The sequence below is a fragment of the Tepidibacter sp. Z1-5 genome (genome assembly GCF_037844525.1).
Lineage (GTDB): Bacteria > Bacillota > Clostridia > Peptostreptococcales > Peptostreptococcaceae > Tepidibacter_A.
In genome coordinates, this window is the sequence record NZ_JBBMMD010000005.1 from 1 (window position 1) to 57,671 (window position 57,671).

At 28.0% G+C, this 57,671-nt stretch carries 63 protein-coding genes, 1 other RNA gene and 1 riboswitch (1 of these 65 running past the window's edge); of the genes, 47 read left to right on the forward strand and 17 right to left on the reverse strand.

The window, feature by feature from the left end; all coding sequences use genetic code 11:
* The 3 genes from WJW32_RS01255 to WJW32_RS01265 form a co-directional block, all read right to left on the reverse strand.
* On the reverse strand, positions 1–183 hold a 183-nt coding region (locus WJW32_RS01255; protein ID WP_340253814.1), incomplete at its 3' end, for a hypothetical protein.
* Positions 184–493: 310 nt separating this feature from the next.
* Positions 494–1,054 carry a phosphodiesterase gene (gene yfcE / locus WJW32_RS01260; RefSeq protein ID WP_340253817.1) on the reverse strand — a complete coding sequence of 187 codons (561 nt, stop codon included), beginning with the start codon at positions 1,052–1,054 and terminating at the stop codon, positions 494–496.
* Positions 1,055–1,098: 44 nt separating this feature from the next.
* A complete protein-coding gene (locus WJW32_RS01265; RefSeq protein WP_340253820.1) occupies positions 1,099–1,899 on the reverse strand; it encodes an NAD(+)/NADH kinase in 801 nt (266 codons plus the stop codon).
* Positions 1,900–2,023: 124 nt separating this feature from the next.
* Between WJW32_RS01265 and WJW32_RS01270 the strand changes: the two genes are divergently transcribed.
* Together WJW32_RS01270 and WJW32_RS01275 are read left to right on the forward strand one after the other, a co-directional pair.
* Complete coding sequence (locus WJW32_RS01270; RefSeq protein WP_340253823.1) at positions 2,024–2,938, forward strand: RluA family pseudouridine synthase; 915 nt, start codon at positions 2,024–2,026, stop codon at positions 2,936–2,938.
* Positions 2,938–3,951 (forward strand): nucleoid-associated protein, encoded by a 1,014-nt coding sequence (locus tag WJW32_RS01275; protein WP_340253826.1) that lies wholly within the window; start codon positions 2,938–2,940, stop codon positions 3,949–3,951. The genes WJW32_RS01270 and WJW32_RS01275 overlap by 1 nt, the downstream gene beginning before the upstream one ends.
* Positions 3,952–4,233: 282 nt before the next feature.
* Here the strand turns inward: WJW32_RS01275 and WJW32_RS01280 are convergent, their stop codons facing one another.
* A complete protein-coding gene (locus tag WJW32_RS01280; protein ID WP_340253829.1) occupies positions 4,234–4,875 on the reverse strand; it encodes a LysE family transporter in 642 nt (213 codons plus the stop codon).
* Between the two features lie 139 nt (positions 4,876–5,014).
* Between WJW32_RS01280 and WJW32_RS01285 the strand changes: the two genes are divergently transcribed.
* Positions 5,015–5,470 (forward strand): Lrp/AsnC family transcriptional regulator, encoded by a 456-nt coding sequence (locus WJW32_RS01285; RefSeq protein ID WP_340253832.1) that lies wholly within the window; start codon positions 5,015–5,017, stop codon positions 5,468–5,470.
* 175 nt (positions 5,471–5,645) lie between these two features.
* On the opposite strand, the gene WJW32_RS01290 is transcribed toward WJW32_RS01285, so the two are convergent.
* The 4 genes from WJW32_RS01290 to acpP all read right to left on the reverse strand — a co-directional run bounded on the left by WJW32_RS01290 (position 5,646) and on the right by acpP (position 9,721).
* Positions 5,646–6,530, reverse strand: coding sequence for a homoserine O-succinyltransferase (locus tag WJW32_RS01290; protein WP_340253835.1), 885 nt, complete (start codon positions 6,528–6,530; stop codon positions 5,646–5,648).
* Positions 6,531–6,544: 14 nt separating this feature from the next.
* Positions 6,545–7,753: a homoserine dehydrogenase gene (locus tag WJW32_RS01295; protein ID WP_340253838.1), complete on the reverse strand. Its 1,209-nt coding sequence runs from the start codon at positions 7,751–7,753 to the stop codon at positions 6,545–6,547.
* A 15-nt stretch (positions 7,754–7,768) separates the two neighbouring features.
* On the reverse strand, positions 7,769–9,049 hold the full coding sequence (locus WJW32_RS01300) for an O-acetylhomoserine aminocarboxypropyltransferase/cysteine synthase family protein (protein WP_340253841.1): 1,281 nt from the start codon (positions 9,047–9,049) through the stop codon (positions 7,769–7,771).
* Positions 9,050–9,167: 118 nt separating this feature from the next.
* Positions 9,168–9,273: riboswitch (SAM riboswitch) on the reverse strand.
* 220 nt (positions 9,274–9,493) lie between these two features.
* On the reverse strand, positions 9,494–9,721 hold the full coding sequence (gene acpP, locus WJW32_RS01305; protein ID WP_340253844.1) for an acyl carrier protein: 228 nt from the start codon (positions 9,719–9,721) through the stop codon (positions 9,494–9,496).
* Between the two features lie 163 nt (positions 9,722–9,884).
* Here acpP and WJW32_RS01310 point away from each other — a divergent pair, with 163 nt between their 5' ends.
* The 9 genes from WJW32_RS01310 to WJW32_RS01350 all read left to right on the forward strand — a co-directional run bounded on the left by WJW32_RS01310 (position 9,885) and on the right by WJW32_RS01350 (position 17,495).
* Positions 9,885–10,319, forward strand: a complete 435-nt coding sequence (locus WJW32_RS01310) for a hypothetical protein (protein WP_340253847.1) — start codon at positions 9,885–9,887, stop codon at positions 10,317–10,319.
* 51 nt (positions 10,320–10,370) lie between these two features.
* On the forward strand, positions 10,371–10,586 hold the full coding sequence (locus tag WJW32_RS01315) for a hypothetical protein (RefSeq protein ID WP_340253850.1): 216 nt from the start codon (positions 10,371–10,373) through the stop codon (positions 10,584–10,586).
* Positions 10,587–10,790: 204 nt separating this feature from the next.
* Complete coding sequence (locus WJW32_RS01320) at positions 10,791–10,961, forward strand: hypothetical protein (protein ID WP_340253852.1); 171 nt, start codon at positions 10,791–10,793, stop codon at positions 10,959–10,961.
* A 63-nt stretch (positions 10,962–11,024) separates the two neighbouring features.
* The gene (locus tag WJW32_RS01325; RefSeq protein WP_340253855.1) at positions 11,025–11,186 is read left to right on the forward strand and encodes a hypothetical protein; all 162 of its coding nucleotides are present in this window, start codon (positions 11,025–11,027) and stop codon (positions 11,184–11,186) included.
* A gap of 91 nt (positions 11,187–11,277) precedes the next feature.
* A complete protein-coding gene (locus tag WJW32_RS01330; RefSeq protein ID WP_340253857.1) occupies positions 11,278–11,439 on the forward strand; it encodes a hypothetical protein in 162 nt (53 codons plus the stop codon).
* A 144-nt stretch (positions 11,440–11,583) separates the two neighbouring features.
* Positions 11,584–12,585 carry a LacI family DNA-binding transcriptional regulator gene (locus WJW32_RS01335; RefSeq protein WP_340253860.1) on the forward strand — a complete coding sequence of 334 codons (1,002 nt, stop codon included), beginning with the start codon at positions 11,584–11,586 and terminating at the stop codon, positions 12,583–12,585.
* Positions 12,586–12,965: 380 nt separating this feature from the next.
* On the forward strand, positions 12,966–14,492 hold the full coding sequence (gene hutH / locus WJW32_RS01340; RefSeq protein ID WP_340253863.1) for a histidine ammonia-lyase: 1,527 nt from the start codon (positions 12,966–12,968) through the stop codon (positions 14,490–14,492).
* Positions 14,493–14,604: 112 nt separating this feature from the next.
* On the forward strand, positions 14,605–16,521 hold the full coding sequence (locus WJW32_RS01345) for an AAA family ATPase (RefSeq protein WP_340253866.1): 1,917 nt from the start codon (positions 14,605–14,607) through the stop codon (positions 16,519–16,521).
* 20 nt (positions 16,522–16,541) lie between these two features.
* Entirely contained in the window at positions 16,542–17,495 is a 954-nt protein-coding gene (locus tag WJW32_RS01350; protein ID WP_340253869.1) for a DnaB-like helicase C-terminal domain-containing protein, read from the forward strand.
* A 20-nt stretch (positions 17,496–17,515) separates the two neighbouring features.
* On the opposite strand, the gene cotE is transcribed toward WJW32_RS01350, so the two are convergent.
* The gene (gene cotE, locus WJW32_RS01355) at positions 17,516–18,082 is read right to left on the reverse strand and encodes an outer spore coat protein CotE (protein ID WP_340253872.1); all 567 of its coding nucleotides are present in this window, start codon (positions 18,080–18,082) and stop codon (positions 17,516–17,518) included.
* Between the two features lie 143 nt (positions 18,083–18,225).
* On the opposite strand from cotE, the gene WJW32_RS01360 reads away from it, so the two are divergent.
* The 5 genes from WJW32_RS01360 to WJW32_RS01380 all read left to right on the forward strand — a co-directional run bounded on the left by WJW32_RS01360 (position 18,226) and on the right by WJW32_RS01380 (position 22,771).
* Entirely contained in the window at positions 18,226–19,182 is a 957-nt protein-coding gene (locus WJW32_RS01360; protein ID WP_340253875.1) for an NAD-dependent epimerase/dehydratase family protein, read from the forward strand.
* Between the two features lie 68 nt (positions 19,183–19,250).
* The gene (locus tag WJW32_RS01365) at positions 19,251–19,490 is read left to right on the forward strand and encodes a hypothetical protein (RefSeq protein ID WP_340253878.1); all 240 of its coding nucleotides are present in this window, start codon (positions 19,251–19,253) and stop codon (positions 19,488–19,490) included.
* Between the two features lie 71 nt (positions 19,491–19,561).
* A complete protein-coding gene (locus WJW32_RS01370) occupies positions 19,562–20,593 on the forward strand; it encodes a CotS family spore coat protein (RefSeq protein ID WP_340253881.1) in 1,032 nt (343 codons plus the stop codon).
* Between the two features lie 14 nt (positions 20,594–20,607).
* On the forward strand, positions 20,608–21,600 hold the full coding sequence (locus tag WJW32_RS01375; protein WP_340253884.1) for a CotS family spore coat protein: 993 nt from the start codon (positions 20,608–20,610) through the stop codon (positions 21,598–21,600).
* Positions 21,601–21,613: 13 nt separating this feature from the next.
* Positions 21,614–22,771 carry a glycosyltransferase family 4 protein gene (locus WJW32_RS01380; RefSeq protein WP_340253887.1) on the forward strand — a complete coding sequence of 386 codons (1,158 nt, stop codon included), beginning with the start codon at positions 21,614–21,616 and terminating at the stop codon, positions 22,769–22,771.
* A gap of 655 nt (positions 22,772–23,426) precedes the next feature.
* Here the strand turns inward: WJW32_RS01380 and WJW32_RS01385 are convergent.
* On the reverse strand, positions 23,427–24,728 hold the full coding sequence (locus WJW32_RS01385) for a UDP-glucose dehydrogenase family protein (protein WP_340253890.1): 1,302 nt from the start codon (positions 24,726–24,728) through the stop codon (positions 23,427–23,429).
* Positions 24,729–24,887: 159 nt separating this feature from the next.
* On the opposite strand from WJW32_RS01385, the gene WJW32_RS01390 reads away from it, so the two are divergent.
* The 4 genes from WJW32_RS01390 to WJW32_RS01405 are packed head-to-tail and all read left to right on the forward strand — an operon-like array spanning position 24,888 to position 29,756.
* Complete coding sequence (locus WJW32_RS01390) at positions 24,888–26,912, forward strand: urocanate hydratase (RefSeq protein WP_340253893.1); 2,025 nt, start codon at positions 24,888–24,890, stop codon at positions 26,910–26,912.
* A 24-nt stretch (positions 26,913–26,936) separates the two neighbouring features.
* Positions 26,937–27,833, forward strand: a complete 897-nt coding sequence (ftcD, locus tag WJW32_RS01395; RefSeq protein ID WP_340253895.1) for a glutamate formimidoyltransferase — start codon at positions 26,937–26,939, stop codon at positions 27,831–27,833.
* A gap of 8 nt (positions 27,834–27,841) precedes the next feature.
* Positions 27,842–29,098, forward strand: coding sequence for an imidazolonepropionase (gene hutI, locus WJW32_RS01400; protein ID WP_340253898.1), 1,257 nt, complete (start codon positions 27,842–27,844; stop codon positions 29,096–29,098).
* Between the two features lie 16 nt (positions 29,099–29,114).
* The gene (locus WJW32_RS01405; protein WP_340253901.1) at positions 29,115–29,756 is read left to right on the forward strand and encodes a cyclodeaminase/cyclohydrolase family protein; all 642 of its coding nucleotides are present in this window, start codon (positions 29,115–29,117) and stop codon (positions 29,754–29,756) included.
* A gap of 104 nt (positions 29,757–29,860) precedes the next feature.
* Here WJW32_RS01405 and WJW32_RS01410 read toward each other — a convergent pair whose 3' ends face one another.
* Positions 29,861–30,100 (reverse strand): hypothetical protein, encoded by a 240-nt coding sequence (locus WJW32_RS01410; protein ID WP_340253904.1) that lies wholly within the window; start codon positions 30,098–30,100, stop codon positions 29,861–29,863.
* A gap of 122 nt (positions 30,101–30,222) precedes the next feature.
* Here WJW32_RS01410 and WJW32_RS01415 point away from each other — a divergent pair, with 122 nt between their 5' ends.
* On the forward strand, positions 30,223–30,708 hold the full coding sequence (locus tag WJW32_RS01415) for a hypothetical protein (protein ID WP_340253907.1): 486 nt from the start codon (positions 30,223–30,225) through the stop codon (positions 30,706–30,708).
* A gap of 98 nt (positions 30,709–30,806) precedes the next feature.
* A non-coding RNA gene (gene ssrS / locus WJW32_RS01420) (6S RNA) lies at positions 30,807–30,987 on the forward strand.
* A gap of 47 nt (positions 30,988–31,034) precedes the next feature.
* Here ssrS and WJW32_RS01425 read toward each other — a convergent pair.
* Positions 31,035–31,712: a uracil-DNA glycosylase gene (locus WJW32_RS01425; RefSeq protein WP_340253910.1), complete on the reverse strand. Its 678-nt coding sequence runs from the start codon at positions 31,710–31,712 to the stop codon at positions 31,035–31,037.
* Positions 31,713–31,931: 219 nt separating this feature from the next.
* On the opposite strand from WJW32_RS01425, the gene pseB reads away from it, so the two are divergent.
* The 14 genes from pseB to WJW32_RS01495 all read left to right on the forward strand — a co-directional run bounded on the left by pseB (position 31,932) and on the right by WJW32_RS01495 (position 42,355).
* The gene (gene pseB / locus WJW32_RS01430; RefSeq protein WP_340253913.1) at positions 31,932–32,936 is read left to right on the forward strand and encodes a UDP-N-acetylglucosamine 4,6-dehydratase (inverting); all 1,005 of its coding nucleotides are present in this window, start codon (positions 31,932–31,934) and stop codon (positions 32,934–32,936) included.
* Positions 32,937–33,013: 77 nt separating this feature from the next.
* The gene (gene pseC, locus WJW32_RS01435; RefSeq protein WP_340253916.1) at positions 33,014–34,204 is read left to right on the forward strand and encodes a UDP-4-amino-4,6-dideoxy-N-acetyl-beta-L-altrosamine transaminase; all 1,191 of its coding nucleotides are present in this window, start codon (positions 33,014–33,016) and stop codon (positions 34,202–34,204) included.
* A gap of 4 nt (positions 34,205–34,208) precedes the next feature.
* On the forward strand, positions 34,209–34,943 hold the full coding sequence (locus WJW32_RS01440) for a cytidylyltransferase domain-containing protein (RefSeq protein WP_340253919.1): 735 nt from the start codon (positions 34,209–34,211) through the stop codon (positions 34,941–34,943).
* A 10-nt stretch (positions 34,944–34,953) separates the two neighbouring features.
* Positions 34,954–35,382 carry a GNAT family N-acetyltransferase gene (locus WJW32_RS01445; RefSeq protein ID WP_340253922.1) on the forward strand — a complete coding sequence of 143 codons (429 nt, stop codon included), beginning with the start codon at positions 34,954–34,956 and terminating at the stop codon, positions 35,380–35,382.
* A gap of 9 nt (positions 35,383–35,391) precedes the next feature.
* Positions 35,392–36,438 carry a pseudaminic acid synthase gene (pseI, locus tag WJW32_RS01450; protein WP_340253925.1) on the forward strand — a complete coding sequence of 349 codons (1,047 nt, stop codon included), beginning with the start codon at positions 35,392–35,394 and terminating at the stop codon, positions 36,436–36,438.
* 3 nt (positions 36,439–36,441) lie between these two features.
* Entirely contained in the window at positions 36,442–37,452 is a 1,011-nt protein-coding gene (gene pseG, locus WJW32_RS01455) for a UDP-2,4-diacetamido-2,4,6-trideoxy-beta-L-altropyranose hydrolase (RefSeq protein ID WP_340253928.1), read from the forward strand.
* Positions 37,449–37,757 (forward strand): hypothetical protein, encoded by a 309-nt coding sequence (locus WJW32_RS01460; RefSeq protein ID WP_340253931.1) that lies wholly within the window; start codon positions 37,449–37,451, stop codon positions 37,755–37,757. The genes pseG and WJW32_RS01460 overlap by 4 nt, the downstream gene beginning before the upstream one ends.
* A gap of 15 nt (positions 37,758–37,772) precedes the next feature.
* On the forward strand, positions 37,773–38,081 hold the full coding sequence (locus WJW32_RS01465) for a hypothetical protein (protein ID WP_340253934.1): 309 nt from the start codon (positions 37,773–37,775) through the stop codon (positions 38,079–38,081).
* Positions 38,082–38,174: 93 nt separating this feature from the next.
* Positions 38,175–38,486, forward strand: coding sequence for a hypothetical protein (locus WJW32_RS01470; RefSeq protein ID WP_340253937.1), 312 nt, complete (start codon positions 38,175–38,177; stop codon positions 38,484–38,486).
* Between the two features lie 51 nt (positions 38,487–38,537).
* A complete protein-coding gene (locus WJW32_RS01475; RefSeq protein ID WP_340253940.1) occupies positions 38,538–38,891 on the forward strand; it encodes a hypothetical protein in 354 nt (117 codons plus the stop codon).
* Between the two features lie 9 nt (positions 38,892–38,900).
* Positions 38,901–39,080 (forward strand): hypothetical protein, encoded by a 180-nt coding sequence (locus tag WJW32_RS01480; RefSeq protein WP_340253943.1) that lies wholly within the window; start codon positions 38,901–38,903, stop codon positions 39,078–39,080.
* A gap of 58 nt (positions 39,081–39,138) precedes the next feature.
* Positions 39,139–39,363, forward strand: a complete 225-nt coding sequence (locus tag WJW32_RS01485) for a hypothetical protein (RefSeq protein ID WP_340253946.1) — start codon at positions 39,139–39,141, stop codon at positions 39,361–39,363.
* Positions 39,364–39,387: 24 nt separating this feature from the next.
* Entirely contained in the window at positions 39,388–41,079 is a 1,692-nt protein-coding gene (locus WJW32_RS01490) for a motility associated factor glycosyltransferase family protein (protein WP_340253949.1), read from the forward strand.
* Positions 41,080–41,284: 205 nt separating this feature from the next.
* On the forward strand, positions 41,285–42,355 hold the full coding sequence (locus WJW32_RS01495) for a polysaccharide biosynthesis C-terminal domain-containing protein (RefSeq protein WP_340253952.1): 1,071 nt from the start codon (positions 41,285–41,287) through the stop codon (positions 42,353–42,355).
* Positions 42,356–42,465: 110 nt separating this feature from the next.
* Here WJW32_RS01495 and WJW32_RS01500 read toward each other — a convergent pair whose 3' ends face one another.
* Together WJW32_RS01500 and WJW32_RS01505 are read right to left on the reverse strand one after the other, a co-directional pair.
* Positions 42,466–43,791, reverse strand: a complete 1,326-nt coding sequence (locus tag WJW32_RS01500) for an oligosaccharide flippase family protein (RefSeq protein WP_340253955.1) — start codon at positions 43,789–43,791, stop codon at positions 42,466–42,468.
* 81 nt (positions 43,792–43,872) lie between these two features.
* Positions 43,873–44,337 (reverse strand): carboxypeptidase-like regulatory domain-containing protein, encoded by a 465-nt coding sequence (locus tag WJW32_RS01505; RefSeq protein ID WP_340253958.1) that lies wholly within the window; start codon positions 44,335–44,337, stop codon positions 43,873–43,875.
* Positions 44,338–44,513: 176 nt separating this feature from the next.
* Here WJW32_RS01505 and WJW32_RS01510 point away from each other — a divergent pair, with 176 nt between their 5' ends.
* Positions 44,514–45,956: a hypothetical protein gene (locus WJW32_RS01510; protein ID WP_340253961.1), complete on the forward strand. Its 1,443-nt coding sequence runs from the start codon at positions 44,514–44,516 to the stop codon at positions 45,954–45,956.
* Positions 45,957–45,982: 26 nt separating this feature from the next.
* Positions 45,983–47,215 (forward strand): hypothetical protein, encoded by a 1,233-nt coding sequence (locus WJW32_RS01515; protein WP_340253964.1) that lies wholly within the window; start codon positions 45,983–45,985, stop codon positions 47,213–47,215.
* 32 nt (positions 47,216–47,247) lie between these two features.
* Here the strand turns inward: WJW32_RS01515 and WJW32_RS01520 are convergent, their stop codons facing one another.
* A complete protein-coding gene (locus WJW32_RS01520) occupies positions 47,248–48,135 on the reverse strand; it encodes a hypothetical protein (protein WP_340253968.1) in 888 nt (295 codons plus the stop codon).
* Positions 48,136–48,355: 220 nt separating this feature from the next.
* Here WJW32_RS01520 and WJW32_RS01525 point away from each other — a divergent pair, with 220 nt between their 5' ends.
* Positions 48,356–49,387, forward strand: a complete 1,032-nt coding sequence (locus tag WJW32_RS01525; RefSeq protein WP_340253971.1) for a hypothetical protein — start codon at positions 48,356–48,358, stop codon at positions 49,385–49,387.
* Between the two features lie 29 nt (positions 49,388–49,416).
* On the opposite strand, the gene WJW32_RS01530 is transcribed toward WJW32_RS01525, so the two are convergent.
* Positions 49,417–50,052, reverse strand: coding sequence for a DUF4489 domain-containing protein (locus tag WJW32_RS01530; RefSeq protein ID WP_340253974.1), 636 nt, complete (start codon positions 50,050–50,052; stop codon positions 49,417–49,419).
* Positions 50,053–50,422: 370 nt separating this feature from the next.
* On the opposite strand from WJW32_RS01530, the gene WJW32_RS01535 reads away from it, so the two are divergent.
* The 7 genes from WJW32_RS01535 to WJW32_RS01565 all read left to right on the forward strand — a co-directional run bounded on the left by WJW32_RS01535 (position 50,423) and on the right by WJW32_RS01565 (position 56,477).
* The gene (locus tag WJW32_RS01535; RefSeq protein WP_340253977.1) at positions 50,423–50,587 is read left to right on the forward strand and encodes a hypothetical protein; all 165 of its coding nucleotides are present in this window, start codon (positions 50,423–50,425) and stop codon (positions 50,585–50,587) included.
* Positions 50,588–50,829: 242 nt separating this feature from the next.
* Positions 50,830–52,257 (forward strand): MocR-like pyridoxine biosynthesis transcription factor PdxR, encoded by a 1,428-nt coding sequence (gene pdxR, locus WJW32_RS01540; RefSeq protein WP_340253980.1) that lies wholly within the window; start codon positions 50,830–50,832, stop codon positions 52,255–52,257.
* A gap of 46 nt (positions 52,258–52,303) precedes the next feature.
* Entirely contained in the window at positions 52,304–52,474 is a 171-nt protein-coding gene (locus WJW32_RS01545) for a DUF896 domain-containing protein (protein ID WP_340253983.1), read from the forward strand.
* A 19-nt stretch (positions 52,475–52,493) separates the two neighbouring features.
* Positions 52,494–52,952 carry a chemotaxis protein CheW gene (locus WJW32_RS01550; RefSeq protein ID WP_340253986.1) on the forward strand — a complete coding sequence of 153 codons (459 nt, stop codon included), beginning with the start codon at positions 52,494–52,496 and terminating at the stop codon, positions 52,950–52,952.
* A gap of 166 nt (positions 52,953–53,118) precedes the next feature.
* Complete coding sequence (locus WJW32_RS01555) at positions 53,119–54,273, forward strand: sensor histidine kinase (protein ID WP_340253989.1); 1,155 nt, start codon at positions 53,119–53,121, stop codon at positions 54,271–54,273.
* A complete protein-coding gene (locus tag WJW32_RS01560; RefSeq protein ID WP_340253992.1) occupies positions 54,263–54,919 on the forward strand; it encodes a response regulator in 657 nt (218 codons plus the stop codon). The genes WJW32_RS01555 and WJW32_RS01560 overlap by 11 nt, the downstream gene beginning before the upstream one ends.
* A 175-nt stretch (positions 54,920–55,094) precedes the next feature.
* Complete coding sequence (locus WJW32_RS01565; protein ID WP_340253995.1) at positions 55,095–56,477, forward strand: aminopeptidase; 1,383 nt, start codon at positions 55,095–55,097, stop codon at positions 56,475–56,477.
* 619 nt (positions 56,478–57,096) lie between these two features.
* Here the strand turns inward: WJW32_RS01565 and WJW32_RS01570 are convergent.
* Positions 57,097–57,671, reverse strand: partial view of a selenium metabolism-associated LysR family transcriptional regulator gene (locus WJW32_RS01570; RefSeq protein WP_340253998.1) — the 3' portion only. It continues 322 nt past the right edge of the window; 575 of the gene's 897 nt are visible here — the last part of the coding sequence; its start codon lies beyond the right edge, outside the window — the gene reads right to left on this strand; the stop codon is at positions 57,097–57,099.

Here is a 57,671-nt window from a genome sequence, read left to right on the forward strand (position 1 = left end):
ATTACACATTGCGTTAGCAATAAGGTTTGCAAGTTTAGTTACGGTCGGAATATCTACAATTATTTCATTGAAAGTACGCTTTACAAATCCTTTTACATTTCCTACACCTATATTTTTTAGTTGGGTATCTTTTAATAATGTTTCTTTAAATAATACAATAAGATTATGAGTTATAAAAACCATCCACAGAAAAGCATATATTCCATAAAACTTAGTAGTTCTAAGGTTTCTAATGTGATAAGGTGAGAGTATTTGAACTATTATAATCCTATTCCTAACAGTGTTTGGAATCTNAATAACCCACAGACCCTAAAAAAATAACCCAGATTTCGTTTGTACGAAATCTAGGTAGCTAACATTTAAATGAGCGTCATTTTTAAGTTTGGCTAACTTATAGTTTTGAATCCGTGGATAACATTAATGAAAGAACTATACTTGCAACTATTTTTAAGCAACAGAGTCGTGAGACTTGTTGGCGACATGAATCACCGCGTTAGCGAGTAGACGAATTTTTTATATTCATTTCTTTTAAAACTTCACCTGTCGTTAAATCTACAAGTTTTATTAAATTATCTTCTAGTATAGCTATTGAATGAGTACCATCCTTAGGAAGTGAGGTACTTCCTGGATTAAGAACTATTAAATCTCCATCCTTGTAAAGTTCTTTTACGTGTGTGTGACCAGATATTAATATATCCGCATTATATTCTTTTGCCATCTTTATTATATCTTCTTTTGATTTTCTATAGCCGTGGCATATAAGCACACTTAAATCACCAAGCTTAGTAAATACAAAAGGTGTCTGAATAGGATGACTTATAACCATTTGGTCAACATCAGAATCACAATTTCCGCTTGCAAATATTAAGTTATTTAAAGAATTTATTTTAACTGCTAATTCTTTTGGATTATATCCATCGGGAAGTGGGTTTCTAGGACCATGATATAGTACATCTCCTGCGTGAAGAATATACTCGCAGTCATTTAAATAAGATAAAGCCTTATCAAAATAAGTTAAGCTTCCATGAGTATCACTTATTATTCCTAATTTCATATGTATTACCTCCTAAATTTAAGACGATTATAAATTCCTATTCATTATAAGAATTTTTCTGACACCTTACTCCAAAATTCATAATTTTTAAATCTAAGTAATTTTATTTTAATATCAGAAGATTTTATTATAATTTTAGTGGTTTCGCTATATTTATGTTCAACACCATCGTGTACTATCAAAACATAATTTTCAAATCTATACTCTGGGGTTATATCAACTACAGAATGCTGAGATAGTATAATACTAGATGTAAAAGATCTATAAGCATTAGTGTTGATAGGAGATAGCGGTGTTATTTGAATTAATTTCAAACTAGGGTCTACTATGCTTCCACCAGAGGAATAATTGTATGCAGTAGAACCAGTTGGAGTCGATACTATTACTCCATCTCCACTAAATTTTTCTATAAAATTATTATTTACACTTAAATTTAAGTGTATAGTTCTTGATAGATTATTTTTTATAACTATTTCATTTATTGCAAATGATTCAATACATCTATTTTTTGTATATATATAAGATTTTATAGGGTTTATTTCTTGTATATAATAATCATTTTTTATGTAAGAGTCTATAAAATCATCTATTTCACATGGATGTATTTCCTGAAAAAATCCTAAATGTCCGGTATTTATACCTATAATAGGTATAGATGTAAAGTTATATTCGTGAACTGTTCTTAAAAAAGAACCATCCCCACCTATGCACACTATAAGATCTACCTTTGAAGTTAATTTGTCTGTAACTTCAAACCCCTTAGATTCTAATTTTGATTTTAATATTTTGGCAGTTTCCTGAGAGATGACGGATAAATTAGCAGTTATATTTATAATTTTTTTCATATAAAATCTCCCTTTCGTTAACCCTAAACATATTATAACACAATTACATTAATCTAATAACTTGCCTATTAAAAATATAAATAATATAATACTTTTATTGACTATTATATTAGGAGGGAATAATTTGCTGGATAAAAAAAATCAAAGGTACAACTTGATATCATATCAAGTACAAGATAAACAACTTACATTAAAAAAGGTTTTGTTAGATAAATTGAATATGTCTGTTAGATTCATAAACAAGATGAAAAAAGATAGAAATATATTAGTTAATTCAAAATATCAAACTCTTTCATATGAAACTAAAATAGGCGATTTAATAGAAGTTAAAATAGATGAAGAAAGTAATCATTTTGAACCTCAAAATTTAGATACACAAGTACTTTATGAAGACTTTGATATTATGATGATAGATAAGCCTCCGTATATGGTTGTACATCCTACAAAGAGTCATCCAGATAAAACTATTGCAAATGGAATTATGTTTTACTTAAAGGATAACAAAGAAAATCCTAGAATAAGATTTGTAAACAGACTAGATATGAATACATCTGGTTTATTAATAGTTGCAAAAAATGCATATGCACATCATTTATTGTCTCAAGATATGAATGAAAATAAGGTTACTAAAAAATATATAGCAATAGTAAAAGGTGTAATAGAAGAAGACTTTGGAACTATAGATCAGCCTATATATAGAGAATCAGAAGATAGTATAAAAAGAATAGTAGATGAAAGAGGTCAAAAGTCCGTATCACATTTTAAGGTTATAGAGAGATTAAAAGATGCTACAATAGTAGAAGTATTACTTGAAACGGGAAGAACTCATCAAATAAGAGTACACTTAAGTCATTTGGGATATGGAATAATAGGGGATGAACTTTATGGATATGTTGATGAGAGCTTAATAAAAAGACAAGCTCTTCATGCATATGAATTAGAATTCAGTCAACCTAGAACTAAAGAAAAGCTTAATTTTAAGGCTGATATTCCAACAGATATGAAAGAATTGATAGATAAGTTAAAGGGGGAAAAATAATGATAATACACAAGTTTATAATACATGTATTAGATAAAAATTCTGATATGCCAGTTTTAAATGATTTTGAAGGAATAATGACAAAGGAAATAGAAGACCTTTTACAAAAACACACTAAAAAGGTATTAAGAGATGATGATTTAAAAAAAGCTACATTCAACGAAAATGAGAATTTATTAAAAGATTTATGTGAAAAAATAATATATGACAGTAATACATTCGTAGATAACTCAAAGGAAATTGCACAATATATATTCGATAAAATGAAGACAGACTCATCTACGGAATCATGTGATTTAGCTATATGCTTATATTCTATAAAAGAAGATACTTATGTTGAAATACTTCCTCTTGAATACAAAAAGTCATATACTCACTCAATAGAGGTAGTAGAAGAGAGGTTAAAGATAAATTTAGTTCCGCATGAAGTAGGTCTTTTAAGTTCTTCTCAGAAGATAAAAACTGCTGCAATAGTAGGATTAAGTGGAGTTAATGATGAATATCATTTAGAAATTTTAGATAAAAAAGCTGCAAAATCAGCTTATAAGGATGAAAGCTTCTTTGTAAAAAAATTATTCGAATGTAGTGTTATCTTTGATGATAAAGATAAAACTAAAATATTCAGAGATTCAACTGAAAAATGGATAGCAAATAGTTTTTATGACGATATAGAAACAGCGAGAGTTATGAGAGAAAACGTGCTTTATACATTGAAAGAAAAAGAAGAAGTTGATATAGACGAATTCATAGAAAAAACAGTAGAAGATGATGATTTAAAGTATGGATTTAAAGAGCAGATGTTTGAAGATGGTATAGAAGAAAGTAACTTTACAATAGATAAAAAATGGGTTGAGAAAAAACTTAAAAAGAAGAGTATAAAAACAGACACTGGATTTGAGATAAAGGGCAGTATGGATGAATTTGATGATGCTCTTAAATATCAAATGAAGAAAAATCCTGATGGAAGCGTTGATATAGTTATAAAGAACGTAAAGTTTTATGAGGAAAAATAAAAATATTTTTAAAAGTGCACTTATAGATATTTAGAGTGTAGATCAAAATAATGCTCATTGAAATACCGCTACATAGTCAATATTTTAATTAAACTAAAGATTGTGCCTTATTGAATATCCTAAAAGTTATAAACTCCCGTTGGTCACACAAAGAACTTTCTTAACGGATATTCAAACGCCACAATCTAAGTTTGACAGTAAAATATTAACAAAAAAGTAGCTCATTTCAACGAGCATCATTTTTAATGTGTATTTTCTGAGATAGAGTAGATTCAAAATTAACTACATCAATAAATTGTTGTAACCTTCAATAAATATCTTTATAGCAAAATATAAAAATAAGATGGAAGATAATACAGAACAACTACGCATTAACTTTAAACCTATATGTCTAGACCCTCTAGAAGATAAAAAAGCAATGAATGTAGACCAAATTTCAGAAGCAACAAAAAATCCTATGAAAAATAATGAAATAGAACTTTTTCCATTCGTATTCGTAGAAGCAATTACACTTCCTCCAATTGTAGCGAACCATAAAATAGAAGAGGGAGAAGCTAAAGCTAAAGCTATTCCATATAAAAAATCCTTAGTGCTTGCAACGGAAATATTTTCTTTATTTTCAATTAGTTCATTTATTTCTTTTGGTTTTATTACCAGTCTAATCATATTAAAACACATATATAAAAGAATTAGAGTCCCACCAATCCAGAAAAACCATCTAAAGAAAATATTATCTAATACTATTGAGAGTCCGAATAAGGAAAGAACTGCGTAAATCATATCTCCAACCCCTGCGCCTAATCCAATAAACAGTGCTGGAACAAATCCCCTTTCTATACCATTTTTGATTGTAGCTACATTCACTATCCCTAGATCTAAGCATAAAGAAAGTGAAAGTAAAAAACCTGTTATAAAAATTGACATATTAATCCCCTTTCTAAAAATTGATAACTGAAACTGCTTATATTATAATAGAAAAAGGATGATTTTTCCTTTATGATTGATACTATTTTTAAGGTGAAGTCATTTCAAATAAAACGAAAAAGGGAGTAATTTATATCAAATGAAAATAGACAATACAGATATCAAAATTTTAATGGAACTTCAAACCGATAGTCGCTTATCTATTAGAGAATTATCTAAAAGAGTGAATCTATCTCCTCCTTCAGTAACAGAAAGAATAAGAAAATTAGAAGATAGAGGAATAATTGAAGGGTACACTATAAAAATAAATAAGAAGGCTTTGGGTTTATCTATACAGTGTATTATTCAAATTGATCTTCGAAATAATAAATTCGAAAAGTTTAAAGAATTGATTTATAATCATCCGCGTGTAGTTTTTTGCTATAGGATAGCTGGTCCATCTTGTGTACTTGTAAAGCTAAGTGTAGAATCTATTTCAGAAATTGAAGAGTTCGTTGACTTCATTTCAGCTTTAGACTCTACTACATCTACTCATATTATATTTTCAGAAGTTCCTATAAATGAAAGTGTGGGGAAATTTTTTTCTGATTTTTAAATACTTTAATACTTTTTAAGAGAGTTTGTAAAAGTGGGTTTGATAAATTTAATAAAACTAAAACTATCTATAAAAATATAGTTGCATTTACGGTATTTTTATAGATAGTTTTTGATTACCCACATAACTCCCAAAGGAGCTACGATTTTATTTTATAATTTATAAAATTAATGTATTAAAGTGAAGTCAATATTTTTATCCAGTTATAAAATAACAAATTAGAATGACCTCTCCATTTGACAATAGGATTATTATTTGGATTATCATCTAAAAAATAGTTTCTAGGAATTTGTACATCTATATTTTTATCAATATCTCTTTTGTACTCATTATATAAAGTATAAGAATCATACTCAGAATGACCAGTTACGAATATATTTTTAAAATCCTTAGACTTTATTATATATATTCCAGCCTCATCTGATTCGGATAATATTTCAAGATCATCTAAATCTTCAACATCCTCCTTTTTTGTGTATGAGTACCTAGAATGTGGAGCAAAAAATTCATCATCAAATCCATTTAATAATTTTGAATATGAATTATTTGACTTATGAGAAAAAACACCAAAAACTTTTTCATCTAAACTGTATTTCTTAATTCCATAATGATGGTAAAGTCCTGCTTGGGCTGCCCAGCATATATGAAAGGTAGATTTTATATTTTTATATGAATAATCCATTATATTTTTAAACTCATTCCAATATGCAACATCTTCAAAATCTAAATGTTCAACTGGAGCTCCAGTTATAATCATACCATCAAAGTATTCATCTTTTATTTCATCAAAAGTTTTATAAAACATATCTAAATGTTCTTTAGAAGTGTTTTTAGATATGTATGTTTTAGTTGTTAAAAAAGTTATTTCTATATAGTGATTACTAAATCCAAGGACACGAAGAAGTTGAATTTCAGTTTCTAATTTTGTAGGCATTAAATTTAAAATAAGTATTTTTAACGGTTTTATATGTTTATTAAATTTATACTTATTTATTAAACATATACCTTCATAAGTTAAAATATTGTATAAAGAAGTATTTTGTGGTATTAAAAGAGGCATTTTATATCACTCCTCTAGGCACTTAAAACCATTAAAGAATTTATTGTATTAACTTCTTCTAACTTAAGTAATTTGTCTAATATTTCATTTATATATTTTTCGTATTCAGATTTAACTACTACAAGAATTTGACTAGTTTTTTTATTGATTTCCAAATCTATATTTTTGAAATGTTCAGTTAATTCAGCTAGGATTTTATGTGAGTTTTTATAGTTGATTTTTATATACCAATCACATTTTTCACTAGAGTTATTTTTAATCAGAGCTTTTTCATAGTTAAATAAGAAAGAATCTTTTTTATTTTGAATACAGTCTATTATATCTGAGTATATTGCTGTAGCAGTTGGAAGTTTTCCAGCACCTTTTCCTGTAAATATAAGTTTTCCCACACTATCCCCTTCTACTATAATAGAGTTATATTCATCATCTATTTTTGCAAATTCAGAATCTTTATTTACTATAACAGGTCTAACACTTGCATAAACTTTATCATTTTTGAAATTACTTATGCCTAAAAGCTTAATAACTCCTCCTAACTCATTTGCTTTTTTTATATCCGTCTCAGTTATATTATAAATTCCTTCAACCTTAAAATCTTCCCAATAAACTTTCTTTTCATAAGCTATAGTAGAAAGAATCGAAAGTTTTCTTGCACTGTCGTATCCATTAATATCAGAAGAAGGATCAGCTTCTGCAAATCCAAGATTCTGAGCTGTTTTTAAAGCATTAGAGTAAGAAGTTTTTTCTTTATTCATTTTTGTTAAAATGAAATTTGTGGTTCCGTTTAGTATGCCTTTTATACTTTTGATTTCATTACTTACTAAGTAGTTTTTGATATTTTTAACTATAGGTATACCTCCACCAACACTTGCTTCAAAATAAAGTTTTACATTATTTTCGTAAGCAATTTCTAAAAGTTCTTCTCCATGTCTTGAAATTAAATCTTTGTTTGCTGTGATAACGTGTTTTTTATTTCTTAAAGATTGTTTTATATATTCATAAGCTGGGGTTATTCCACCAATTAGCTCTATAACTATATCTATGTTTTCATCAAAAACATCTTCAATTTTATTTGTTATAATACTATGATTTTTATCATCCTTATGCTTATCTAGATTCTTAACCAAAATTTTTGATAGTTTTATATTATTATTGTTTTTATTAATAAGCTCACAAACACCAGAGCCTACAACTCCATTTCCTAAAACAGCTACTGAAATCATTAACATCACCTCGAATTATATATTGTTTAAAGCATTATCAAAATCTTTTATTATATCATCTATACTTTCAATTCCAACTGAGACTCTAATCAAATCAGGTGTAACGCCTGCATTCAATTGATCTTTCTCACTTAGTTGACGATGAGTTGTACTAGCTGGGTGAAGTACACTAGTTCTAGTATCTGCAAGATGAATTACTAGTGCAGAAAGTTGTAAATTCTTCACAAAAGATTTGGCATCATCAATTCCACCTTCAATACCAAAGGTTAGAATTCCGCTTGCTCCTTTTTTAAGATATTTTTTTGCATTATCATAAGTTTTACTATTTTTAAGATAAGGATAGTTAACCCATTTTACCTTTTCGTGTTTTTCTAAAAAGTTAGCCAATTTTAATGCATTTTCACTATGTCTTTGCATTCTAAGGTGAAGTGTTTCAACTCCAAGATTAAATAGAAAAGAGTTGAAAGGACTTAAACAAGTTCCAAAATCTCTAAGCAGTTGAACTCTAAGTTTGGTTATATAAGATAGATTATTAAATTTCTCTACATAACTAATTCCGTTATAGGTTGGATCGGGTGATACGAATTCATCGAATTTTCCGCTACTCCAATCGAAATTTCCACCATCTACAATAACCCCTCCAACACTAGAAGCATGACCATCTATATATTTAGTAGCTGAATGAACTACTATATTAGCACCAAGCTCAAGGGGCTTCAAAAGGTATGGTGTAATTAGAGTATTATCTACAATAAAAGGAACTTTTATTTCTCTAGCTATTTGGGAAAATTTATCAAAATCTAGAATGTTAAGTCCGGGATTTCCGATGCTTTCACCAAAAACTAATTTAGTATTTTCTTTTGCATATTTTAATATTGCTTCTTTAGGTAAATCAGGATCAATAAATGTAACTTCTATTCCAAATTTTTTAAGTGTTGAAGAAATAAGAGTAAATGTACCGCCGTATAAAGTAGATGAAGCTAAAATATGATCTCCATTTGTACATATATTTAAAATAGCTAAAGCTGTAGCACTTTGACCAGATGATACAGCTACTGCGCCAGAACCACCTTCTAAAAGAGCTATTTTTTCTTCAAAAGCAGCAACCGTTGGATTACTTATTCTAGAATACATATGACCATTTTCCTTTAAGTCAAATAAAGCTGCAACATGATCTGGGTCTTCATATTTGTATGTTGTACTTTGTATTATAGGTAGTATCCTAGGTTCTCCTGGTTTTGGATTATATCCTCCTTGTACACAGAGTGTTTCAAAATTCAAATTACTTTTTTTCATTTTTAGTCCTCCTTTTAAAATTTTAATTTTAAAATGAGAAGAATAAAAAAAACAACCATTTCTATAGTCTTTGAGAAATGGTTGTTAGATTACAATAGTTATATATAACTACTTTATTCCCTCATCTCTCAGTAATATTACTGCAGGAATTAGCACATTTCTAGTAAATACTAGCTGTTGCTGGGCTTCATAGGGCCTGATCCCTCCGCCACTCTTGATAAGAGTTACTTAAAATTATTTAATTTTTTTAATTTAAAATCAATTCTAATGGAAATTTTCTAAGATGTCAATATAAAAAATAAATTTTTTAAAAATATTTATGATTGAATCAACTTGAAAAAAGACTGCTAACAATATTTTGTTAACAGTCTGAATAGTGCTCATTTTAATAAACTTTATTTCAAAATTCAAAAAAATAAGAGGAAGAAATTCCCCTTATCTTTTTTATTTATTATTTTCGATATAAGTACATATATCTCCTATGTTTTTGAAATTTTCAGCTTGCTCATCTGGAATTTCAATATCGAATTCATCCTCAAGAGCCATCATTATTTCAACAGCATCAAGAGAATCAGCTTCTAAATCAGCGACTAAAGAAGTTGATGGTGTTATAGAATCTATATCATCTACACCTAATTGATCTGCTATTATCTCTTTTATTTTTTCAAACATATTACTTACCTCCTAAAACATAATAAACTAATATTTTTAATAGTAGTTTATTACATGTTCAAAAATATTTCAATATATTTTTTTTGAGCTAAGCTAAATAACTGTAATAACTTGTACAAATATGAATATAAATATAATGAAAGTAATACTAAGGAGGAAATATATGAGAAAATTTACAGCTATATTTATATTGTACGTACTGTTTTTTTGCATGAATTTAAATATCTATCAGAATAAGTTAATGAATGACGTTAAAAATATAAATCCATATATAAGAGAGGTTAATTTTATAGTTGAAGATTTTAATAATAATCGTATTAAGCAGAATAATATAGGGGAATACGTAAAAAGAATAGACAATATAAAAAATGGCCTATCAAGTATTGAAAATAATAAATATATTGAAGCCTATATTGACTATAAAATGGTTTCCTTAGAAAAATTAAAAACAGCTATAAACAATAGATTCAATAATAAAGAAAAACTAAAACAAAATATAAATTATTATAATACATACAATAGATTGTCCCAAGATGAAATACAAAAAAAATTAAAAAAAACTCTTATAAGAGTAACAAAATTAGATGAAACCTCATAACATAAAGAAGAAGGAAATAACCTTTAATATTAATTTATGGGAGGTAATAGAATGAGTGAAAATAGTGGAAATTTATTTAGAGGCGGATTTGGAAATTTATTTGGCTGTGGCCACGATGACGATTGTGGATTTATATGGATACTATTATTACTAGTATTATTCTGCTGTTGCGATTTTGATTTTTGTGGTGATGACAATAACTTCTTATTCATAATACTAATCGGTATCATATTACTTTGCTGTTGTGATGGCGGATTTGGATGCTAAAAAGCTAGTTTTTACTAGCTTTTTTTCTTTTTTTGAGCAACGGATTCTGTTAGCACTCGTTGGCGACATTATTAATGCGTTAGCATGAAGCGGATTTTGATAAACAAAAACAAAATTTTCACATATATGCATTAACCAAATTAACCCAAAGTACATAGTATATAGAAGAAGGTATAACCTTCAAAAAAATAAGGAGGTTAGATTATGGGTTGTTTTAAAGATTTTGATTGTTGGTGGATTATAGCTTTATTTGTTTTATTCATATTCTTCCAAGATTGTATAGATGATCTGGATATATGTGATTGGATTCCGTTCTTAATATTAATATTAATATTATGTGCTTATGGCGATTGTGGAGGACATCACGGCTGCTAGGCGCTAATTAAACATTTGACATAATAAACATGCTATCGTAGTTATAAAAAAGGAGGTAAGATTATGGGTTGTTTTAAAAATTTTGATTGTTGGTGGATTATAGCTTTATTTTTCATATTCTTAATATTCCAAGAATGTATAGATGATCTTGATATATGTGATTGGATCCCATTCTTAATATTGATATTAATAATTTGTTCTTGTAACGAATTTGATTGTCACTAATATTTAAATCAACTATAATAACAAATCAATAGCTAAAAACATAGTATATATCAAGAAGGAAAATCTTTTAAAATTATAAGGAGGTAAGATTATGGGTTGTTTTAAGGACTTTGATTGTTGGTGGATTATAGCTTTATTTTTCTTATTCTTAATATTCCAAGATTGTATAGAAGATATAGATATATGTGATTGGATCCCATTCTTAATATTAATATTAATAATTTGTGCATGTAATGAATTTGATTGTCATTAATATTAAAAATATAAGTAAAGAGCTAGACTAAAATCTAGCTCTTTGTTTTTTATATAAATAAGTGATATAATTAATATTTAATAAATATAGAGAATATAAACTTTAAATAAGGAAAAAATTAAAAGTATGAGAGGAAGTGATACAATGATTACTATAAAGGATGTAGCTAAAAGAGCAGGAGTTTCTATATCGACAGTTTCAAGGGTAATCAACAATTCGAAGCCTGTAAGTAATGAAATAAGACAAAGGGTATTAAAAATAATAGAAGAAACAGGATATGTTCCAAATCCTCTAGCTAGAAGCTTAGTAACTAAGAAAAGCCAATTAATAGGAGTAATAGTTCCTGATATATCTGATTTTTTTATGGGAGAGCTACTTAATGGAATAGAAGAAGTGGGTAAGATATATAATTATGATATCATTTTATGTAATAGCTATGGAGAACCTGATGAAGAATTAAAATATATTAATCTTTTAAGATCAAAGCAGGTGGCAGGTATAATATTTGTATCATGGAAGATGAATCAAAATCATGTAGATGTAATAGAAAAAGCAAAGATACCGGCTGTATACATAAGCAAGAATGCAAGTGAATTTGATGTTTACTCTGTAAGTATTGACAATTTTGAAGCATCTTATGATATGACAAAATACTTAATAGAAAATGGAAACAAAAAAATAGCATTTATGAAATCATCTGCACAAGACAACATAATGGATTCAGATAGATATAGAGGATATAAAAAAGCGTTAAAAGAAGCAGATATAGAAATTGATGAAACGCTTATAAAAGAAGGCGATGATACTAGTGAATCTGGATATTATCTTATGAGTGAGATTCTTGAGTCCAAGAATATACCAGATGCAGTATTTGCATCTCGTGATGAAATCGCAGTAGGGGTTATAAACTGTATATTAGATGCTGGATATAAAGTACCTGAGGATATATCTGTATCGGGATATAATGACATCAAATTAGCATCTCTATACAGACCATCTCTGACTACTATTAAGCAGCCTATATATGATATGGGAGCTGTATCTATTAGAATGATAGTTAAGATGATAAATGATGAGGCTTTAGAAAATAAAAACACACTTCTTCCTTATAGTCTTGTAGAAAGACAGAGTGTACTTAAAAAGTAGGTTATATAACCTACTTTTTTTTGTACACTTTTTCTAAGTTAACCATTGATACAGTGGCTGTTATTGTTCCTACTATAGAACAAATCAAAAGTAGAATTTCCATAATACCACCTCTGTATATATTATACAATAAATGTATTTATTTTGCAAAGTAAATCAAATATCTAAAATTAATCATTTAGTGTCGAATAGAAGGTTGAGTAAAATATATTACTGTACTCAAATAAAGTAATACAGTGAAATGTACAGTTTCACGTAAAATGTAAAAAAAAAGTGAATTTGCAAAATTATCCAAAAATATAAAGGGAAAACGATTGTAAATATAGAATCAATTATAAACAAAATGAATTTTTAGACAATTCCAAAAAGGGGGTATAGTTTTGAATAAGGTATACATAGATGGGAAGAGTTTAACTATTGAAGATGTTGCTAATGTAGCTAGAAATGACTATAAGGTGGAACTTACTAAAGAGTCACAGGAAAAAGTTATAAAAGCTAGAAATATAGTAGATAAGTTTGTTGATGAGGAAAAGATAGTTTATGGAATAACTACTGGATTTGGGAAGTTTTCTGATGTTGTTATAACTAAGGAAGAAACAAAGACATTACAAAGAAACCTAATAATTAGCCATTCTTGTGGAGTAGGAGAATGCTTTGAAGAGGAAATTTCAAGAACTATAATGCTTCTTAGAATAAACAATCTAGCTAAGGGATATTCAGGTATAAGGCTAGAAACCTTAAATACTCTTATCAAAATGTTAAATGAGGGTGTTCACCCATTAATACCACAAAAGGGATCACTTGGTGCATCAGGGGATTTAGCACCACTTTCTCATATGGTTTTAGTTATGATCGGTGAAGGAGAAGCTATTTACAAAGGTGAAAAAATGAGTGGAATAGAGGCTTTAAAGAAAGCTGATATAGAACCTATAGAACTTACATCAAAAGAAGGACTTGCACTTATAAATGGAACTCAGGTAATGACTGCTGTTGGTGCATTAACTGTATATGATTCAGTTAATTTATTAAAGACTGCAGATGTCGCTGCATCACTTACTATGGAAGCTTTAAATGGAATAGTTACTGCTTTTGATAAAAAAGTACATGAAGTTAGAGCTCATAAAGGTCAAATGGATGCAGCTAAAAATATTTTAAATATACTAAATAATAGCAATATGACTACAACCCAAGGAGAAATTAGAGTTCAAGATGCATATACATTAAGATGTACTCCTCAGATTCATGGAGCTAGTAAGGATGCAATTGATTATATAAAGAAAAAGGTAGAAATTGAAATAAATGCTGCAACTGATAATCCTCTTATATTCCCAGATACAGAAGAGGTTATATCAGGAGGAAACTTCCACGGACAGCCTATGGCTTTAAGTTTTGACTTTTTAGCTATAGCCTTAGCAGAGATTGCTAATGTATCTGAGAGAAGACTTGAAAGACTTGTAAATCCTGCACTAGGAGGACTTCCTGCATTTTTAACTAAAAAAGGAGGATTAAACTCAGGATTTATGATAGTACAATATTCTGCGGCTTCACTTGTTTCTGAAAATAAGGTATTAGCGCATCCAGCAAGTGTTGATTCTATACCATCATCAGCAAATCAAGAGGATCATGTATCTATGGGTACTATAGCTGCTAGAAAAGCTAGAGAAATAATGGGAAATGTAAGAAAGGTACTTGCTATGGAAATGCTAGGAGCGGTACAGGGAATAGATCTTAATAAGAATAAAGGTCTTGGAATTGGAACTAGTATAGCATATGAACTTATAAGAGAAAAGACTAAGACTATAGAAGAAGATATAATAATGTATAAAGAAATAAATAAATGTGAAGATTTAATAATTTCAAATATAATAGTTGATAAAATAGAAGAAACGATAGGAAAACTTAATTAAGATATTTAATAAAAATAATAAATGGTATAGTTTATAAACTATGCCATTTATTATATAGCTAATATAAAGTGAAATGCCTAAAATACAATTAATAAAAAGAGGGTTATAGTTTATGGATATTATAAATATAAAATTTTTTAATAATCATAGTGTATCTAAAAATAATGATATTATTTGCTTTCCTTATAAAAAAACGGAAGCACTCTTTTATTATTTAGCAATAAACAAAGAAGCTAGCCGAGATGAGCTGGTCAATCTTTTGTGGGAGGATTCAAAGGAAAGTACTGCAAAGAAAAATCTTAGAAATGCAATGTATCAAATAAGAAAGATATTTGATATGGATATAATAATATCTCCTAAAAAAAGTACTGTTAGTATAAACACACAGATACATATAAAAACAGATTTAAATGATTTTTTAAATAAAGAAGATGTATATTTTGAAAATGGAAAATGTGAATTTTTAAAAGGCCTTATATTAAAAAATAATGAAAATTTTAATTGGTGGATAAATAATAAACGACAAGAATATAAGGATATGAATATAGATAAATTATATAATAAAACTAAATTATTGATGAAAAAAAGAAAGTACGAAGAAGCTTTGGTATATGCAAAAGCATTTATGAGTGAGGATGAATTTGATGAAAGAGCATACAGAGCTTTGATGAATATATATTATAATAAAGGGTCTTTTTATAAGGCAATAAATTTATATTATAAGTTAGAAAAAATGTTAGATATAGAGCTTGGAATAAAACCAGATGATAAAACATATCAGTTGTATAAAAAGATAATAAATGAAAAAAATATAAGCCAAATAGAATTTAAAAAGCAGAGCTTATTTTATTATAGAGATGAAGAAATGAAATGTATGATGGATAATTATAATAAATTCATAAAAGGTATAAATTCAAAATCAATACTTATAACGGGCGAATTTGGAATAGGAAAAACAAAACTTAAAAATGAGTTTATAAATAATATTAACAAAAAAGATTCGTATATTATAGATATAACTTGTTATGAAGGAGAAAGAGAAAGCTTATTAAAGTCATGGAATGATATACTTATAAATTTAAACAAGATAATAAAAGACCAAAATATAAATATACCGAAATCTTGGAAAAAAAATATAAACACTATATTTTCTGTGTTTGATATAAACTATGACAATGATGAAAAAGTAGATTTATTAAAACTTGAATTAATAAAAAATACTATTATTAACATAGTTGAGAAAGTATCTGCATACAAAAAAATTGTTATATTAGTAGATGATATACATTGGATGGATAAAACGAGTATAAATTTATTAAAGGGACTGCTTATAAGGCAAGAAAATATAAATTTGATAGCAACTGCTCGAACTTCTTATGAACAAAATATAGACAAATTTAAAAATTTTATGTTTATAAACGATAAACTGATAAATATAAAGCTTAAAAGATTTGATCAAAGACAGGTATATGAGATATCTAAATTAAAAATTTTAAAATATAAATTTAATAAAAGAATATCGGATAAAATATACAAAGAAAGTGAAGGGAATATATTCTTTGTAAATGAAATTATTGATAATATAAACAATCAAAATAAGAATAAAATATCGGATAAAGGTACCCAGATGATAAAGAGTGTTCTAATAGACTTATCTTGTGAAGCAGTTAAAATACTAGACATAGCATCTGTATTTTTAGAAGGTTTTAATATAAATATATTAAATGCTATAACTGGAAAGTCAGAGTTAGAGTTAATAGATTATTTAGATGAATTAGAAAGAAAAAATATTATTAAAGAAGATTTAGAAAGTACTAAAAATAGATATGTATTCACCCATAATAAACTCAGAAAATATATATTCAACAAGCAGAGTAATACAAAAAAAAGAATTATTTATGAAAAGATAGAATATATATTTAATAAGAATTCAGATAATATTAAGCACGATATATTATTTTCTAAGTTTAAAGGATTTAATTTTAATATAAAACCTATAAAGGAAAATAATATAGGTTTAAAAAATTAGAGAGTATTTAAGGGGGATATATGGCTAGACGTTCTAAAAATAATTATGAGAAAGTAAATGTTTATTTAGATGAAATTTTAAATAATACTAATGAATATAACAGATGGAAATCAAAAGTATCTACAGGGTTTGACAATATAGATATATTAATAGATGGAGGAATAAAAAGTCAACTTTATGTTGTAGGTGCCATGCCCAGTTTTGGGAAAACAGATTTTTTAAATCAAATAGGAGATAATATATGTACTCAAGGACATGATGTTTTGTTTTTTTCATATCAAATGAAGCAAAGAGACCTTATAGACAGAAGCTTATGCAGAAAACTATTTTTATTAAACACTAGAAAGTATAGAAAAATGAATTCGTTCAATTTAGTTTATGATGAAGTAGATAAAGAAGAATTAGAAATGGTAGTAGATGAATATAAAAAAGAAATATCTGAAAGAATGGATGTTGTTGAATGTGATTCGAAATTTTCAATAAAGCAGATAAAAGATAAAATAGAGAACCATATAAAAATAAAAAAAACTAAACCTATTGTAATAATAGACTATATACAAGCAATTAAATCTTTAGATGCTAGAATTATTGATAAAGAAAAAAATGATTATAATTTAAGTCAATTAAGAGATATAGTAAAAAACCTCGATATAGGTATAATATGCATATCATCTCAAAGTAGAGATTCATATTTTAAACAAGCAAGCTATGATAGCTTCAAAGATACATATGATATAGAGGATGTAGCAGATGTAGTTGGATATTTGCAGTTTAAAAATATATCTGAACAGTTCAAAAGTGGAACTGATGTTGAAAAAATAAGAAAGTCTTATGAGTTCAAGAATCAATATCCTAGAAAAATAGAGTTTGTACTACTTAAAAATAGAAGCGGACTAGATTATAAAATAGAAAATTTATATTACTACAACAAAAATAGTTATTTTTGTTGTGAAAGAATAAAAGAGAGCATGTAGATTTTACATGCTCTTAATTCTTAGTCGTCATGATCGTCATCATCGTCATCGAAACAAAAATCTAATTTTTTATTATCACATTTACATTCTTTTTCGTCTAAATAACATAAAACGTTAAGACGAGCCTCGCCTGTTATTTCGATTTTAATTTCATACTCTACTTCTATAGAAATAGTAGGGCATCCACATTTATTTATGATCATTGCTCCTAGTGATACTGGTTTTTTTGAAAGTTTAGGTAGTATTTTTTTGCTGTAATAATCTACACCTTCAATAACTGGTATAGATATGTCTTGTGAAAATTGTTCATAGCTTTTTACTACATTTGTATTGTCGTTTTCTTCATACCAAACGTGAACCTCAAATTCTCCCATAACCTTCACTAACATAAAATCATCGGATATATCAACGATTTTACTATCTTCAATAGTAGCATTTCTAATAGCTGAACCTAAAATTTGAGTAGGTAATACAATATCATCAACATCTAAGTTTATAGTATTTTGACATAATTGCGTCTTTTTACCGCAAACTGTATTAGTGATAATAGTTGTTACGCGCTTTTCTTTATTATACTTATTATCCATAATACCCCCTCCTTCTCTATACTTATATATATTATTCAGATTGAAATGAAAAGGTGATATCAAAATCAATAATTTTTTTTGAACTTAGCTTCAGATAAAAGCATATAAGTATACTAAATGTTTAATTTGAGGGGGTTGATATTTTGAAAGCTCTTGTAACAGGATGTGCAGGTTTTATAGGGTCTACTTTAAGTGAAAGATTATTAGATGAAGGGCTTGAGGTTATAGGTATAGATTCTTTCACGGATTATTATTCTAAAGATATAAAAGAATACAATTTAAAAAATTTAATTTTAAATGACAAATTCACTTTGATAAGTGAAAATTTAGTAACCTGTGATTTAAAAAAATATTTAGATGTAGATTATGTATTTCATCAGGCGGGGCAGCCGGGAGTGAGGGGAAGTTGGGGATATGATTTTGAAGAGTATATATATAATAATATATCTGCAACGCAAAAGCTTTTGGAAGCATCTAAAAACTTTAATATAAAGAAGATAGTATATGCTTCATCATCGTCAGTATACGGAAATACAGATACTATGCCTATGAAAGAATCACAAATAACAAAGCCATATTCTCCGTATGGAGTTACTAAGCTTGCAGCAGAAAATTTATGTGATCTTTATAGCAAAAACTATGGACTATCTGTTATATCTCTTAGATATTTCACAGTTTATGGGCCAAGACAAAGACCGGAGATGGCTATAAGTACATTTATAAGAAATATATTAGATGATAAGCAAATATATATATATGGAGATGGTAATCAGGGAAGGGACTTCACATATGTAGATGATATAGTGGATGCTAATATAAAAGCTGCGTATTCAGATATTAAATCAGATATATTCAATGTTGGAAGTCAAAGTCCAATAAAACTTATAGATGTAGTAAAAATAATAGAAGATATTACAGGTAAAAAAGCTAATATAAATTATTTGGATTCTGAAAAAGGGGATGTTAAGGATACGTACTCTGATATAAGTAGAATTAAGAGGTATTTAGGATATGAATGTAAATTTAATCTAGAAAAAGGTATATACGAACAAATAAAATATATTAAAAATTATATGAATTTCAGTCACGTAATTAGATAAACTTAATATAATATAGAGATGTTAAGTTAAAAGCTTAATAAAACTTTATTAATAGGGGGAATTATAAAATGAAATATCAAGAAAAATATGTTGGAAGTAAAGAAGATTTATATGTATTTTTAAAAAGTAATTATTCAAAATTAATGAAGGAAGTTCTTGAAATAGAAGGCGAAAGAGTAAAACTTCCTGATGATAAAGAATTAGTATATAAGATAAAGTATGAGAATAATGAAGTGGATGGATCTTATTCTGTTAAAGTAAGTTGGGCAAACCAAGAGGAATTTGAAGAAGAAGAAGAAGAATTTTAATAAAGAAATATAGGGGGAGAAATCCCCCTATTATTGTATATTAAGTTAATTTTCTAATAGGAGGAAGTTATATGGTTAGTAAAGGTGAAGATATAACTGGGGTTTTAAAAGAATATGATATTGATGTTAAAGGTATCAAATTGGAGTCTTATAAAGGTAAAAAAGGTGTCTGGTGGATTAATACTGATAAAGGTTATAAGATACTTAAAAAGCAGTCTTTTTCATATAAAACACTAGATTTTATTATAGATGCAGTTAATCATTTAAATAGTAATGGGGTTTATATACCTAAGATAATGAAGACTAGGGCAGGAGATGATTATGTTATAAAGAATGATGTTTGCTTTGTATTAAGTGAAGCGATTAATGGATCTACTCTCAATTATTCAAGTGATGAAAATGTTAGAAGAATAATACATGAGCTTGCAAGATTTCATAAGGCATCTAGAGGATTTAAGGCAACGGGAAATTACAAGGTTAGAACTCATCTTGGACTTTGGATAGAAAAGTATGAAAAAGAGATGAACAAACTAGAGAAATATTATGATATGGAGGTTAATAAAGAGGAGCATTCTGAGTTTGGAAAGATTATACTTAAGGAATATCCTCATTTTTATAAGAGAATAAAAAGCTCTATAGAAGGATTTAAGGGTCAATCTTATAGTGATTGGGTAAACGATGTTGAGGAAAGCGGAGGACTTTGTCATCAAGATTTTACAGCTGGCAATTGCGTATTAGAAGATTCTGGAAGGTTGTATATACTGGATACTGATTCTTTGACTATTGATATACCTCTTAGAGATATTAGAAAGATATTAAATAAGATAATGAAGAGAAAAAATGATGGATGGGAGTATGAACTAACAAAGAATATATTGAGATGGTACAATGAAGAAAATCCTTTGAAAGATTATCAATGGGATGTTTTAAAGCCTACATTGACATATCCTCATTTATTCGTAGGAATAATGAGCAAGTATTATGAGCGAAGAGAAAAGACTTGGACAGAGCAAAAATACGTCAAGAGATTAAAGGAAATGATATCTATTGAAAAATCTGTAGAACCTATAATAAATAATTTTGAAGATATTATTCCAATGTAAGGGGAGGAATGTGTATGTCGATTCTAAATCAACTAGCTAAGGATGTTTTACTAAATTATGGGATGGAAGTAGATGAGTTTAAGATAATTCAAAATAGTGGACTTAAAACTATTTGGAAATTTGAGTATAATGGAAAAACCGCGTGCCTTAAAAGACTTAGACACAGCAAAGAGAGAGCTTTATTTTCGGTAAATGCACAAGTATATATCCAAAACAAAGGAGGACATGTTCCGGGTATATATTTAAACAAAGAAGATCAGCCTTTAACAGAATATAATGAGCAGTTGTTTGTAGTGTATGAATGGATAGAATCAAAGGATTTACATTTTGGAAAGGCAGAGGATTTTAAAATAGCAATGGAGGCTCTTGCTAAGTTTCATATAGATTCTATAGGTTATATACCTCCTGAGGAAGCTAAAGTATCATCAAAAATAGGAGAATGGAAAAATCAGTATGAATCTATGAAAAAGAGAATGCTAAAGTGGAAGGATGAGGCATCTAATAATTTAAATAATAAATCTCATAAAGCGTATTTTGATAATATAGATTCTATAATAGATATTGCTGATATTAGTATAGGTATGCTTGAAAAATCATTTTATTTTGATATTTGTAATAATGAACTTCATAAATTCAGTTTATGCCATCAGGATTATGGTGTTGGAAATGTTATCTACTCAAACGATGGTCCATATGTTATAGATCTTGATGGTGTAACATATGATTTGGTTATAAGAGATCTTAGAAAAATAATAGGTAAGAAGATGCAAAAGGGCGGAGTATGGAAAGAAAATATAATAAAAACTACTTTATCCTATTATGAAAAGTACAATAAATTATCTCCCGAGATGTTAGAATTATTAAAGATAGATTTATTATATCCACATTGGTTTTTTGGAGATGTTAAGAACTTGTATAAAAAGAATAAGAGTGTTAGTGCAAATAAAATAGAATCGATAGCAAAGTTAGAGCTTAGCAAGGTGAACTTATTAAAAGACTTGTTCTAGGAAGGAGATATTTATGAAAATTGCATTTATATGTACGGAAAAGCTACCAGTGCCACCTATACTTAGTGGAGCTATTCAAATATATATAACTAATTTACTTCCTATTTTATCAAAGTACCACGATATAACGGTATTTAGCGTGAGTAATAGCAATTTACCAGATAGGGAAGAAGTTGATAATGTAACTCATATAAGAGTTGAAGGAAGAACAAAAGCTGAGTATGTAAACAATATAAAAGATAATCTTACAGATGAATTTGATCTTGTTCATGTATTTAATAGACCTAAGTGGATTCGTTTACTTAGTAATGATTTGCCTAATACACCTTTTAGTTTGAGTCTTCATAATGAAATGTTTTTACCTAAAAAAATAGATTCTAAAAGGGGCAAAGAGTGCATAGATAGAGTTGAGTTTATATGTACTGTAAGTGAATTTATAGCTAATGGAGTTGAGACTCTATATCCAAATGCTAAGGGAAAGATGAATGCGGTTTATTCTGCGGTGGACTTAGACCTTATAAAGCCATTTTGGAGTGAAGATGTTTTAAAAGATAGAATCGATATGAGAAAAAAATATGGGATAAAGGAAAATTCAAAGGTTATTATATATGTTGGAAGATTGTCTAAGAAAAAAGGTCCTCATATTTTAATTGAGGCTATGAAGAGTGTGCTAGAGAAGTATCCAGATGCTAAGCTTATATTTGTTGGTAGCAAATGGTATGGAAATAATGCTACTGATGATTATGTAAAAAAACTTCAGATTGCGGCTCAAGAGCTTAAGGATAATATAGATTTCACAGGATTTTTAACTCCTGATGAAATACCTAAGTATTACAATATGGGTGATTTATTCGTATGTACATCTCAATGGCAAGAACCTCTTGCTAGGGTACATTATGAAGCCATGGCAAGTGCCCTTCCTATAATAACTACTAACAGAGGTGGAAATGCAGAGGTAATAAATCAAGGAGTAAATGGATTTGCAATTGACGATTACACAAACCCAGATGAGTTTAGTAAGTATATAAAATATTTAATAAAAAATGAAGAAAAGGGTATTGAGATGGGGAAGGCTGGAAGAAAATTTGTTGAGGAACATCATAATTGGGATGTAATCGCTAATAGATTACTTAAGCTATTTGATGGTGTTGCTAAGAAATATAATAAATAATAGTTTCTTCATTTTAGGTTATGCTCAAAAATATGCTTATTAAAATATCGCTTATGTGTTAAATTTTTTGATAAAACTAAGAATTACGCCTTATTGAATATCCTAAAAGTTCTAAACTCGCTATGCTCAGACAACGAACTTTCTTAATGGATATTCAAACGACGTAATTAAGTTTTATTCAAAAATATTTAAATCATTCGCTAACATTTTAATAAGCATATTTTTTTTATTTACCAACTGCTATCGCATGTCTTATGCTGACAATGAGTTCTAACTACTCTGTTGCTCAAAATTAGTTGGTATTTCAAAAAAGTTTACATTTAAAATCTTCAAAGCAAGACTTTTTTTATTATTGTTATGCATAAACTGAAAATCATGCAATTTACTAGATAATTAAAAATAAAGCTTATTAAAATGTTAGCTATTTTTTTGTTAATATTTTTCAATGAAACTTAGATTGTTCTGTTAAAATATACGTTAAAAAACTTCTTTGTTTGACCGTAAGGGAGTTTAAGAAGTTTTAGTATATTTTATAAAGTACAATCTATTAGTTTTATAAAAATATTGACTAAATAGCGTTATTTCAATAAGCTTTATTTTGGCTAAGGAACTAATATACTCATCAAATTATGTTTTGTAAATATTGCTTGAAAATTTAATTTGTATATCCTTTCCCTATTGAGTAATACTTTATATTTCTTTTCTTAGCTTCATCTAAGCTCAACATATTTCTTCCATCTATTATAAAAGCTTCTTTCACATTATCCTTAACAAAATCTAAATCTATATCTCTGAATTCTTCCCAGTCTGTACATATAATAATACATTCTGATTCTAATATAGATCCATTCATACTATTAAAATAGTTTATATCTGGATATATTTCTTTTATTTCATCTGATACCATAGGGTCGTATGCATTTATTTTTGCACCTCTTTTTAAAAGCTCTTCTATTATATATAAAGATGGGGACTCTCTTATATCATCTGTTCCACTTTTGAATGTAAGGCCTAAAAGTGTTATTGTCTTATCTCTTATATCTGCGTATTCACTCAGCAATATATCAACTGGGATAACCCTTTGCTTATTGTTTACACTCACGGCGCTTTTTACTATTTCAAATGGACAGTCATATTTTTCACCTATTGAAATAAGTCCCATAGTATCTTTTGGAAAACAAGAGCCTCCATATCCTATTCCAGGTTTTAGAAATTCTGGGGATATTCTTTTATCAAGACCTAGTGCTAGAGCTACTGTATCTATATCAGCACCTACCTTGTTGCACAAATTAGCAATCTCGTTTATAAATGATATCTTAGTGGATAAAAATGCATTTGAGGTGTATTTTATCAGCTCTGCAGTTTCAGGAGATGTAAAGATAATCGGAATATTAAATGGCTTGTATAATAAATTCATTATATTTCTAGACTTTTGAGATTCATATCCTATAACTATTTTATCTCCATAAAAAACGTCGTATAAAGCTTTTCCTTCTCTTAAAAACTCGGGATTAGATACTACATCAAACTTGTCGCAAGGGACACCATTTTTAATTAATATATCTTTTACATACTTCTGACTACCAACGGGAACTGTACTTTTGTTTACTATTATTTTGTATCTATTTATGCATTTAGATATTTCATTTATAGATTCATATACTTGATTCATATCGACTTCCCCATTATCAAGAGAAGGAGTTCCAACAGCTATGAATACAATATCGGATTTTTTTACACTAGCATCTAACTCACTTGTAAAGCTTATAGCTTTTTTTTCTAGACAATCAATTAATAAATCGTTTAAACCTTCTTCGTATATAGTTGGAATACCATTATTCAGACTATCAATTTTTTTTATATTTTTTTCAACACAGGTTACGTTGTTTCCCATTTTAGCAAATGCTAAAGAGGTTATAAGTCCTACGTAACCAGCTCCTATTACACAAATGTTCATTTAAATCACCTTCTTGGTCGGAATTTAGTTTTGGCTAGTACTATAATATTATATGGAAAATTATAGTTGATGTGCTAAATTAGACGTTTTATAGACGATAAATCCATATAATTTAATTTGAAGATTAGAAGTGTAAAAAATTATAAGGGGGAGTTTTTTATGATATCTAATATTGATATTTCTAATGGAATGACGATAAAACTTGATGATGTAATTTATGAAATGCCTGAATTTATGCCTAATATAAGAAGGGCACCGAAAAGAGAATTTACTTTAAATAAAGCAGAAACTGAGCTTGCTCTAAAAAATGCACTTCGTTATATACCAGAAAAATTACATGAAAAATTAGCTCCTGAATTTTTAGATGAGCTTTTAACTAGGGGAAGAATATATGGATATAGATTTAGACCAAGTGGAAATATAAAGGCTAAATCAATAGAAGAATATAAGGGAAAGTGTATTGAAGGTAAAGCTTTTCAGGTAATGATAGATAATAATTTAGATTTTGATATAGCTTTATATCCTTATGAACTCGTTACTTATGGAGAAACAGGACAAGTTTGTCAAAACTGGATGCAGTATAAACTTATAATGAAGTATCTTGAAGAACTTACGGTTGATCAAACTCTTGTTATTCAATCTGGGCATCCTGTAGGTCTTTTTAGATCAAATCCTAAAGCTCCAAGAGTTATAATTACTAATGCTCTTATGATTGGTATGTTTGATGATCAGCAAAATTGGCACAGAGCAATGGCATTAGGTGTTGCTAATTATGGACAAATGACAGCAGGGGGATGGATGTACATTGGACCTCAAGGTATAGTTCATGGTACATACTCTACTTTATTAAACGCTGGACGATTAATACTAGGACTTGATGAAAAAAGTGATTTAAGAGGAAAATTGTTCGTAACGTCAGGTCTTGGTGGAATGAGTGGAGCACAAGGTAAGGCTGTAGAAATCGCCAATGGAGTAGGTATTATAGCTGAGGTTGATTATTCAAGAATTAAAACTAGATATGAACAAGGTTGGGTAAGTAAGGTTACAAATACAGCTAAAGAAGCTTTTGATGTAGCTAAGGAATATATGAATAAAAATGAAAAGTGTGCAATTGCTTATCATGGAAATATAGTGGATCTTTTAGAGTATGCAGTTGATAATGATGTGAAAATAGATTTACTTTCTGACCAAACATCATGCCATGCTGTATACGATGGAGGATATTGTCCTCAAGGTCTTACATTTGAAGAAAGAACTGAACTTTTAGATAAAGACAAAGCTAAATTTATAGAACTTGTAGATGTTACTTTAAAGCATCATTTTGAACTTATTAAAAAGTTGCATGAAAACGGAACATACTTCTTCGATTATGGAAACAGCTTTATGAAGGCAATATATGATGCAGGAGCTGTTGAAATATCTAAAAATGGAGTAGATGAAAAAGATGGATTCATATTCCCTTCATACGTAGAGGATATATTAGGACCTCAATTATTTGACTTTGGATATGGACCATTTAGATGGGTTTGCTTAAGTGGTAAAGAAGAAGATTTATTAAAAACTGATAAAGCGGCTATGGATTGTATAGATCCAGATAGAAGATATCAAGATAGGGATAACTATATGTGGATTAAGGATGCACATAAGAACAAGCTAGTAGTTGGAACACAGGCAAGAATATTATATCAAGATGCTATGGGAAGAACTAGAATAGCTCTTAAATTCAATGAAATGGTTAGAAATGGTGATATAGGACCTGTAATGCTTGGAAGAGATCACCATGATGTATCTGGAACAGATTCTCCATTTAGAGAGACCTCTAATATAAAAGATGGAAGTAATATAATGGCTGATATGGCAACTCATTGTTTTGCAGGAAATGCCGCAAGAGGTATGAGCCTTATAGCACTACATAATGGTGGTGGAGTTGGTATTGGCAAATCTATAAATGGTGGATTTGGAATGGTACTTGATGGAAGCAAGAGAGTAGATGATATATTAAATGCGGCTATGCCTTGGGACGTTATGGGTGGAGTTGCAAGAAGATCGTGGGCAAGAAACCAAAATTCTATAACTACAAGTATTGAATACAACCAAAATAATAAGGGTACAGATCATATAACACTTCCTTATATAGCTAGTGATGAGCTTGTAAGAAATTTAGTTGATACTAAATTTGAATAATTTGAATATTAGGAGGAGAAAATTATGGCTAAAATAGTTCAATGTGTTCCAAACTTTAGTGAAGGTAGAGATTTAGATAAGATAGAGAAAATAGTAAATCCCCTTAGAGGAAAAAAAGGCGTTAAGCTTTTAAATTATGAAGCTGATAAAGATTATAATAGAGTAGTTGTTACTGTAATTGGAGAACCTGAGGCTGTAAAAAATGCAGTAGTAGAATCTATAGGTGTAGCAGAAGGGTTAATAGATATGACTAAGCATGAAGGACAGCATTCTAGAATGGGAGCAACTGATGTAGTTCCATTCATTCCTATAAAGGAAATGAGTATGGATGAGGCAGTTGAGCTTGCAAAATCTTGTGCAAAAGATGTTTGGGAAAAACATAATGTACCAGTATTTTTATATGAAAAAGCGGCTAGTAAACCTGAAAGAGAGAATTTAGCAACAGTTAGAAAAGGTCAATTTGAGGGAATGAGTGAAAAATTACAAGATCCTAATTGGCATCCGGATTTTGGTGAGAATAAGATACATCCAACTGCTGGAATTACTGCTGTTGGAGCTAGAATGCCACTTATAGCATACAATATAAATCTTGATACTACAAATATAGAAATAGCTAATAAAATAGCAAGATGCATAAGACACTCAAATGGAGGATTTAGATTCTGTAAGGCAGGACCTGTTGAAATACCAGAAAGAAATATAGTTCAGGTTACTATGAACTTAACAGATTACACTAAAACAAGTATGTATAGGGTATTTGAAACAGTTAGAATGGAAGCTAAAAGATATGGTGTAAATGTTATGGGAAGTGAAGTTGTAGGATTAGTTCCTATGGAGGCACTAGCTGATACTGCGGCTTATTATCTAGGACTTGAAAACTTTGATATGGATAAGATATTAGAAACTGGACTTATGGAGTAGGTGATGATATGAGAGCTGATTTAATTATAAAAAATATAGGACACTTGGCTACTATGAGAGGTGCGAATAGACCTCGTATAAAAGAAGAAATGAATGATATTGAGATACTTGAAAATGCATATATAGCTATAAAGGATGGAAAAATATCATACATAGGACAAGGTCATATAATAGATGGATTAATAGGAGAAAACACTGATGTACATGATGCTAAAGGACTTACTGTAACGCCAGGACTTATAGACCCTCATACACATTTAGTTCATGGAGGATCACGTGAAAATGAATTTAGCTTAAAAATAAGTGGAGTTCCATATATAGATATATTAAAACAGGGTGGAGGAATACTTAGTACAGTTAAATCTACTAAAGAAGCTTCATTAGATCAATTATATAATAAAGCTAAAAAGAGCCTTGATATAATGCTTGGATATGGTGTAACTACAGTTGAATCAAAGAGTGGATACGGACTTGAGCTTGATACAGAAAAGAAACAGCTTGAAGTAAACAAAAAATTAAATGAAAATCATCCTGTAGATATAGTATCTACATTCTTAGGAGCTCATGCAGTACCTAAAAAGTACAAGGAAAATCCAGATGAATTTGTAGATATAATAATAGATATGCTTCCAAAGGTAAAAGATTTAGCTAAGTTTTGTGATGTATTCTGTGAAGAAGGAGTTTTCTCGGTAGAACAAACTAGAAAAATATTAAATAAAGCTAAAGAATATGGTTATAAGGTTAAGCTTCACGCAGATGAGATAGTATCAATAGGAGGAGCAGAACTTGCAGCAGAGATAGGAGCTATATCTGCAGATCACCTAATGGCAGCTAGTGAAGAAGGAATGGAACTAATGGCCAAAAATAAAGTTATTGCAAATATTCTTCCTGGAACATCATTTAGTCTTATGAAGAATTATGCAGAGGCTAGAAAAATGATAGAACATGGAGTACCAGTTGCTTTATCTACTGATTATAATCCAGGAAGTTGTCCAACTGAAAATATACAACTTATAATGCAATTAGGATCTTTAGCACTTAAAATGACTCCAAATGAAGTATTAACTGCAGTAACTATAAATGCAGCTTATTCAGTTGATAAAGCAGATGAAGTTGGATCAATAGAGGTAGGCAAAAAGGCTGATTTAGTTGTATTTGATGCTCCTAATGTAGATTATATAATGTACCATTTTGGAATCAATCATACTCATAGTGTATATAAAGAAGGAAAATTAGTTGTAGATAATAAGAAGATTGTGTATTAATAAAGGGGGTAGTACATTGAAGCTTATAGATATGAAGGTTGTTGATTTTTCTAATGAAGTAGATTCTAATTCTCCGGCTCCTGGTGGAGGATCTGTATCAGCTCTTGCTTCTAATATAGGAATAAGTCTTGGAAGAATGATGGGAAATCTAAGCTTTGGAAAGAAAAAATTTGAGGCTTTAGATGAGGATATTAAAAAAGAGTTTAAAGAAAAATTTGAAAAACTAGGCTCAATAAGAGATAATCTTTTAGAACTTGTAGATAAGGATACAGAATCTTTTAATGAAGTTATGAAGGCATTTAAGCTTCCAAAGGAAACGGATGAACAAAAGAGTATAAGAAAAAAAGCTATACAAGATGCTACTATAAAGTCTATAGATGTTCCTTTTGAAACAGCTAAAAACTCACTAGATGCACTTGAACTTATGGAGTATTTTGTTGATTATGGAAACCAAAATGCTATAACTGATTTAGGTGTTGGAAATCTTCTTTTATACACAGGTCTTGAAGGTGCAATACTAAATGTAAAGGTTAACTTATGTGGACTTGATGATGTTGAATTTGTACAAAAGAAAAGATCTGAATGTGAAGATATGATGACAAGAGGTTGTGAAATAAAGGACTGTGTACTAAAAAGAATACATGAAAAACTACTTTAAAGAGTTGTTGAAAGGAAAAGATGTGCCAATTAAAGGCACATCTTTTTTTAATAACTTTATTGATATAAATAATTTGATAAATTCGGAATATATAATAAAGTAAGTTATTTATTTAATTCTTTGGATATTTTATCTAATTTTTCTTGTTGTTTTTTATTTAAGAAAGGTTTTAATTTTTTTAAAATTTTATCTTTATTATCTATTTTCTTTGAAATCTTTTTCAATTCATCCATAAGCTCATCTTCGCTTTTTCCTTGATAATCTTTTTTTACCTTTTCCTTCATGTTCTTTAGTTTTTCCTTATCTAAGTTAGCATCTTTAAGTTTTTTTTCATCTATTTTCATATTCAATCCCCCCTTTATAAATAATATATGCAAATTGAGTACAAATCAGTAACATATTTTAACTAATATACATAGTATATAAAGTGAAGAGTACTATTTATTAGTATAGGAGGGGAATTATATTGGATAATAAGATGATAATCGCTATGGCAGTACTTGCGCTTAATGGAGACAAACTTTTAAATAGTGAAAAAGATATTTTGGGAAATTTCAGAGTAGGAGAATTAAATGAAAAAGGATTAGAGAGAGGAATAGAAATGCTAATGAGAAGCAAAAAATATATGAAATCAGATGAAAAGCTCATAGTAAACAAGGCGGAGAGTATGCTAGATTTAATAAGAGGTATAAAAAAATTAAGCGGAGTAAACGAAGTTAGAGAAATAGAAGAAGGCGACTTTTTCAGAAGCATGGATAATAAAGATAGAAGAAATATGATGATAAAAGAAATTATAGAAGTTTTTCCAGAAAATAAAAAAGAAAGTATAACAAAAATTATGGATATGAAAAAAAAGATAGAGTTGTTCAAAGAGCTTATACAGTCTGATGCCATGGGAGATATAAAAAATATGAACTTTCTACAGAATTTGATAAGTTCAGATGAAGAGTAGATAAAATTTATAAAAAAAATCAGAATTTGGAATACAAAAATACTTTTAAAAATATAGAGATTAGTATATAATAATATCAAGAACAAGATATTGTTTGAGAATTTCTGAGGTGTACGTTATAGCTTATAATTTCAGCCTACATGAAGTATACGGGAGTTCGTGTTTATCGGTGGATAACAAGCCTTGATCGAAAGAGGAAGTTAGAAACAGACTACAGAACACCCACCTGGGTGAAGCTCGGGTATGAATTTAATAGGCAGACGGCACAATGGATTAAAGAGGTTCATTTATGAGCCTCTTTTTTAATGCAGAAAATCAATTTTAAATTATAGTATATTTTCAATTTGCCAGTCTATAGGATCTTTCCCTATTGAAATTAGAAATTCGTTAGCCTTAGAAAAAGGTTCACTTCCAAAAAAACCTCTATGCGCAGATAATGGGCTTGGATGAACAGCTTTTATTATAAAGTGTTTTGGATTTTTTATTATTTTAAGTTTTGATTGAGCATTTCTTCCCCAAAGTATGAAAACAATAGAATCTTCTCTATCGTTTAATAAACTAATTATCTTATCAGTAAAATGTTCCCATCCAATGTTTTTGTGAGAGTTTGCTTGTCCAGCTTTAACTGTAAGCACTGTATTGAGAAGCATAATTCCTTGGTCTGCCCATTTCTTTAAGTAACCATTATTAGGAATATAACAACCTAAATCACTATTAAGCTCCTTGTATATGTTTTTAAGTGAAGGTGGAATAGCTATATTTGGCTTTACGGAAAAGCTCAAACCGTGCGCTTGATCAGGGCCATGATATGGATCTTGACCTAGTATAACTACTTTTACATCTTTATACTGAGTATAGTGTAAGGCATTAAATATATCGGACATATCTGGATATATAGTTTCTGTTTTATATTCATTTGCTAGAAAACTTTTAAGTTTTAAATAATAATCTTTTTTAAACTCGTCTTTTAATAAATCTTGCCAATCATTTTCCAATATTTGCATATAAATCACCTCATTAGATTATATCATAAAGATATGCATATTATTCTTCCTATAGAGCTAATCTATACAAAAAACACGTTTCGGTGCAAAAAATATTGAATGCTAGAATAATCCCTTTTTCAATCTATAGGATTTCCAATAATGAAATCCAATAGAACAATAGCTTAATTTAAGCATATCATAGAATATAGAAAGAATATACATTTAAGGAGGACCTATATGCTGGATAATAAGACCATCTTAATCACCGGAGGAACTGGTTCCTTTGGGAAAAGCCTTACTATAAATTTATTAGAAAAATATAATATAAAAAAAATAGTAATTTATTCTAGAGACGAATATAAGCAAGATCTTTTAAAAAAAGAGCTTTCGATAAAGTACGGAGATAAAATGAATAAGGTGAGATTTTTTATAGGAGATGTACGAGATAAGCAAAGATTATACAGAGCCTTTGATAATATTGACTATGTAATACATGCAGCAGCAATGAAACAAGTACCCGCATGCGAATACAATCCATTTGAAGCAATTAAAACCAACATATATGGAGCACAAAATATTATAGATGCAGCTATTGATAAAAATGTGAAGAAAGTAGTAGCTTTATCAACAGATAAGGCTGTGAACCCTATAAATTTATATGGTGGTACAAAGCTGGTATCCGATAAGCTATTTATATCAGCCAATGCATATGCAGCAAATAAAGAAACAAAATTCAGTATTGTAAGATATGGGAATGTAGCTGGAAGTAGAGGGTCTGTCATTCCATTTTTTAAATCTTTAATAGAAAAGAATATAAAAGAACTACCCATAACAGATAAAAGGATGACAAGGTTTTTTATCACTTTACAGGAAGGGGTAGATTTGGTTTTAAAAGCCCTTTTAGAAAGTAAGGGTGGGGAAACCTATATATCCAAAATTCCATCTTTTAAAATAACAGACGTAGCAAAAGCTATAAAAGAAGATTGTGAGATAAAATATGTTGGAATAAGAGAAGGAGAAAAGCTACATGAGGTGATGATAACGAAGGATGACTCTAGAAATACCTATGAATATGAAAAGCACTATATCATATATCCTCATTTTGATTGGTGGAACTTTGAAAAATTTTATACACCAGGAGGAAAACACATAAAAGAGGGATTTGAATACAATTCAGGAAACAATACAGATTGGCTAGGTGTAGAGGATTTAAGAAAATTGTTAAAGGCATTAGGTTTATAGATATACAAGTGCAAAACTTGATGTATAGCATTTTTGGTTTAGCTTGTTTGAAATTTAATTTGAGAAGAGGAGAAGATATGACTTTAGCTATAAATGGAGGGAGCCCTGTTAGAAAAAGTTATCTTCCCTATGGAAAGCAATGTATAGAGGAAGATGATATAAAAGCAGTTGTAGAGGTATTAAACAGTGATTATTTAACCACAGGACCTAAGGTATTAGAATTTGAAGAAAAGCTTAAAAATTATGTAGGAAGTAAGTATGCAGTTGCTGTTCAAAATGGAACGGCAGCACTTCATCTGGCTGTAATGGCACTTAATTTAGAGAAAGGGGATGAGGTTATTACAACCCCAATGACTTTTGCTGCATCTAGCAATTGCATATTATATTGTGGATTAAAACCTGTATTTGTAGATATAAATAAAGAAAATTACAATATAGATATTAACCTTATAGAGTCTAAAATAACAAAAAAAACAAAGGCAATAATCCCTGTGGATTTTACAGGGCAGGCTGTAGATATGGATAGCATTATGTGTATAGCAGATCAATACAATTTAAAGGTAATAGAAGATGCAGCCCATTCCATAGGAAGCAAATATAAAGGGAAGATGGTAGGCAGTTTGTCTCATATGACTACCTTTAGCTTTCATCCTGTAAAAACCATCACAACAGGAGAAGGTGGAGGGATCACTACCAATGACAAGGATTTTTATGAAAAATTACTTCTATTTAGGAGCCATGGTATTACTAGAAATAAAGAATGGTTAGGAAACAAGGAAGAAGGATCGTGGTATTACGAACAGTTAGAGATTGGCTATAACTATAGAATTACAGATATACAATGTGCCCTTGGAATAAGCCAATTAGACAAAATAGATAAATTTATAAAAAGAAGAAAGGAAATAGTGAAAATATATAACTGCGAATTATCTAAAATAGATGGTGTTATTCTTCAAAAAGAAGAAAGCTTTAGTGACACGTGTAATCATTTATATATTATAAGACTTGAGCTAGATAAATTTAGTGCAACTAGAAATGAGATATTCAATGCACTAAAAGCTGAAAACATAGGAGTAAATCTGCACTATATACCAGTATACTATCATCCTTTTTATAAAAATTTACGATATGAAAAAGGAATCTGTCCTCATGCTGAAAGTCTATATGAATCCATTATAACATTACCCCTACATTACTCTATGATAGATCAGGATATATTTGATGTAATAGAAGCAGTGAATAAAGTTTTAGGATATTATAGGAATTAGTTTTATGAAAACAGGTGTAATCATACAAGCTAGAATGGGGTCAACTAGGCTTAGGGGAAAGGTATTGATGAAAATAAACAAAAAAACCGTGTTAAATCATGTAATAGACAGAGTGAAAAAATGTAAGTATATAGATGATATTATAGTGGCTACAACGAAACTAAAAAAAGATGATACCATAATCAATGAGCTAAATAATTTAAAAGTAAAATACTTTAGAGGAAGTGAAGAAAATGTACTCAGTAGATATTATGAAGCAGCAAAATACTATAATTTAGATCCAATAATTCGAATAACAGCAGACTGTCCTTTAATCGATCCAAATATAATAGATGATATTATAAGATTTTATATTGAAAATGACTATGAATTAGTAACTAACGCTCCAAATGATCTTTCTCAAAGAACTTATCCAAGAGGATTAGATGTGGAAATATTTTCATTTAAAATGCTAGAAGAAGCACATCTAAAAACAACAAAAGACTATGAAAAAGAACACGTAACTCCATATATGTATGAAAATAATAAAAAAATATATGTATACAAAAATGATGTAGATTACTCAAAATATAGATTGACACTAGATACAAAAGAAGATTATATGTTCATACAATGTGTATATGAGAATCTTTATGAAAATAATAAGTTTTTTAGTATGAAAGAAATAATAGATTTTTTGAAAGGAAATCAAGATATAGTAAATATAAATAAAGATATTAAGCAAAAAAATATAAAATGATGGTGATAATATGTCTATATATCTTAGACCTGCAGATTCAAATGATATGATGATTTTGTATAAATGGGCAAATGATGAAACGGTAAGAAAAAACTCATTTAATACGTCGGCTATAGACATAAATAGCCATAAAAACTGGTTTCTTAACAAACTAAAAGATGAGAACACTATATTTTATATAATTATGAAGGAAAATAAAAGTGTTGGACAGCTTAGAATAGATATAAATGAAAATATAGGGATAATAAACTATAGTATAGATAAGGACTATAGAGGACAAAAGATAGGGTCTGTGGCTTTGAAAATAATAAAAAATGATATAAAAAATATTACATTGATAGGGAAAGTAAAAAAAGAAAATAGTTCATCCATATGTGCATTTAGAAATGCAAACTACAGAGAATTTGAATATGAAGAATATATAAAATTCATTAGTTGAGGTAAATTTATGAATGAAATAAATATAGGAAATAGATTAATAGGAGATCATCATGATGTGTATATAATCGCTGAAATGTCTGCAAATCATAATAAAAATTTTAATACGGCTGTAGACATAATAAAAGCTGCAAAAGATGCTGGTGCTGATTGCATAAAACTTCAAACGTATACACCTGATACCATGACAATAGATTGTGATAATGAATATTTTAAAATAAAAGATGGTATTTGGGAAAATAATACTTTATACAACTTATATAAAGACGCATATACTCCTTGGGAATGGCAAGAAGCATTAAAATATGAATGTGATAAGATTGGCATAGATTTTTTATCAACTCCATTTGATAAAACTGCCGTAGATTTTTTAGAAGAAATAGGAGTGAATTTTTATAAGATAGCATCCTTTGAGGTAACGGATATACCTCTTATAAAGTATATTGCATCGAAAAAAAAACCAATTATAATGTCTACTGGAAATGCAAGTTTTTTAGAAATAAAAGAAGCGGTAGATGTAATAAAAAGTATAAATAATGAACAGATATGTCTTTTGAAATGTTCAAGTTCATACCCAGCGATAGAGGATGATATGAATTTACAAACTATAGTGCATCTAAAAAGAAAATTTAATACGATAGTAGGATTATCGGATCACACAATAGGCAGTGTAAGTGCCATATGTGCAGTAGCATTAGGTGCTAGGATAATAGAAAAACACTTCTGTATAAGTAGAGATATACAAACCCCAGATTCTGCATTCTCTATGAATTACGAAGAATTTAAAAGAATGGTCAAAGATATTAAAGCTGCAAAAAAATCACTGGGAAAAGTAAATTATATATTGTCTGAAAGAGAAGAGAAAAATCTACAATTTAGAAGGTCTATATTTGTAGTAGAAAATATAAAAAAAGGAGAAGTCTTAACACAAGAAAATATAAGAATAATAAGACCATCTTATGGAATACAGCCAAAATATTATGAAATGGTCATAGGGAAAAAAGCAAAAATAGATCTGAAAAAGGGAACGCCTTTAACATGGGATGTGATTAGATAAGATATGAATATAGGAATAAGAGCAGATGGTGGAAAAAATATAGGAATGGGCCATATTATGAGGTGTATGGCTCTATATGAAAGATTTAAAGAACAAGATATAAACTGTATATTTATAAGTAAGCAAGATACTTCAGTAATAAATTATTTTAATAAGAATAATGTAGCGTATGAGATTTTGCATAGTGATAATTTGAAGAGTGAGCTGCAAGAGATGAAAGTGTGCATATATAAATACAAATTAGATATCATCATAACGGATTCTTATTTGTTAGATGAATCCTATTTAAAAGAGGTCAAAAATATGTCAAAATACTTGATATCTATAGATGACAATAATTTATATAATTATCCTAGTGATATGGTAATAAATTATAATATTTACGCACATCAACTAAAATATAAAAACCAGATAGCAAAATATCTTTTAGGACTTAAATACTGCATTTTGAGAAAAGAATTTAGGGAGCAAAATAACTATATCGTAAAAAAAAATGTAAAAAATATATTAATAACCATGGGAGGAAGTGATGTAAATAATTTTACCACTAAGGTTATTAATAGTATAAAAGACTATAAAAATATAAATATAAATGTAGTAATAGGAAGTGGATTTAAAAATATACTAGAGATAAAGAAAGTATCACAGGATTATAAAAATATAAATCTAATAATAGATCCTCAAAATATGAAGGATGTAATGTTAAAAAATGACATAGCTATATCTAGTGCAGGATGCACAGCTTATGAGCTAGGATCCATAGGAATTCCTACTATTTTAACGATTCAAGCACAGAATCAAATAAGAATAGCTGAGGAATTTGAAAATACTAAAATAGCAAAAAACTTAGGGTGGTATAGTCATATAGATAAAGATTGTATAATCAATGCAGTAGATGAAATGATAAAAAGTTATGATAAGAGAAACAGGATAAGTTATGCTTCAAAAGCCTTAATCAACAAAAATGGAATTGAAAACATAATAAAAGAGATCTATAAGGGTGATGAAGAATGAGGACATATAAACCTACAAAAAAGGTAATATCAGGAAAACAGATATACAATCATAGAAGAGTAGAGATTTGTATGAAGTTTTCCTATTTCGATAGAACATTAATCGTTGGAATTGTAAAAAATCCAGAAGGTGAATATATTGAAAATGCTGCTGTAGAAGTGGTATTGATAGACAACAGTGTAAATCCAAATAAAGTTGAAGTTTTAGGGGTTGTATTTACCGATGAAGAAGGGAAATATGCAGTATCTGTAATAAGCAGTGTACTTTATAGCTATAAATTAAATATATACACCCCAGTGCCTTAAATAAGAGAATTGGTGATGGTTATGCTAAAAAAAGAAATTATTCTTACGCCACAAGAGCTTAGACAAAATAAAGTAATATACAAAAAAATATGTTTTGAAAAGCCAGAATCTGCTGTAATAATAGGAAAAGTAACAGATGAGAATAGAAAACCAATAGCATACGCAGCTGTAATGGTATATATCAAAAATATGGCAGGATATGGCAGTACTATGGACTATTTAGGCTATACAAAAACAGATTTAAATGGTGTTTTTATTATATTTATAAAAAGTGTTGAGTGTGTAGACTATATCATAGCGGTTTATGAACCATTGAAAGAGTAAAGTTAACAAATTTATAAGCCTGGGCATATAGTATATTAGGACCAAAGGAAAAGGCCTAGGTCCTAATAATAAAAATAAGGAGAGCGATAATCAATGGCAACATATAGACCTAAAACGGTAGCTGTTAAGGCATCTGACATGAATAATGGGGAAAGAACAAACGCTGCTTCGGCTAGCTTATTAGACTGGAATAGATCCTTGTTTATGGGTACAGTAAGAAATGCTTCAAATTCTGCTATGACCAATGCAGCAATTCAGGTAATCAGAAGAGCATCTGCAACGGGAGCAACTGAGGCAGAATTAGGCACAGTATTCACTGATACATTAGGAGAATACGGTGTATCACTACCAACACTTACAGGAGATAAAGCATATACATTTGAAGCTTATACACCAGGAGACTAATAAAACAAATAGGGCTAATTTTATTAGCCCTATCCATATAGAGGGATTATAATGACTTATACTACTTATTATAAAAATAAGGAAACAAATAATCGTACTACTTATTATAAAAATAGGGAAACAAATAATCATACTACTTATTATAAAAATAGGGAAACAAATAATCGTACTACTTTAATAAGAGGTTGTGTGTGTTCATGGGATGGGAAGCCTATAGAAGATGCAATCATTATTTTACAAAAGTGTAATCCTTGTAAGCGTAGATATGAGTATATAGGATATGTTATAAGTGGCCATAACGGTGAGTTTTGTTTAACCATAGAGGATATATATTCATATTATAAGTTGATCATATATGATAGTAAATTAAATGAAATAGAATATAATGAAATTAAATTGTTATAGGAGGATATTATGGACGATATTAAAATTATAGAAGATAAAAAATACAAGAAGGTAAATATTCAATCTATGAAAATAGATGGAAATGATTCGGATAAGATAATAAGAGCAAAAGATGTAAAAAATAAAGACAATATAGTGATAGATATAGTGGTATCAAAAAAAGAAAATGATAAGAACAATAAAAAGTAATACACTGACCATACCAGGAAGATGTTTAAAAAAGGGTAAAACATATTGTGTAAGCATGGTGATTCAAAATAAAAATGAAATCTTAATAAGTGGAGTGATCTATAATCCAGACGGCTCTAAATCTATTGGTGCGGCAATCGAAGTAATACAGGTGAATGCAAAAAATAGTGAAAGAATTACATTAGGATATACTTTTACAGATGAATTTGGAGCATATGGATTTCTGCTAAAAGTCAATTCTTTCAGTATATATGAATTTAATGTATATAGTCCAATAAACTAATTTTTATAAAGGGATAGATTATATATGAAAAATAATATAATAATACATGAAACGAAAGATAATTATAAGACCTTTGAAATAAAAAAAGATGATAAAGAACATTATTTAGGGAATATAGAAAGTTATCAATCAGATATAGATAAACTTATTGAAAATTTTTCAGACCTTAGATTTGATTCTCTTATATTCATATTTGGATTGGATACAGGAACATATTTAGAAGAACTACAAAAAAGTATATGCGACCTAAATAAAGTTTTTATATTTGAACCAAATCTAGAAATTTGTGAAAAATACAAAGAAAATTTTAAGTTTAAAAATATAGAATTACTGCCATTTGAAGAAGAAATAGTAAAAGAAATTTTATCACAATCCATAACAACTAGAAATTATGTAAATATATATATGAGCTCCTTTGGAAATTATGAGCATGTATATAAAGATGAGTATGATAAATTTATAGAAATATTAGATTACAATTATAATAAATCCGCTACATTTAGAAATACATCCTATTGTTTTAAAGAAATACACTTAAAAAATATATTATCAAATTTAGAGCATATTAATAAATCCTCTCCTTTTGATTATTATATAAATTCAAATGAAAATATACCAGCAATAGTCGTTTCAGCAGGACCATCTTTAGATAAAAATATAAAGGATTTGCTTCGTTTTAAAGATAAGTTAGATAAATTTTTTATCATAGCAGGGAATAGAACTCTAGGTCCACTAATAAAAAATAATATAAAACCTGACTTAGTTATGTCCATAGATCCACAAGAAGTAACGTATAAAATGCTTAGTGACTATCTAGAAGAAGATATTCCTCTCGTGTTCCATGAGAAATCAAATGAAAGACTGGTAAGGGAATATAAGGGACATAAAATATATACATCACAAGGTTTGTTTAGCACAATAGAACCATTAAGAAATATGACAATTTGTTATTCGGGTGGCTCTGTTGCCCACTGCAGTGTAGATATAGCGGTACTGTTAGGATGTAACCCCATAATATTAGTGGGTCAAGATCTTGCATACACATATGAAAAAGACCATGCTCAGATTGCTAGATTACCCATAGATGATATTTCAGGGAAAAACGAAGATATCGTATTAACAGATGTATATGGGAAAGACATAAAAAGCAATAGTATATTAAAAATATATAAAAAAAATCTAGAATATTATATAAAGGCATATACAGAATATGAGGATAAATCTTTTATCAATGTATCTTATGGTGCTCATATAGAGAATACTGTTCATAAAGAACTAAAAGATGTACTTAAAGACAGTAAATATAAACAGAAAAAAAATAGTTTAGATAAAAAAATGCTTGTTGAGATAGATTATATAGCTATAAAAAAATCACTGCTAGATTATATGGATGAATATATAACTAGGTGTGAAAAAAATGTATATGTTTGTAATGATCTTATCCAAAACCCAGTTTCTGATGAAGAGGCTAGAGTAAAGTTTAAAGAAGTATTAGATACCATAGATGAATTTATAAAAGATAAAAGGAGTCTATATATAAACGGATATGTAGATATGTTTTTATTTGAAATAAAAGAAAAATACTTTAGAACCAGTGCCAAGGATTATGGTGTAATATCATCAAATTTGGTTTATCAATGTAGTGTATTTTCAATATATTTTAAAGAATTGAAGAAAATGCTTGAAGAGATAAAGAATAAAATGATAGAGAGATAAGTATAAAAACATTGCCTATTTTAATTTAGTAAAAAACAGGCAATGTTTTTATTGTTTTACAGAGAAGTTTCTAGTCATTTTACTTAATCTATACAAAAAACATGAATGATTAAGATTGGGGAGATTTCGTAACTTATGTATGTAAAATTACATAAATTAAATTATAGATACTTAAACACAACTAAAGGGTTAAAGAGGTGTTTTTATGAAGAATATCTTAGTAATTGGATACAATGGGTTTATAGGTAAGAATCTATTAGAAGGTCTTAGTAGGATGGATGGAGTAAATATACTTAAATATGAAATGGATGATACTGGAAATAAGCTAAAAGAATATGTTGAAAAAGCTGACTTTATATATCATATAGCAGAATTTAAACAGTGTAATATGGATTTAACTAAATATATAGTTGAGACTCTTAAAAAACTAGATAAGAGTACACCTATATTGATAATATCATCAATTCAATCCAATCAATATGGTGTAAGTAATAAAAAAGCAGAAAATATTATTATTGATTACAGAGAAAAAACAGGGGCAAATGTGTATATATATAGGCTTGGTAATGTATTTGGTAAATGGAGTAAACCTAACTACAATGCACCTGTTGCAACATATTGTAATAATATAAGTAAAGATTTACACATAACTATATCTAATAAAAATAGAGAGCTTGAGCTTGTCTATATAGATGATGTAGTAGATAAGTTTTTGAAGCATATATATGAATCAAGTGATTATATTTACTATAATGTCAATCCAATCTATAGAATAACTATAAAAGAACTTGTAGATAGTATATATAAAATAAGAAAGAATGCAGAGTCATTGATTATGCCGAATATGGAAAGTGACTTTATGAAAAAGCTTTATGCTACTTATATAAGCTTTTTAAAACCTAAATATTTTTCATACGAATTAAAAGAGCACAAGGATGACTGCGGGAAAGTCAGTGAATTTATAAAATCAAAGCAGTTTGGTAAGATATCAGTATCAACTACTAATCAAGGGTGCATAAGATGGAATCACTATCATAACACTAAGGCTGAGAAAATATGTGTTGTAAAGGGATCCGCATTGATAAAATTTAAAAATATAAATACAAATGAAATAATAGAGTATTATTTATCTGATGAAAAATTTGAGGCAGTAGAAATACCTGTAGGCTATACTCATAGTATAGAAAATTTATTAGATGATGAGTTAATACTGCTTATTTGGGCTAGTCAAATATGTGATTATAAAAAAAAAGATACTTATTATTGTGAGACATGAAAATAAAAAAATCGCTTTATGCTAATCAATGGCTCATGTCGCCCGGGCTCCGAATGGTATTATATATTCAAAAGTATATGATTTCTTAGTATATGAACGAAGAAGGTGGTTTAATGCCACCTTCTTTGTGTTTTATAAAGTGTAATTATATGAAGTGTAAATATTATAACTCCAGATAAAGTAAATCCATATATAAAGCCGTATATATTTATAGAACTAATAGGTAGTAAGAAGTATATACAAAATAGTTGAACGGATAATCCGATTATATTATTGATAGTAGCATTGTATTCTTTTTCAATAGAATGAAGAATACTTGATAGAGTGTGATTTAATACCATAAAGAAAGTACTTATAGAAATTGCTTTTAAGTATATTCCTGCAAGTTCGCTATTAAATATTAACATACATATTTTCTCACCAAAGAAAAAGTATATTAAGCTTGAAGAAAATCCTATGCATGAAGTTAAAAATATAGAAAAAAATATTTTTTTATTTATTAAGCTGTAGTTTTTATGTGGCATTTCTTGAGAAATACTTGGAATCAAGTTTACAACTAATGCTGATGTTAAAGTAAAAGGTAAAAATAAAAAAGGAAATACCATACCGGTAATAGTTCCGTAAAGAGACATAGATTGCAAATGAGAGAGACCACTAAGTTCTAGTCTGCTAGGTATTAATATAGAACTAATAGACTGAATTACCACTGCAAAAACTCTATTAAATGTTATAGGAAGAGCCATTTTAGTTATGTTATTAATGCTATTTTTAAAGTCATTAAGTGTAATAGAGTAACTATTGGATAGCGTAGGCTCAAAAAACAAGTTTATTATTATAAATAATATATTTGCTATTTCTCCAACTGATATACCTATTAATGCTATAAGAGGATATATAGATTTATTTTTTGTAAATGAAAATAGTATAACTACAAATAGTACTCTGCTTAGTTGTTCTAATATTTGACCTATTGCCGGTATTTGAACTTTTTTTATACCATAATAATAGTTTCTTAGTATATTTGATACTGTAATTAATGATATAGCTGGTAGTATACATATTATCAACATTTGAGAATCATCAGAATGTATTAACTTAAATCCTATAAATTTTGAATTAAAAAATACTATTAATGATATTAGTATAGAGATAAAAAAAGACAGATACACTGTAGAAATAAAAAGTGAATTAATATTATGTTTATTATTCATTTTATTTTCTTTTGAAATAAGGCTATTTAGAGCAACTGGTATTCCTGTTGTTGTTAAGCACACACAAAGCATCAAAAAATGAAAAATCATATGAAAAATACCTAAACCATTCGCACCTATTTGTTTTGATAAAAATATTTTATATAAAAAGCCTATTATTCTAACTATAAAGTTTGATAAAAAAAGTATAGTTGTTGAATATATAAGATTTGGAATTTTCAACATATCACCTCCTTTTCAAATATATTCTTTAGATCTGTTTTTTATAACTTAGTAATAAAAAAAGCAATCGAAATGATTGCTTTTTTATAGTTCATCTTCAAAATCATCTAAAAATTCATCTTCTTTTTTATCGCAACGGGGCTCATCATGCTCAGGCTGAATTTCTTTCTTATCGCAACGGGGCTCATCATGCTCAGGCTGAATTTCTTTCTTATCTAAATGGGGCTCATCATGCTCATGTTCAATAATTAAGTCTCTAACGTTTACATTATTAAACCATACTTTAACTACATAGTTTTTATTAGGAGAAAGAGGACCAAATAGAAATTCTCCGTACTCATCTGTAAAAGCATAAGTTAAAGATTTTAAACTACGAGGTGGAGAAACTATTTCGAATAATTCAACAACAGCATCTTTTACTATTTTATCTTTAGAATCTTTTACTATTCCATGAATTATACCTCTTTTTTCTTCTCCTACTTTTATTACAGCGTCTATTTGTTCATTTTCTGTAGGGTTAAATCCAAATTTAACTAATCTAGCTCCCATATAATATAAAACCTCCTTAAATTAAACTCAAAATAATAATATTATTACTTTGTTTAAAATATGAATAAAAGTGGAATAAAAAATAATATATTAACTAATACAAAAATTATTAGTATTTATAAAGCTCCATGAATATAAATATATTAATAGTAAGTAGTTATGGGGGGGGATAAAATGTGACTACAAAAAAAAATAAATATTTAGTAAATATAAGCTTAAATAAATATATTTTTTATTTAGAGAGTAATGTATTATATGTAGAAATTATAAAAGATAACAATAAAAACAATAAAAAAGTTTTAGGAGATAATATAAAAGATTTTTCTGTAGCGCTTGATAACTTAGGTGTAATTCACATAGTGTGTATTGATTTTTGGGGAAAATTAATTCATTTCATAAATAAAAAGAATAGTTTTAAAAAAGAAGTAGTAGCTAATTTAAATGTAAATCTAAATGAATTTAAAAATATGAAATTATATGTTAATAAGGATATTTTAAATATACTAGTATTAGTATCTAATAAAGTTGAGAGTAAAATATGGAATTTAATCCATTATTCAATAAAAGAAAATAGACTTAAAAGCTATAAAATATGTGAATCAAATGATAAATATGTATCTTTTAAAACTGATTCTGATAAAAAAGGAAATATTCATTTGCTTTATAGATTAAATGATAATGATAAAAATCAAATTTTTTATAGAATGTTTAACTGTGAATATAATAGATGGAGTATTCGTGAGAGGTTAAGTTTTAGAAATGTAGATGCTGCTGATATGAGTATTTTATGTGATACAAATAATTTTCTTGACATAATATTTTCTAGTAAACAAAAACAAGATATTAGCTTTAGTTATTACAGAAAAAAAATAAATGAAAATTTAATTTCAAACTGGGAAAAATTAAAAATGCCTCAAAAAATAAAGGGATATTTTAATAATCAATTTTTAATTCAATTAGACGATTGTATTAAGTTGTTTTGGAAAGAAAATAATAAATTCTACTTTACTTCTACTAAAATTGGAGAAAGTTCATGGAGTGATATCAATTTAATTCAAATAAAAGAAGAAGATAATTTAAATCCTATTGTATATATTGGAACTGAATATAATAATTACAGTATTTTAAAAATGCCTCTAGGGTACTCAATCAATAAATATAAGAATTATCTAATAGGAGTAGATGAGATAATATATGAGAAAACAAAAAAATATATAAATGCAAATAATTATGTAAAACCATATAAAAAGATTAATTTAGAAAGTGCTGTAAGCTTAGAAGAAATAAGCATAAAATCTAGTTTACAAAACTATAGTGAGGATATAAAAAATTACTTTGAAAGAAAAAGTGAAATATCAGAGCTACTACAAGATAATTTTAAAGAAAATAAAAGAGAAGTTAAAGATGAAATGTTAGATTTACATTATGAAATCAAAAGTTTAAGAGAAAAGGAAAGATTAGCATTGAAAGTATTTTCAGAAATCAAAGATACTTATAATGATTTGAATAAAAAAATTAATGATTTATTGGATGATGGTAATATTGAAACTAATGTTAATAAAAAAAGTAAATTAAAGGTATTTGAAAAAATAATAAATCATTTTAAAAAAAATAATTAAAAAATATATGATCCGGGGGGATATTTATGATAATAAATAAAAGTGATTATAACCTTATAGATAGAAAGAATGAAGGTATATGGAATTTTTATATAAAAGATAATTCAATTTATTATAAAATAATTAACCAAGATATATGTAAAGAAGAAACAATACTTATAGATAATATAAAAAATTATGATATTAATATAGATAGTGAAAATAATATACATTTGATATGTGTAACATACAGTGGTGAATTTTGTTACTTCACTTATTCAAATAATGAATGGAAAAAAACTATTATAGAAGAATATGATCCTGAATTAAATAGTATTGATTATCTAGATATAATAATTATAGATAAAATAATTCATGTGTTTTATTCTTTTAGAAATGTTATAAATAAAAATTTATTAAACATAATTCATTATATTTATGATGATAAATGGAAAGTTAATTATCTAGAACAAATTTCACTATCAAACAATACAACTAATCCATATTTTGTTGACTATCATCCAAATGGAGATATATTTTTATTATTCAAAGAAGAAAAAGAAACGTATTTAAGAATTTTTAATTTATCATCTAGAACTTGGAAAGAATCACAAAAAATTAAATGTAGTATTGATGATGCAGATGTAATAAACTTTTTTATAGATAATAAGTATAATATAAACTTAATTTATAAAAATAATGCAACTACAATACATGCAGTTAATAATTCAGGAGATATATCAAATTACGATAAATGGAGCAAAAATATACTAGTTGAAGAAATAGAAGACATCAATTTCAGTATATTTGAAGTTGATACAAAATTATATATTATATGGAGAAATGAAGAGTTTTTATATTGTAAATACTCTGATGATTTTGGGATAAGCTGGATGAAAGAGCGAAAATTTAAATACGATAATATTTACAGTATTTGCTATAAAGGAAATGAATATAAAGATACAAAACTTTTAGAATACATTAATACTTTTGGGAATATTAAGGATAATGAAATATCTTTAGTAGGTATAGATGATAATATATTATTTTGTACAGAAATATTAGAAGAACCTATAGAAGAAAACGAAAATTTAGAAAGTAATAGAAATAACTCATATGATGAACAAATAATACAAAAAAATGATAGTGAAGAATATATTAAAGAAGATTCACTAACAATTGTAGATGATGTTAATTTTTTTAGATCTAATATAAAAGAAGAGTCAGTTAGTCAAAAAAATAATGAAACATTTTTCCAAAAATTAGGTAAATACTTTTAATAAGAAAAAAGAAGGCTGAATGCCTTCTTTTTTTAATCACAAGGATTACAACTGCAATCACATATTTCTTTTCTATCTACTTGTCTAGGGAATAAATCTGGAAAATCTACACCACATAATCCTGATTGTTCTTCTGGTTCGCAGAACCCTGTAGATAATACACATAGTTGAACAGGAACTTTAATTTTCTTTTCACATTTTATACATATAACTAGAGCAGCATATACTTGTATATGTCCATCAACTACTGATAAGCTTCTTATTCCAGCTGGAAGAATAACTTTACATAATGCAGCACAAAATTCTGCTAAAGATGGTGGAAAAGCTGCATTTGTTGAAGGAATACATAATTGTGCAAATCCAGTTAGAGATTTGTCTAACATGACATCGAATGTAGAAGTGAATTCTTTAGAATCTCCACTTGCAAATATTGCTTTACCACAAATTGTTATTCTAACAAATCCACAAACTTCTATGTCTTGCTCTATAATTATTGGAGTACCTACATGACGTCTACGTTCATCACATTCAGAAGTATCTATAAAAGATAAATTAAGCTGTTCTATTCCACCTGGTCCAGGTATAGGAGGTGGAAATTCTGTTACTCCATTTACAGATATTGTTTTAGGTATAACTTTTAGTCCTTTACTAGAGCAAGATACAGATACATCATCAAAACCTACTATTCCTTCAGTTGGAAAGCCTGGGTCAAATCTTTCTGATATTACTAAATCTAATTCTTTTTTTACTACTTTTGAATCATAAACTTTTTCTACAAATATACATTCTGCAGTTATTTTTTGTGGATCGTAACATTCTGGAGTACAGCATGATGCACTAGCTTTACAACAACCGCCTACAGATCTTGTATCAACATCATTACTATATATTTTTTTATCGTCATGAGTTCCACATGTCATAATATTCTTACCTCCTTTATATTAACAATAAGAATCTGAATAAGTACTATTCTAATTTCAGTATATGCAGTTATATGCATAAGGTTACATTATTTACTATAACAATTACTATCTTTGTTATTAGTATATGAAAATTGAAAACGAACTGTTCTATATGTGCTATATATTATATTAAAATCATATATTTTAATATAATAGTATTAATTAAGGTGGGGTGGATATGGGATTTATAAACTACAGTGAAACATTAATAAGAAACTCACATGGTGATATACTAAATTTTTATGTTAAGAATAAAAAATTATTTTTAAGAAAATTTAAATCTGAAATTGGATGGAGTAGTTCTGATGAAATAATAGATAATGTAATTTATGATAAATTAAGTATTGAAATTGATAAAGAAGATAAAATATACGGAGTTGCTATTACGGAAAGTGGAGAAGTATTATATATTCATACAGATAAAGATAATAACATTAAATTAAGTAAATTATTTGATTATGATTATAAAAAATATTTATTAATATATCCTTATATAAATAAGTGGGGTTCAAATCTGCACATAATTTACTATCTTCAAGATGTAAGAAATAATAAATATTGGGCAATATATAGTCATTACTTTAACGGAGAAAAATGGATACAAAATAATGTGGATTTTGTTTTGTCTTACCCTATTGTAAATCCATTTGAAGTTATATTTAATGAAAATAATTTAAATATTTTTTATATAAATATGATTAATGGGGTTGAGCAGATATTTTTAAGTAAGTTTAATAATTTAAATAAATCATGGGATAAACCTATTCAAATAACTAATACAAATAATAAGAAATTATATTTGAGTGTTTTAAATGAAAGAGATAATTATAATATTACATGGTCTGAGTTTGTCAATGATAATTTAGTAATAAAATATACTAATGGTTATTTTAATGAAGATATATTTAATATATCTAATATGATAAATATATCAGAGCTATCTAACTGCTCTTTTCCTACATTTGTAAAAACAGGGGATGTATTGTGGGTTGTATGGACTCAAATGAATAATCTATACAGCTCATATTCTTTTGATAATGGAAAGACTTGGAGTGATCCTGAAATGGATTATCAGAGTGTAAAGAATAAATTTATTATATATAAATTTAGAACAAATAATATCGAAGATTTGAATCAATTCAAATTGAACACTACTTTTGGAACAAATAAAATGTCTTTTATTGGATTTAAAAATATTAAAAAAAGCTGATGGATTATCCATCAGCTTTTTTATTTTAATTAGTAAATACAAGATGGGCAAGCTGCAATTGCAGAAATGTCTTTTTCATTTATAGCGTAGGTAGGAGTATTAGTACCAGCGATATCAACTTTAACTAATTGAAGTGTATAGGTACAGCATTTTCCAGCAGGATCATCACAGCATGGACGATCAAGGCATTCACAGAAAGTAACTGTAAAAGTATCTTCTGTTGTTAAAGTATCTTCGTCTGTTATTAATACATCATCAGTAGTAGATCTTTCATATGTCCAAAGACGTAATGATTCTTCATCTTCGTTTTTACATTTTCTTACAAGTCTAAATGTTAAAACTATACTAGAAGGAGTTTCGGTACTTGCACAACCAACAAGCACAGACTTAATTAATGAAGAATATTCTATTTTAACACGAGGTTTATATAATCTTGTTGTATCTATAGTAACTTCAGCTAGTGGGATAGGTGTATCTGGTGTAGCAGGTCTAAGTGCATCAAGTGTTGGAGGTAGACTTCTAAAAATTTCTTTTCCACATTCTAATATTGCGCCACAATCTTTCGTTTTGTGATGATCGTGGTGGTGATAATCGCAGTGATCATATTTCTTCTTATCATAACAATTACAATCATCTTTTTTATAAGTATTACAATATGTTGACATAAACAAAATCCCCCTTTATTTATATTGGCTTTCTAATTTATATTAGAAACCTAATATATTTTATGATAGAAGAAGGTATAGTGTGATAAAGTTAAACTATTATCTTCTTCTTAGTAAAATATACTCTAGTTAGTAAGGGTATATTCTACTCTTCTCCTAACAATATATTCTAATTTACAAATAAGGTTACATATATTATAAAAATATTTATTTTTAAAATGTATGCAATAATACTTGCAAAATAATGCTTAATAAGTAGGAAAAGCACAATAAAAGTGAATGAAAAAAATACGAGTTATTCAATTGACAAACAAATGAATGAATGATATAATAAAATTGCAAGAAGGGATAGATCAAAGGAGGGGTATTAATGAGAGAATTAAGTAATACTGCAAATATTAACGTTGTTGACATAGATAAAATTGAAAAAGAAAATAGAAAATGTAGAGTAATAACTTGTATACACTGCGTAGGAGATAGATGTACGAATGATACTTGTGAGATGTATGAAAGATCATTAATTCAAGAAGCGTAGATTATATTTAAAAGTCCCATTATAGGGGCTTTTTTTTGTTGGCTAGATACAAGTTGTATGATTGCATAAAATAAGCAGGTTTATGTGCTTAATCCAAAATGAAGGGTATTTTTATAGATAGTTTAGATAACCCACAGAACCTAAGAAAAAAGCATAAAAAAGACCTAGATTTCATTTGTACAAAATCTAGATAGTTAACAATTTTTTTAAGAAATTATGTTATAATAAAACTGGTGATATATATGACAAAATACGAGTTCGATATAGTTACAAATAATATTCCTAAGTATGTTCAGGTATATAGGAATATTAAAGAAATGATAGAAAATGAAAAGGTTACAAAGAATGAAAAATTACCACCGATAAGGAAAATTTCAAACTTACTTGGTGTTAATACATCTACTATAGTAAAGGCATATGAACTATTAGAAAATGAGGGATATATATATAAAATAGTAGGAAGTGGAAGCTACGTAACAGATATTAAAAACTATAATAAGACATCTTCAATTATAGATGATAAAATAATAGGATTTGATCTTGGTAATCCATCTACAGATATATTTCCTATTGAGAATTTTAAAAAAGCTATAAATATGGCTCTTCAAAATGAAGGACCGTCTTTATTTGAATATGATGAAGGTCTTGGGTATCTAGCTCTTAGAAATTCTATATGCGATTATTTAAAGAGTTTAAATATATATACAGATTCATCTACAATACAAATAATATCTGGTGCACAGCAAGGGATAGATATTATTTGTAAAACACTTATTAACTACGGTGATGTTATATTTTGTGAGGAACCTACGTACAGTGGAGCTTTGGAAATATTTAAAAACAAGGGTGCAAAAGTTATGCAGGTTCCATTATTGAATGATGGAATGGATATTGGTATTCTAAAGTTAAAATTAGAAAAAATAAGGCCTAAACTATTATATGTTATGCCAAATTATCAAAATCCAACTGGAATATCATATTCTAAGCAGAAAAAGAAGAAGCTTATAGAACTTGCAAATGAATATGATTTTTATATATTAGAAGACGATTTTTTAAGTGATTTTAAATTTTATTCAGAAGATAATAATACATTAAGATCATATGACGATTCTAATAGGGTTATATATATTAAGAGTTTTTCAAAAATATTAATGCCAGGACTTAGAATTGGTTTTATGGATATACCTATAGGAATTTTAAATAAGGTAATATGGGCTAAATATTCAAGTGATATAGTAACATCAAGTCTAGTTCAAAAGTCATTGTATTATTATATGAAGTATTATGACTTCAAAAATCATTTGAAAAATGTAGAACAAACGTATAAAATAAGATTTGATAGTATGATTAATTCAATCGAAATGAGGTTATCTTCTAGAATAGAATTCAATAAGCCAACAGGAGGAATTAACTTTTTTATGTCTCTTCCAAAAGGATACTCTTCTATTGATTTTAGGAACTATTTGATACCATATGGGGTTTCTATTATGCCTGGAAACTATTTCTTCGATAATCCTATAGAAGATAGTTTTTTTAGGATCAATATAGCATCTACAAATTGTGAACAAATAGAAAAAGGAATACGTATAATAGATGAAAATTTAGATGGATTTTTATTAAAGTATAAAAACAATGTTGACTTTAAAAATAGTAGGATGTTCTTTAAATAATACATGCGACAGTATGAAGCGAATTTTTTAAGAAAGAGGTGTTTATATGTTATCTAAGGAAAAGATAGATAGAATAAATTATTTAGCAAAGAAAGCAAAGGTAGAAGGCTTAAATGAAGAAGAAAAAAAAGAACAACAAGATTTAAGAAAAGAATATATAGAAAATTTCAGAAAAGATTTTAGGGAAAAATTAGAGTGTATAGAAGTTGTAGATTAGTATATTAAGGGGGATATTTATGGCTGAAAAAAAATATGTTATTTTTAAACTTAACAATGAAGAATATGGAGTTGACATAATGAAGGTTAAAGAAGTCAGCGAAGTTAAGGAACGTGTTAAGGTTCCAAATACTCCTGATTTTGTAGATGGAATTATAAATATAAGGGGAGATGTAACTCCTATAATCAATTTAAAAAAGAGGTTCAATTTAACTGAGGATATAAACTTATGTGAACTATCTAGAATAATTGTAGTTAATATAGACGGTAAAATGATTGGATTTTTAGTAGATGATGCTTCTCATGTAATATCTATTGAGGATACTGATATAGAACCAGCTCCAGAAGTAATATCAGGAGATGATAGAGCTTATATTGAAGGTATTGGAAAAGTTGATTCAAGAATGATAATAATATTAAATCTTGAAGAAGTCCTAGATGAAAGAGAAAAAAATAGTATAAGTAGTATTGAATTTTAGTTCGAAAATAAAAGATTGTCATATGACAATCTTTTATTTTGTATATAGTGAAATTGATAAATACGTTAAATTTTATATGAATATCAGGTGAACAGGTGTTATATTTCTTTAAAATATAGTATAATAAAATGTAATGTCGAAAAATGAAAAAAAGAGGTAAATTATTGTGAATGAAGAAGAAATGGTCGTTAATTTTAATGAAGTATTTAACAAAGTCATAGATACTATAAAAGATAGCCAAAATGAAGTTTTGTCTATGTATGAAAGTGTACATAATGAGTGTGAAAAAATGAGAATAGATTTAGAAAACTTTAGGATAAGAGTTAAGTTTTTAATAGATGAAGTTGAATATTTGGAAAAAGAGGAAAAAAAGAGTAAGCAAAGATTAGCGTCTATAAGTCAAAATTTCCATAATCAAACAGAAGAGAAAATAAGACAGGCATATGAGGATGCTAAGAGTATACAGGTAAAACTTACGTTGAAAAGAGAAGAAGAAAAAAATATAATAAAAAGTAGAAATAATCTTGAGATAAGACTTAAGAAAATGAATGATATATTAAAAAAAGGCGAAATATATATGTCTAAGATGAAATCTGTTGTTGATTTTCTAATGGGAGATTTAGAAAATGTATCTCAGAAAATGACCTCGTTAGAGAGTAAAGCTCAGATTGGAATGAAGATAATAAAGTCACAAGAGGAAGAGAGAAGAAGAATAGTTAGAGATATTCACGATGGACCAGCACAGAGCATGGCTTCTTTAGTAATAAAGTCTGAAATAATAAATAGACTTTTAGATAAAGATATAGAATTATCTAGAGAGGAACTTAAAAATACAAAGAAAATTCTTAGGACTACACTTAGAGATTTAAGAAGAATTATGTATGATTTAAGTCCAACTTCATTAGATGATTTAGGTTTGATACCTACAATACAAAGAGCTATATCTGATATAGAATACGAAAATGATATAAATATAGATTTGATTGTAATTAATGATACAAAAATAATGCATCCTTTGGTTAGGATAACTACATTTAGAGTTATACAAGAATCTTTGAATAATGTATGCAAGCACTCTAAAGCTTCTAATGTCAAAATCAAACTGGATATAAATGAAAAAAGAGTAGCTGGTATTGTTGAAGATAATGGTATAGGATTTAATATGGATTGTGATAATATTATAAAAGGATCGTTGGGAATAGGATTTATGATGGAAAGAGCATCTTTATTAGATGGTCAATTAAAAATAGATAGTAAAATAGGGGAAGGAACTAAGATTATATTTGCTTTTCCTAATAAGGAGGTAAATGATGAAGCATAATATAAAGGTTATGATAGTGGATGATCATTCTCTTATGAGAGAGGGGCTTGCAAAAATATTGGAGCTTGAAGATGAGATAACTATTGTAGCAAAGGCTTGTGATGGATATGAAGCTATAGAATATTATAGAAAAAAAGATATAGACATAGTACTGTTGGATATTAATATGCCTAATATGAATGGTATAGAAACTTTAAGAAAATTAAAGGATATGGACCCATCTACCAAGGTTATAATGTTGACTATATATGATGAAAGAGAATATCTTATAGAAACTTTGAATCTGGGAGCTAATGGATATATGCTTAAAGATTCAGAATCATCAAGTTTAGTTTCTGCAATAATAAATGTATATAATGGGGGAAGTTATGTTCATCCAAATCTTGCTGGAGAATTATTAAGAGAGATAAACAAAAGAAAAGATAGAAATGCAGTTAAGGAAGGGCTAGATAGCTTGACTAAGAGAGAATATGAGGTACTATCACTTATTGCTGAAGGTCTTAGTAATAAGGAAATTTCGGAAAGACTTTACATAAGTGAGAAGACTGTAAAAAATCATGTTTCTAGTATATTGAGAAAAATTGAGGTGTCTGATAGAACTCAAGCAGCTATATATGCATATAAAAATAACATAAAAAAATTATAAATAAATCGTATCAACAGATACGATTTTTTATAATGAATAGGAAATACTAAAAAATATAGAATAATGAATGAAAATACTAAAGATTTGATGAATTGAGATTTTCCAAAAACAACCTGCAAAATATGATATAATAAAAATAATATGTTAAAATTATACTATACGGAAGGTGGTAAATATGAATTTAACTCATGAATTTAAAAATGCATGGAAAAATTTAAAAGATGGAGATATGGATGCTCTAATGTCTTATTCTAAGGAGTATATGGACTTTTTAGACAATGGAAAGACTGAAAGAAGATGTGTGGATTATATAATTAAGAAGGCAAAGGAGCAAGGATATATTTCGTTAGAAGAAGCTTTAGAAAATAATAATATTAAAGCAGGTTCTAAAATATATGCAAATAACAAGGATAAAGGGGTAGCATTATTTGTAGTAGGACAAAATGATATAGAAAAAGGTATGAAGATAGTTGGATCTCACATAGATTCACCAAGACTAGATTTAAAACCATTTCCACTTTATGAAGATGGTAATTTAGCTCTTTTAAAGACTCATTACTATGGAGGAATTAAAAAGTATCAATGGACATCTATTCCTTTAAGTATGCATGGTGTTGTTTATACTAAGGATGGAAATAAGGTTGATGTTAACATAGGTGATGATGAAAATGATCCAATAGTATACATAAGTGATCTTTTAATACATTTAGCTAAGGATCAAATGGGTAAAAAACTTGCTGAAGGTATTACAGGTGAGGGTCTTAATGTTTTAATAGGCCATATACCTTTAAAGGATGAAGAAAAGGATGCTGTTAAGAAGAGTGTGTTAAAATTATTAAATGAGAAATATCAAATGACAGAAGAAGATTTTTTAACTGCTGAAATTGAAATAGTTCCTGCTGGAAAGGCAAGAGATGTAGGTCTTGATAGATCTATGATTGCAGCTTACGGACACGATGATAGAGTTTGTACATTTGCAGGACTTAAAGGTATTTTTGAAGTAGAAAATCCTGAGTATACAGCTGTTGGATTATTTGTAGATAAAGAAGAAGTTGGTTCTATGGGTAATACAGGAATGCAATCTAGATTCTTTGAAAATACAGTTGCCGAAATTATAAACGCTCAAGGAGATTATAATGATTTGAAATTAAGAAGAGCCTTAGGTAATTCAAAGGTATTATCTGCAGATGTTACTTGTGGTTTTGATCCAAACTTCCCAGATGTTGTTGATAAGAGAAATGCAGCATTTATAGGACATGGTGTAGTTGTATCTAAATACACTGGAGCTAGAGGGAAATCTGGTTGTAATGATGCAAATGCAGAATTTTTATCTGAAATAAGAAAGACTTTTGATGGAAATGATGTTACATGGCAAGTAGGAGAACTTGGAAAGGTAGATCAAGGTGGAGGCGGAACTATAGCCTACATACTAGCAAATTATGGAGCAGAAGTTGTAGATTGTGGAGTTGCTCTTTTAAGTATGCATGCACCTATGGAACTTGCAAGTAAAGTGGATTGCTATGAGACTTTCAAGGCTTATAGAGGATTTTTAAAGTAGTTTTTAAAAGCGATTAGTAAGTGAATTTGTATGGTTAAGCGAAAAATGAAGATTATTGAAATAACGCTACTTAGTCAATATTTTAATAAAACTAAAGATTGTGCCTTATTAAATATCCTAAAACTTCTTAAACTCTCTTACGGTCAGACAAAGAAGTTTTTTAACGGATATTTAAACGGCGCAATCTAAGGTTTATAGTAAAATATTAACAGAAAAGTAGCTAACATTTCAATAATCTTCATTTTTTAGTTTGGTTGTTTAGATTTTGAGTAGATTCAAGAAAAAGTATTTTAAAGAGTTGAAGATTTTTTTCTTTTACAGTGAATATGGTGTTATTTAGTAATAGGAACCAAACTAAAAATATGTCTATGAAAATGTTAGCGACTGCTTTTAGATATTTTGACTAAGTAAACTTAGCTTTTGTCGTTGAATAATCTGTTAAGAAATTTACGTGTCTGACCGTAGGGAGTTCGGAAATTTTAAGATTATTCATAAGACAGAGGGTTAGTTTGCTTCAAAATATCGTTGCACGAGCGTTATTTCCATAGATATATTTTTGATAACCTACATGAAATCAAAGAAAGTATGCATTTGAAATATTTAAAATTAAGTGAATTTTTTATTCGAAAAAATTCTTGATATGATCTATAAATTTTTCTTCTAAAGGTGTATTTATTCTTTTTTTAGAATATATAAAATAAAATTTTCTTTGAAGATTCAATTCTTTTATCTTATAGGCTTTAAGTGATTTGGAACTTATATCATTTACTATAGACTTATTAGATACAATAGAAAGACCTATTCCTTTTTTCACCATCTCTTTAGTTGCTTCGTTGCTTTCTACATGTGCTATTACATTAAAATAATCTAATGGAAGATTATTTTTTTTAAGTTCATTTACTATAACCTTTCTAGTTCCTGAACCTTCTTTTCTCATTATAAGGTTTTTGTTTTTAAGAGAAGAAATACTCACATATGAATCATCATCTATAATATTATAATCATAAGGAGCTATTAAAACGAGCTCATCTTTTATTAGATCTATATATTGTATTTGTGAGTTTGGAATTTTTGAACCTACAAATCCGAAGTTTACTTTTTCATTTAATATTTCATCGATTGCATCATATGAATCATGATGAGTTATAGTGAATTTCACATCAGGAAAATCGTTTATAAAAGATTTTAAAATGT

Excerpts from the sequence above, each read along its gene's own strand:
- yfcE (WP_340253817.1), bottom strand. The coding sequence starts at position 1,054 with ATGAAATTAGGAATAATAAGTGATACTCATGGAAGCTTAACTTATTTT.
- WJW32_RS01265 (WP_340253820.1), bottom strand. The coding sequence starts at position 1,899 with ATGAAAAAAATTATAAATATAACTGCTAATTTATCCGTCATCTCTCAG.
- WJW32_RS01275 (WP_340253826.1), top strand. The coding sequence starts at position 2,938 with ATGATAATACACAAGTTTATAATACATGTATTAGATAAAAATTCTGAT.
- WJW32_RS01280 (WP_340253829.1), bottom strand. The coding sequence starts at position 4,875 with ATGTCAATTTTTATAACAGGTTTTTTACTTTCACTTTCTTTATGCTTA.
- WJW32_RS01285 (WP_340253832.1), top strand. The coding sequence starts at position 5,015 with ATGAAAATAGACAATACAGATATCAAAATTTTAATGGAACTTCAAACC.
- WJW32_RS01290 (WP_340253835.1), bottom strand. The coding sequence starts at position 6,530 with ATGCCTCTTTTAATACCACAAAATACTTCTTTATACAATATTTTAACT.
- WJW32_RS01295 (WP_340253838.1), bottom strand. The coding sequence starts at position 7,753 with ATGATTTCAGTAGCTGTTTTAGGAAATGGAGTTGTAGGCTCTGGTGTT.
- WJW32_RS01300 (WP_340253841.1), bottom strand. The coding sequence starts at position 9,049 with ATGAAAAAAAGTAATTTGAATTTTGAAACACTCTGTGTACAAGGAGGA.
- acpP (WP_340253844.1), bottom strand. The coding sequence starts at position 9,721 with ATGTTTGAAAAAATAAAAGAGATAATAGCAGATCAATTAGGTGTAGAT.
- WJW32_RS01310 (WP_340253847.1), top strand. The coding sequence starts at position 9,885 with ATGAGAAAATTTACAGCTATATTTATATTGTACGTACTGTTTTTTTGC.
- WJW32_RS01315 (WP_340253850.1), top strand. The coding sequence starts at position 10,371 with ATGAGTGAAAATAGTGGAAATTTATTTAGAGGCGGATTTGGAAATTTA.
- WJW32_RS01320 (WP_340253852.1), top strand. The coding sequence starts at position 10,791 with ATGGGTTGTTTTAAAGATTTTGATTGTTGGTGGATTATAGCTTTATTT.
- WJW32_RS01325 (WP_340253855.1), top strand. The coding sequence starts at position 11,025 with ATGGGTTGTTTTAAAAATTTTGATTGTTGGTGGATTATAGCTTTATTT.
- WJW32_RS01330 (WP_340253857.1), top strand. The coding sequence starts at position 11,278 with ATGGGTTGTTTTAAGGACTTTGATTGTTGGTGGATTATAGCTTTATTT.
- WJW32_RS01335 (WP_340253860.1), top strand. The coding sequence starts at position 11,584 with ATGATTACTATAAAGGATGTAGCTAAAAGAGCAGGAGTTTCTATATCG.
- WJW32_RS01345 (WP_340253866.1), top strand. The coding sequence starts at position 14,605 with ATGGATATTATAAATATAAAATTTTTTAATAATCATAGTGTATCTAAA.
- WJW32_RS01350 (WP_340253869.1), top strand. The coding sequence starts at position 16,542 with ATGGCTAGACGTTCTAAAAATAATTATGAGAAAGTAAATGTTTATTTA.
- cotE (WP_340253872.1), bottom strand. The coding sequence starts at position 18,082 with ATGGATAATAAGTATAATAAAGAAAAGCGCGTAACAACTATTATCACT.
- WJW32_RS01365 (WP_340253878.1), top strand. The coding sequence starts at position 19,251 with ATGAAATATCAAGAAAAATATGTTGGAAGTAAAGAAGATTTATATGTA.
- WJW32_RS01370 (WP_340253881.1), top strand. The coding sequence starts at position 19,562 with ATGGTTAGTAAAGGTGAAGATATAACTGGGGTTTTAAAAGAATATGAT.
- WJW32_RS01375 (WP_340253884.1), top strand. The coding sequence starts at position 20,608 with ATGTCGATTCTAAATCAACTAGCTAAGGATGTTTTACTAAATTATGGG.
- WJW32_RS01380 (WP_340253887.1), top strand. The coding sequence starts at position 21,614 with ATGAAAATTGCATTTATATGTACGGAAAAGCTACCAGTGCCACCTATA.
- WJW32_RS01385 (WP_340253890.1), bottom strand. The coding sequence starts at position 24,728 with ATGAACATTTGTGTAATAGGAGCTGGTTACGTAGGACTTATAACCTCT.
- WJW32_RS01390 (WP_340253893.1), top strand. The coding sequence starts at position 24,888 with ATGATATCTAATATTGATATTTCTAATGGAATGACGATAAAACTTGAT.
- ftcD (WP_340253895.1), top strand. The coding sequence starts at position 26,937 with ATGGCTAAAATAGTTCAATGTGTTCCAAACTTTAGTGAAGGTAGAGAT.
- hutI (WP_340253898.1), top strand. The coding sequence starts at position 27,842 with ATGAGAGCTGATTTAATTATAAAAAATATAGGACACTTGGCTACTATG.
- WJW32_RS01410 (WP_340253904.1), bottom strand. The coding sequence starts at position 30,100 with ATGAAAATAGATGAAAAAAAACTTAAAGATGCTAACTTAGATAAGGAA.
- WJW32_RS01425 (WP_340253910.1), bottom strand. The coding sequence starts at position 31,712 with ATGCAAATATTGGAAAATGATTGGCAAGATTTATTAAAAGACGAGTTT.
- pseB (WP_340253913.1), top strand. The coding sequence starts at position 31,932 with ATGCTGGATAATAAGACCATCTTAATCACCGGAGGAACTGGTTCCTTT.
- pseC (WP_340253916.1), top strand. The coding sequence starts at position 33,014 with ATGACTTTAGCTATAAATGGAGGGAGCCCTGTTAGAAAAAGTTATCTT.
- WJW32_RS01440 (WP_340253919.1), top strand. The coding sequence starts at position 34,209 with ATGAAAACAGGTGTAATCATACAAGCTAGAATGGGGTCAACTAGGCTT.
- WJW32_RS01445 (WP_340253922.1), top strand. The coding sequence starts at position 34,954 with ATGTCTATATATCTTAGACCTGCAGATTCAAATGATATGATGATTTTG.
- pseI (WP_340253925.1), top strand. The coding sequence starts at position 35,392 with ATGAATGAAATAAATATAGGAAATAGATTAATAGGAGATCATCATGAT.
- pseG (WP_340253928.1), top strand. The coding sequence starts at position 36,442 with ATGAATATAGGAATAAGAGCAGATGGTGGAAAAAATATAGGAATGGGC.
- WJW32_RS01460 (WP_340253931.1), top strand. The coding sequence starts at position 37,449 with ATGAGGACATATAAACCTACAAAAAAGGTAATATCAGGAAAACAGATA.
- WJW32_RS01465 (WP_340253934.1), top strand. The coding sequence starts at position 37,773 with ATGGTTATGCTAAAAAAAGAAATTATTCTTACGCCACAAGAGCTTAGA.
- WJW32_RS01470 (WP_340253937.1), top strand. The coding sequence starts at position 38,175 with ATGGCAACATATAGACCTAAAACGGTAGCTGTTAAGGCATCTGACATG.
- WJW32_RS01475 (WP_340253940.1), top strand. The coding sequence starts at position 38,538 with ATGACTTATACTACTTATTATAAAAATAAGGAAACAAATAATCGTACT.
- WJW32_RS01480 (WP_340253943.1), top strand. The coding sequence starts at position 38,901 with ATGGACGATATTAAAATTATAGAAGATAAAAAATACAAGAAGGTAAAT.
- WJW32_RS01490 (WP_340253949.1), top strand. The coding sequence starts at position 39,388 with ATGAAAAATAATATAATAATACATGAAACGAAAGATAATTATAAGACC.
- WJW32_RS01495 (WP_340253952.1), top strand. The coding sequence starts at position 41,285 with ATGAAGAATATCTTAGTAATTGGATACAATGGGTTTATAGGTAAGAAT.
- WJW32_RS01500 (WP_340253955.1), bottom strand. The coding sequence starts at position 43,791 with ATGTTGAAAATTCCAAATCTTATATATTCAACAACTATACTTTTTTTA.
- WJW32_RS01505 (WP_340253958.1), bottom strand. The coding sequence starts at position 44,337 with ATGGGAGCTAGATTAGTTAAATTTGGATTTAACCCTACAGAAAATGAA.
- WJW32_RS01515 (WP_340253964.1), top strand. The coding sequence starts at position 45,983 with ATGATAATAAATAAAAGTGATTATAACCTTATAGATAGAAAGAATGAA.
- WJW32_RS01520 (WP_340253968.1), bottom strand. The coding sequence starts at position 48,135 with ATGACATGTGGAACTCATGACGATAAAAAAATATATAGTAATGATGTT.
- WJW32_RS01525 (WP_340253971.1), top strand. The coding sequence starts at position 48,356 with ATGGGATTTATAAACTACAGTGAAACATTAATAAGAAACTCACATGGT.
- WJW32_RS01530 (WP_340253974.1), bottom strand. The coding sequence starts at position 50,052 with ATGTCAACATATTGTAATACTTATAAAAAAGATGATTGTAATTGTTAT.
- WJW32_RS01535 (WP_340253977.1), top strand. The coding sequence starts at position 50,423 with ATGAGAGAATTAAGTAATACTGCAAATATTAACGTTGTTGACATAGAT.
- pdxR (WP_340253980.1), top strand. The coding sequence starts at position 50,830 with ATGACAAAATACGAGTTCGATATAGTTACAAATAATATTCCTAAGTAT.
- WJW32_RS01545 (WP_340253983.1), top strand. The coding sequence starts at position 52,304 with ATGTTATCTAAGGAAAAGATAGATAGAATAAATTATTTAGCAAAGAAA.
- WJW32_RS01550 (WP_340253986.1), top strand. The coding sequence starts at position 52,494 with ATGGCTGAAAAAAAATATGTTATTTTTAAACTTAACAATGAAGAATAT.
- WJW32_RS01560 (WP_340253992.1), top strand. The coding sequence starts at position 54,263 with ATGAAGCATAATATAAAGGTTATGATAGTGGATGATCATTCTCTTATG.
- WJW32_RS01565 (WP_340253995.1), top strand. The coding sequence starts at position 55,095 with ATGAATTTAACTCATGAATTTAAAAATGCATGGAAAAATTTAAAAGAT.